Origin of the sequence: Brucella haematophila (assembly GCF_005938105.1) — a bacterium.
GTDB classification, from domain to species: domain Bacteria; phylum Pseudomonadota; class Alphaproteobacteria; order Rhizobiales; family Rhizobiaceae; genus Brucella; species Brucella haematophila.
In genome coordinates this window covers 1-57,382 of record NZ_VCPE01000003.1, presented here as the reverse complement: position 1 = coordinate 57,382, position 57,382 = coordinate 1, and the positions used below count along the sequence as shown (strand labels likewise).

The following is a 57,382-nucleotide window of genomic DNA, read 5'->3' as shown; positions in this document are numbered from 1 at the left end:
ATTCGCTAGGCGGTAATCAGATCAAACTTAGGAACAGAGAAATATCTATCCCACCTGTTCCTTATTTTTGAACCGCAGTAAAGGAACATAGCCATGAAAGCGATCAGTAGAAAAGCATGTGTTGTTGCCCTGTTCATTTCTACAGGCAGCTCGGCTATGGCTGCAAGCCGCGTCGAGATCGTAACAAATGGCGACGTGAGCATCGAGACGGTCGTTGACGGCAATGGTCCGGCGGTGGTCATTCTTCCATCATTGGGACGTGATGGTTATGAAGATTATAATGCGGCGGCTGAACTTCTAGCGCGTGATGGCTTTAAGGTTTTGCGGCCACAACCACGAGGGATTGGCAAGTCAAAAGGCCCCATGAATGGGGTAACATACTATGATTTGGCTCAAGATATTACGGCTGTCATCGATAAGCTCGGAGACCGGCAGGCTATCATGGTTGGACATGCTTATGGTCAATTCATATCCCGCATTCTGGCTGCGAGATATCCCGAACGCATTCGAGGCGTCGTCATAGCGGCGGGGGCAGCAAGTGATACACGCGACCGCTTTCCGTTAGTCTGGCGTGCGCCGAGATATGCTGCCAATCCGGCAATTGCTGATGAGGACCGGCTTGCTTCTCTGAAAGGAGCCTTTTTCTCAAATGGCAATAATGCCGCTTCATGGTTGCAAGGCTGGTATCCAGATGTGTCCAAAATGGAGGTCGCTGCTTCTGTGCCACGAGAGAGCTGGTGGGGCGCGGGCAACGCTCCGCTGCTGGAACTCATTCCGGAAGATGATCCCTTTAAACCGAAGGACCGTTGGAAGGAAATGCGCCGCGAATTCGGTGAGCGTGTTACCACGGTCATCATTCCAGATGCTTCGCACGCTCTTTTCCCAGAACAGCCAGAAGCGATTGCAGAGGCAATTTCTAGCTGGTCAAAGAAGCTCTATCGTTAGCATTGCTCACGAGACCAGCACGTTCGGGTGTGCAGTCTCAGCTACGAGCCGCGAGTATTTTTGCGAACTCCATCAGGACCGATGTTGTTCAGCCTTCTCATCGTGGCGGTCCGCACTCTATCGTTCGATCTGAGGCAACTCTGGCAGTGAACCTGTTCTGCGACCAACAGTAGCCCACGAGAGCAGGCAGAACTAGCAATAGCTCTGTCTGAAGCGGCTCTGACAACCCTCGCCGGGGGCGCACATGCCGGGAGAAATGATGTAGAAGGTCCTTGGTGCATGGAAAAAAGGAGCAAGGCTCGGTGGGTATTTGTGACATGAGTGAATTGCTGACAAATGCCGTTACGAAAGAAGATACCAAAGCCAATGACAGGCATCAACCAAAGGTGTGTGGCCGGATATTCCTGTGAAACCGGGGTATACGTTGTCGTCACGCGCTACCGACAGAAAGGCATACCCTAACTCAACCGTGTGGCATTGTGGGAGCGTGGTAAGCCCATATCGTTGTCTCTCGGGCAGATGAACCGTAAGAAACGTCATTGGCGATGCGGGTATGAGAGGACGTAAAAAAGCGAATGCCAGACAGTAATAGTCCGCATAGTAGTTGAAGCATTCCTTCCCACGAAAGCGTACCTACTTCCATCTGGGCTTTGCTTGCAAGACGCCTGTCTCACCCTGTACTGATCTGGTCGGTTTTACTATGTATCAATAACGAATATAAATAGGAGGGCGGCCCCTCCTATTTTTCAGTCATTCTGAGAGCCTCAGTCCTGGTTCAGGCCGCTTTTTCTGAGTGGGCTTTAATCTTCTCAAAAAAGTCTTTCAGGATCGGATCGCGATGAATCCGATAAACATAACGCATGGGATGTCTTGCTTGATCGACACTCCATGTCACTTGATCGGATAGTATCGGCGTATGCGTGATAACGCTTTCACACCAATCAGGATTCAGGAGCCAAGCCACCGGCGCCATATCCCATATCTCCTTCGACCAACCAACGTGATCATCAGAATATTCCTTGTATCGCTGCGCGAGGAACTTCCCGATCTCGCCATAAGGCTCGACATGTCGCTCGATTTCAGGAACGGAACTCAATAGGTGCGACACCACACCCATGCAGGGCAGAAGTACAAGTGGCACACCGCTATCGAACAGCACCTGTGCGCCGCCGACATCCTGGCGAAGATTGAATTCCCTGGTGTTCGGCCATTCCAATGCATGCCCACCGAGCCAAACGACAACAATTTTGTCAATAATATCAGGGGCTTTTAGAATTGCGGAAGCAACGTTACTAATTGCGGCAATTGCGACGACATAGAGCGGATCGTTGCTGGAACTTGCCCGAGCGCGAGTGATCAGATCGTCTACGGCAGGTGCTTCCTGTGCAACTTTTACAGACCCGACGTAGTTTTTAACACCTTTATAGACAAAGTTCTCCGGGTCAATGTCTAGTCGAGCGAGCAAACGCAATATCTCATCGTAGCTCAGCTCCATGCCATGGCCCGGATTATCCGATCGGGAATTATGAAACGGAGCCGCATAGATAGCCTTCAAGTCGAGGCGATCCGAGGAAAGCAACATTTGAACGATTGCGAACTGGTCGTCAATTTCGTTGTAGGTGTCTGTATCCAGAACACATCGAATCCGTCCCTTTGGTAGCGCGAGCATTCCAATTCTGGTGGCGTAATCGAGCTGGGTCATCAAGTTTTCTCCCTTAAACGCGGTTCTGGTCGCGGTCCGACGGCCTTCCCACCGCTGGACTCAAATAGATAGATATCGCTAGCTTTGGTGGTGAGTTTGATGCTGTCGCCTACGTTCAGCATCACCATTCCTTCAAGAACGACCGTCACAGTCGAACCAAGCGCATCGGCCACGACATGCGTTTGCGAGCCGGTCTGATCAACCTGCTGCACTGTTGCAGGAAGACCATGGTCGTTGTCTGAAAGACGGAGATGTTCAGGCCTGACACCAAACTCGAGAGGAGTGCCGTCGGAGATATCGGCAAGCGCTATGGAAGGAAACCCGTCTGACAGTTTCTCAACAACTGCATAGCCACGCTCCACTCTTCCGGGAATAAAGTTCATAGCTGGTGAGCCGATGAATCCGGCGACAAATTTATTGCTTGGATTATTGTAGAGCTCAATGGGCGTGCCGATCTGTTCGATTTTACCGGCATTGAGGACTGCGATACGGTCTGCCAGCGTCATGGCTTCGATCTGGTCATGTGTGACGTAAATAGATGTGGTCTTGACTTTCTGATGCAAGGCCTTGATCTCGGCGCGCATCATGACACGAAGTTTGGCGTCCAGATTTGAAAGCGGTTCATCGAATAAAAACACCGCCGGATTGCGGACAATTGCACGGCCCATGGCAACGCGCTGTCTCTGTCCTCCAGACAGTTGTGAAGGCCGTCGCTCAAGAATTGCATCAATGTGAAGCAATCGAGCTGCGTCCTCGACGCGCTTTTCAATTTCCGTCTTGCTCACCTTCGAAAGACGGAGATTAAGCGACATGTTCTCGCGAACAGTCATATGCGGATAGAGGGCATAGTTCTGAAAGACCATTGCCACATTGCGTTGCTTTGGATCGAGTGAATTTACAACTTTGCCGTCAAAGACGATTTCACCGGACGAGATCGTCTCCAGTCCAGCTACCATCCGAAGCAATGTTGATTTGCCACACCCTGACGGTCCCACAAGGGCAAGAAACTCTCCCTCCTCTACCGTCAGATCAATCCCATGAACGATTTGCGCCTGGCCATAAGATTTCTTGAGGCCGCGAAGCTCAACAGCACCCATGAGCAATTCCTCCCATTTTTTTGTACCTGACTACTCCAATGGCTTTGAGCAGAAGGAACAAAAGCTCAACTTGAAATGTGAGCACGTGTGCAGTATGTACAGAAGGTGTTTACGAGTGGTCAAGAGAAAGAATCAAATGAGCGACAAAAAAGAAGGACGTTCCCGTTCGATAGACGTCGCTCGACTGGCCGGAGTGAGCAGATCCGCCGTTTCGCGAACGTTCACTCCAGACGCATACGTTTCAAAGGCCACTCGGGAAAAAGTTCTGCGCGCCGCCAAAACATTGGATTACCATCCCAATGCGATGGCCCGAAGCCTGATCACCCAGAAAAGCGGGATAATTGGCGTTGTTTCTGCGGATTTGCAAAACCCGTTCTATGCTGACACGCTGGAAAAAATCGGAACTGCGTTACAAGAGCGAGGTTTCGCTTCACTTGTGCTTTTTGGCGATGAAACCAGTACAAAAATGCAGATCTCCCAGATACTATCGTATCAGGTAGACGCTCTAATCGTAACAAACGCCGTTCTGTCTTCAGCTCTCACCGAGAGTATAAGCCGTATGAAGCTACCGGTTGTTGCAATTAACCGCTATTTCCCTCAGGACTGGGTTACATCGATAACTTGCGATAATGCCGCAAGCGCAGCAGCAATGGCCGACCATTTGCTGGACCGAGGATGTTCAAAGATTGCGTTGATTACGGGCAAGCCAGACGCATCGAGCAGCCGTGACAGGGAGCTCGGCTTCGTTCGCGCACTTATCAAGCGTGGAATCGTGCCCGTTGCGATCGAAAATGGCGATTATAGCCACGATAGTGGTGCCGAGGCTGCACGAAAACTGTTATCGGCAAGGCTCAAGCCAGACGCCATTTTTTGCGCCAATGACCTCATGGCTATCGGTGTGATTGATATTGCTCGGACTGAATTCGGGCTTAAAATACCGGAAGATTTGCTCGTAGCTGGCTTTGACAACGCCGTTATTGGTTCTTGGCAATCGTATAATCTGACATCCGTTGATCAGAACATCAGCCAAATGATCGAACTCGCAATCGATAACGTAATGCGTCAGCTCCGCGGAGAGCCCGGGCTAACGGGGCAGCATCTGCATGTGACAGGCACACTTGTTGTTCGTCAGTCGACGAACGCTTCTGCGTGAACGATTGACAACGAATACGGCAGGTGCAAAAACATAACTGCACATGTGTGCACATTGGAGGAGGAACGAAATGACCCGGCTAACCAAGCTTGCTGGCGCAATGTTTGGTGCGACGACCCTTCTATTTGGAGGGATGGCGCACGCAGAAGAAACTACGATCACCTTTTTGAGCGCAGAGAAGGATACGACGTTCAAGCCGGTCATAGACGCGTTCCAAAAGCTTCATCCTGATATCAAGGTGGTGCATCAGTCCGTTCCTTTTAACGATCTGAATGCGGCTGTGGAGTCACGTATAGGTCAAGGTGACACCAGTATTGACGTCATCGCCGCAGACACGCCCCGCATCCCGGCATTTGCGTCGCGTGGTTATTTGCAAGATGTGACGGACCGAAGCGATGCCATCAAGTTGGCAAACCCTAATCCTGTCGATCTGGAGCAGGTAACTTACGACGGTAAGGTCTACGCTTACCCAATGTGGACATCGACACAGCTTCTCTTTTACAATCGCGCGTTACTCAAGAACGCAAAGATCGAGCTTCCGTCTGGTGATCCAGGCAAGCGAATGACGTGGGATCAACTGCTTGAGCAGGCACAGTCTGCGCAAAAGGCTGGTGCGAAATGGGGCTTAAACTTCCAGCAGGTCGACCGCTACTATCAATTGCAGATGTTGTTCGAATCCGCTGGCGCCGGGCCTGGTCTCAAGGGTGAACGTCTGCTCGAATCCAATATTGCAAGCGACGACTGGATTAAGACAGCGCAATGGTATGGGGATCTATTTAGCAACAATCTGTCTCCCCGTGGTGTCAAACCTGAGCAAACAGACGATCAGTTTATGAAGGGAGAAGTCGCCTTCATGATTGCCGGTCCATGGGCGATCGGGCGATATGACGGAGTCAAGGATCTTGACTATGGTGTTGCACCAGTACCTTATTTTAAGGATGGAAAACCCGTCACGCCAACTGGCTCATGGGCGCTTGCCTTAAACCCGCACAGCAAGAATATCGACAAAGCGCGGGAATTTGCTGAGTTCGCTTCACTGAACGCAGAGGGCAACTCCTTGACCGTTTCGGCCAATCCTTTACCGCCAACCAACGCAGATGCTTTCAAAAGCTATGCCGAAAAGTTCAAGGCGGAAAGCGGCAAGATTGGTCCTGCGATCGATATCATAAATTACGAACTGCAAAACTCGGCTGTAGGACGCCCGCGTACTGTCGGCTACGTCGCATTTGAAACGATCATGAATAAGGCATTCAGCGACATCAGAAACGGCGCTAACGCTTCGGAGACACTGAAGGCGGCCGACAAGCAGCTCACCAGGCAAATGTCGCGCATTCGCTAATTGGTATCGGTCCTTAGAATATGAGATGCCGTGTATCGGCGGCATCTCCTTTTACTTGCAAGCGGATTTATCGCCATGACATCGTCAAAGTCACGCTACCTGGTCGCTCTGGCTTTTCTGGGGCCGGCCTTGCTATCTGTTTTTCTGTTGCGACTGTGGCCAGCTGCTCTCGCCGTGGTAAATTCGTTCGAAATACCCGGTGGAGGCTATGGCATTGATAACTACACCTTTATATTCACTGACGAAGAGTTTTTGAATAGCCTGAAGATTACGGCAATTTACTCAATCATCATCAATCCCTTGCAAATTGCGATTGCCTTAGCGCTGGCCATACTCATGAATGCCGGCATGCGGACAATAGGATTTTGGCGAACAATCATTCTTTTGCCGGTTGCTATTCCACAAAGTGTATCGGCTGTTGTCTGGGGCGTAGCATTGCGTCCGGACGGACTTGTAAACTCGCTGCTGAATTCGCTGGGGTTTGAATCTCAACGCTTTCTGACGTCTCCAGATCAATCCCTCGCATCGATTATGCTCATTGTGAGCTGGATCGGGGTTGGCTATTGGATGACGTTCCTGGTCGCCGGCTTACAGGAAATCCCGAAATCGCTATACGAAGCCGTCAAGATTGACGGAGCAAACCGGTGGCAACAGTTCCGCTACATTACATTGCCACAGCTCCGACGGCCGCTCACATTTGTTTTGGTAGCAAATACAGTGGCCAACTTCCTTGTGTTCGCGCCGGTGCAGATTTTGACACAGGGCGGCCCAATGGGTTCCACAAACCTGATCATGAACGAGATTTATTCGCAGGCCTTTGTTCTTAGTGATCCGAGCAGTGCGGCCGCGTCGACCGTCATTCTGGTCGCAGTTGCGCTCATCGTCGTCACAGTGCAGTTCCGTTTGATGCGGGCTCAGGAGGAGCGGGTATGAACAAAGTATCGTTAGCGCGCAAGTTCTTCATTATATTGGTAGCGCTTGCTTTCTTTTTGCCTCTTTGGTGGCTTGCCGTGAGTTCATTCCGGCCAACAGATTCGATATTCCGGTATCTTTCCCCGGTTGGAGTCTACACTTTCTGGCCAGATGAGTGGACATTAGCGAACATCATTGGTGTATGGAAAAGCCCATTCAGTCTGGCCATCTGGAACTCGATACTTGTATCAGCCGTAACGGTTGTTATTGGCTTGATACTTTGTTCTATGGCGGCATTTGCGCTTGCCGTACTTGAGTTTCCGTTCCGAAATGGAGTTTTTATGCTGATGGTGATCAGCTTCCTGATCCCGTTTGATGCAATTGCTGTTCCGCTCTACAGTATAATGCGGATGTTCGGCCTTCAGGATAGCTATACCGGATTGATACTACCAGGAATCGGAAATGGACTTGCCGTGTTTTTGCTTCGACAGTTCTTCATGGGGATTCCAAAGGAAATCAGAGAAGCCGCTATTGTTGACGGGATGGGCTGGTTCCGAATTTACTATTCCATCTATCTGCCACTCTCGATCCCCGCAATGGTGAGTGCAGCGCTTATCCTGTTTATATTCCAGTGGCAGGCTTATTTGTGGCCTCTTTTGATAGCCCCTGGTGCTGACTACAAAGTGGCTGCAGTCGCTATTGCACAGTTTTCGACGGGGTATCAGACTGATTATGGTCTTATATTTGCCGCGGCATTGTTCATCGCAGTAATTCCGATGTTGATACTCACGATCATGCAACGCTTCTACTCTGCATCCATCGCCGCCACTGGCAGCAAAGAATAAAACAAAGAAGAATCTCTAACATCAAACGAGAACGACACCGTTCCCTATCTGGGGACGGTGAGTTTTGGGATGTTTCTGGCAACCACTTAAGCGAGGTTTGCAATGCTCAAAAATATCGATGTCATGCTGAACGCCGACCTTCTTCACGCATTACGGTCGATGGGACACGGCGATCAAATAGCGGTCGTGGACACAAATTTTCCGACAGATCGCATCGCGAGACAAACCGTTGTAGGTAAAGCCTTGCACGTCGATAATGTCGGGGCTGCACGCGCCGTTCAAGCTATACTTTCTGTGATGCCGCTTGACACTGCTTTGCAGAATTCCGCGGGGCGCATGGAGGTCTCTGGTAACCCGGATGAAATTCCAATGGTCCAACGGGAAGTTCAGTTGCAGGTAAACCTTGCCGAAGGGCGTGACTGTCCAATGTACAGTATCGAGCGTTTTGCTTTCTATGAATTAGCCAAAAAGGCATACTGCGTGGTCCAGACCGGCGAACCGCGCTTCTTTGGCTGCTTCCTCTTGACCATGGGCGTCATACCGCCAGCAGCGAATGAGTAAAGCAGACATGAAGAAGAACAGCATGCAGTCGAATGTCGTCATCCTCGGAGTCTTCGTCGCCGATACCGTATATCAAGCTCAGCAATTACCCCTGATTGGCCAAACAATTAAAGGCAATGGATTTGCCCTTGGTCCTGGGGGAAAAGGTTCCAATCAGGCTGTTGCCTCAGCGATGGCCGGTGCAACAACAACGTTTATCTCAAAAATTGGCAATGATGCCTTTGGTGAGATTGCGTTACAGACCTATAGAAAGGCGGGAGTCCGTACTCGTATTGTACAACTTGATGACGTTCCAACTGGAGCGGCATTCATCTTTGTGAACACGAATAACGGTGATAATTCGATAATAATTTATCCGGGAGCAGCTGGGACGATATCAGTGGATGACGTCGAAAATGCGAGAGACGCAATTGAATGCGCCCGCGTTTTTGTTACCCAGCTTGAACAACCGTTGGAAGCGGCCGTCAGGGCATTGCAGATTGCTAAAAATGCTGGTGTCACGACCATATTCAACCCCGCGCCGGCGGAAGCGTTTCCTGAATCTATGTATGCGCTTTGTGATTTCATTATTCCGAATGAAACCGAGGCCGCAGCATTGGTCGGCTTCGATCTTTGTTCGCTCGATGATGCACGCCGCGCCGGTGATATCCTTGTGAATCGTGGAGCAAAGGCAGCAATTATCACGCTAGGCTCGCGGGGCGTCCTTGTGCACTCCTCAACGTTATCAACGCATATTCCCGTCATTTCTAATGGTCCGCCGGTGGATACGACTGGAGCTGGTGATGCATTCGTTGGTGGTTTCGCAGCCGCTCTCTCCAACGGAATGGAAACGGTTGAATCTGTCCGCTTTGGTTGTGCTGCTGCCGGAATTGCGGTCACCCGAAAGGGAGCTGCGCAAGCAATGCCGGATCGTTCTGAAATCGAGGCGCTATTAGCGGCGGCGTCATTCTAACAGATTATCATTGATGGCAACGATATTGGGTTGTTAGAAGGGATGAGTAACTATGCCATTCGATGGGCGCCAACCTTAGGCAGACGCTTTGCTCGATCAGTTAGAACGTAGACTCATAAACTGATGCACCAGACACCGACAGCGATGAGTTTGGCAGCGGCCAGGAAATGGGCGGGTTCTTATCGTAACGTGGGGCGATGCCACGATAGTGTTTGATGCGATTAAAGCACAGCTCGCCCAGTTTTCCGTTCTGCTGCGGTCTTGCGGATGGCATCGGTGTCGTAAGCTTTGTCCGCAGGCAGCGCGTCGCCTTCTTTGATACAAGCCATGAGGCCTTCAGCCTGAGAGCAGTCAGCACTTGGTCGCCTGTTCGACAAAGATTGATCGGACGGCCTTCCGCATCAACAATCGCGTGGATTTTACTTGTGAGGCCTCCACGGAAAGGTCCCATGTAACCATCGCCGGCAACCCCATTTCCCCGCGGCTCCGCGCTGGTGAACACGAACACAGTTGCTTTCGAACATAGAACGATGACGGACCTATCGAAATAGGGGCCTTTGGACATCGAATAGCCCAGCTTCTTGAGAGCTGGAGACCTATATCAGTGCTCATTGACGAGACGTTTGCGACAGATCCAAATAAAGTCCTGTCGCCAAACTCCGTCATTGTCTGTGGTCGCAGGAAAAGCTGCGGCGATATGATCACTGCGATGCAAGCTATCCCTGAAAACCGCCTGCCTCGAGAAACTTGATTTCTGCTGTGGTCGTGATCCGTCCCAACATTGGATTGCGGTGCCGGAAACGCCCGAAACGGCGGATTATGTCTCGATGGTTCTCCGCATGAGAGAGCCATGGCTCGCCAAGTTTCGCATTGAGGGCCACGGAGACGTCCTGATCGGCGATTTCTTCCGAATGCGCGAAGGGGAGACAAAAGAACAGACGTAGTTCCTCCCCGACCCGCTCCATATGTTCCATCTTCTGCGCCTCGCGGGCGTAGTGGCGAGCCAACGGATCGGTGGCGTACATGTGGCCAGTGCCGCGAAAGCAATTACGCGGGAACTGGTCCGTAAGGATCAGCAACGCCAACGCGCCTTCGGGCGTCTCCATCCAGCTGTCATGGCGCCTTTCGGCGACCTCCATATGCAGTTCGAGATAGCATTCCCGGAAGCTACGGTCGAAACTCTTGTCCTTGACGAACCATCGGCCCTTCTCCCCGGCTTGTTTCCAGAAGCTGATAACATCCGAAATCAGCCCGTCGTTACTGCGCTGCCGCGTTCTGGGTATGGTAATCATGACGAAACCTTCAGTCCGCCTTTGGTGATGCATTGCAATGAATTAGGTTGACCCCGTCGTGATGTGCAGCTTCGGCCGCCATTCGAGCGGGTTTCGATCTGATTGGATCAGATCGGCGCTCTAATCAGCCTCGCGACAATTGCCATACCACGAGGGCGGCAAACGCTGCAGGCACGGCAAAGACGACAAAGAGGATCGGCAGTTCCTGAGCGATCGTGTAGCCAGCCTTGGTCACGCCGACCCACATGTTGACCGCCGCCACAGCCAACCAAACTGGGATAAAGAGCTTGGCTGCGGCGGCCATACCGGCAAGGTCGCCGCCCCAGAGCTTTCCGAACAGAAGGGAGACGCCGAGCAAGACGACACCTCCGACGATGACAAGAAGCATATGCATGTGTCCCCCTTTGCGGACGAACGACCTGCCGGTTTAGCGGCAGGTTGCCGATACCATCACTTGGTCGTATAGCCGCCATTGACGAGGACGGTCTGTCCAGTCATCCACCAGCCGTCTGATACCATAAAGCGGATATAGGGGACAATGTCCTCAATGTCTGTCAAACCCGTCTTCGAGAACTTGGAGAGTGCTGCTGCGGTCTTGTGGTAGGCAACGGCATCCTCGCCCTCAGCCGGATAGAAGAAAGGCGTGTCCATCGGGCCGGGACCGATCGCGGTCACCGAGATGCCACGCTCGCCAAATTCCTTCGATGCCGCCCGCGTAAAGTGCTCGACCGGCGCCTTGGTGCCGGCATAACTCGAATAGAAGGGCGTGAACGCCCCCAGCAGCGAGGTAACGAGCGTGCAAATCTTACCATTGTCGTTGAGATGCTTGCCGGCCTCCTTAAGAAAGAAGAATGCGGACTTGGCGTTGACGGCGCTCATCTCGTCATATTCTGCCTCGCTGATCTCGATGATCGGCTTCTTCAACACCTTACCGACAGTGTTGATAGCGATATCCGGCTTGCCGATGGCGGCAACAGTGTCGGCGAAAAGCTTTTCCATCGCGCCAGCCGTCGTGAGGTTGGCCTGAAAGGCGAAGGCTTCTGCGCCCAGGGCTTTGACGGAGGCGACGGTGGCATCCGCATCCGCCTTCGTTGCCGCACTGTTATAATGGATGGCGATTGCCTTTGCGCCATGTTCGGCGAGATCGCGAGCGATTAGCCCGCCGAGATTCTTCGCTCCACCGGCGATGATGACGGTTTTACCCTTAATGCTGTGATCGGTCATAGGTCGATCTCCTTTGCCAATATGGCGACCGCGTCGGCGGCCGCTTTCGTAGAAGGAGAATACTGACTATGATTGCACGATAAAGACGATCATTCTGACATCACTTGTCAGAGAATTCGTCTAATGGAGGGCTTTCCCACTTGGATCGTATTGATCTGTTCCGTATTTTCTCCCGCGTCGTCGAGTGCGCGAGCTTCACTCGTGCCGCCGATACGCTCGGCGTGCCACGCTCGTCGGTGTCCGCGGCCGTGCAGGAACTGGAGGGGCGTGTGGGCGCGCGGTTGCTCCATCGCACTACACGCCGCGTCTCGCCGACCCAGGACGGCGTAGCTTTTTACGAGCGTTGCCTGCGGGTCGTTGCCGAGGTTGAAGACACGGAAAACCTGTTCCGGCAGACCGCAGCTCAACCGTCGGGCAGACTGAAGATTGACGTTCCCGGTCGTATTGGACGGCTCATCATTGCGCCGGCGCTTCCTGAATTCCTCGACCGTTACCCTCAAATCGATATCGATCTCGGCGTCAGCGACCGCGCGGTGAATCTCATAGAAGACGGCGTAGATTGTGTGCTGCGCGTCGGGCCTTTGAATGACTCAGGCCTGATAGCGCGACCTATCGGCAAGCTGGCGCTGATCAATGTCGCAAGCCCCGCCTATCTGAAACGTTATGGTGCTCCTGACGGTCCCAGTGATCTCGGATCCCACTGGGCTGTCAACTATGCTTCCCCCTCCAGTGGCCGGGTCGACGACTGGGAATGGATCGAGGATGGCAAGCTACGCGCTCTGCCAGTGCGAGGCCGCGTCACCGTCAACAGCGCTGAAGCATATATCGCTTGTTGCCTGGCAGGACTCGGCTTGATCCAGATTCCTGCCTACGATGTCAGACGGCACCTGGAAGCAGGGGAACTGGTTGAGGTGATGTTAAGCCATCGTACGGAGCCTATGCCCATAACGCTGCTTTACCCGCATCGTCAGCATCTCTCGCGGCGATTGCAGGTCTTCGCCGATTGGCTTGAAGCATTACTCAAGAGCGATGTTCTATGATTGCCGAGATTACCCAAGCCTATTCCCTCATATACCAACCGATGCACCCCAATGTTGTCAGTCTGTGCTTGGCACGTTGCACCGTCGATTAAAGCTGGCGCCTTCCGACGTTGCGAAGGTCCGCTCTTGTCGCTTTTAGGGATGGCTGGGAACGACCGAGATGAATGTCAGGAACTGTCATCGAGATTTTTCTAGCACTATAGCAGTTATTTTTTCCGTGGCCTTCGAAACCGGGCTGGCTGGTTCGACCCCTAGTTGGTCGTAAAGATTGGGTGTTCTGACTTCCAACTGGTCATCATCAGGCCCAGCGGTGTCCATATAAAATGGGGCGGCTGAGCATATCTGCGTCAAACAATAAAGTATTTCTAAAGCCTCTTGACAGCTCGACGATTTCAATCAATCATTTAAATAAATAAAACAACGTTTCATTATTTGAAACGACTGGGGATGAAAAAATGGATGAGGCTTCCGGCAAAACCGGGAAGGCTGGTGCTGGCACCAGTACGCTCGATATGGCCTTGCGCGTATTGGAGTTCCTTTCGGGGCAGGATCAGCCGATGACGCTGGCGCAGATCGCGAAGGCGTTTTCTGCAAACAAGGCTACGGTCTATCGGCATCTTGTTACCCTGCAGCGCCACGACTTCGTGCGTCAGGACCCGGAAACCAGCCGTTATGAAGCGGGTATTAAGCTACTGATGCTGGGCGAGGCGGTGCGCAACCGTTTTCAGGTGGCGACAGCAGCGCGCGACGAGCTTTCGGCTTTGCGCGAACGCACCGGCCAAGCGGTGACGATCTGTGGTCTGGTCGACAACAAGCTTGTTGTGCTGGACCTGCTGCACGGACGTACCGTGATTGAATTCGGCACGCGGCCAGGCACGGAATTGTCCGTCCATGCCACCGCGCATGGCAAGGTCTGGCTGGCTTTTGGTGCAGCCTCCTTGATGGACCAGACCCTGGCTGCGCCTTTGCATGTGTGGACGCCGAAGACGATCACCGATCCGGCTCGGTTGCAGGCAGAAGCTGCAGAAGTTCGCGCCAAGGGCTGGGCCATCGCTGCCGATGAGCTTCTGACTGCGGTTAATGCGTTAGCGGCCCCCGTATTCAATCACCGTGGGGAAATCACCGGTTCCGTCGCCATTGTTGGCTCGACGCAATTCATCGGTGCTCCACCGGAAGACGCACAGGTCAATGAGGTCCTTGCGACGGCGCGTCGGATCTCGGAACGTTTGGGATGGAGAGAACAACAATGACTTATTCGCTTGCAGTGGATATCGGCGGCACCTTCACCGATATCGTGCTTCGTAATTCTGACGGTCGTCTGTCGGTCGACAAGACCCTGACCACGCATGAAGATCTGCTCAGCGGGTTCTTCGGTGGCGTCAATGCTGTATTGAAAAAAGCTGGCATTTCTTCCGATGCGATTGATGGTGTCATCGTGCATGCGACAACGGTGGTCACAAATGCGTTGATCGAGCGGAAGGGCCCGCCAACTGCGCTTGTCGTGACTGAGGGGTTTCGCGATGTATTGTCGATCCGTAACGAGCATCGTTACGACATGTATGATCCGCAGATTGAGTTTCCTGAGCCGCTGGTCGCACCGGAACTTACCTTCGGTATCAAGGAGCGCACGCTTGCCGATGGATCAACTGCCGAAACACCCTCCGATGCAGAAATTGAGGCACTAGCTTCCGAAATTCGCAAGAGCGGCGCGCAATCGGTTGCCATCTGTTTCCTCAACTCTTTCGTCAATGCAGCCAATGAAGCGCATGTGGCTGCACGTCTGTCGCGGTCGCTCAATGACGTGTTCATCTGCACCTCGTCCGATGTCGCTCCGCAGATCCGTGAATATCCCCGTGCATCAACGGCCGCCGTCAACGCTTACACCATGCCGATCTCGCAGCCCTATCTGCGTCGGCTAAGCGACCGGCTGCGGGATGAGGGATTTGGCAATACGCCGCTGATCATGCTCAGTTCCGGCGGGGTTGTCGGCGCGGAGACTGCGGGGCGCAACCCAGTGCGTATGATCGAGAGCGGACCTGCCGCCGGCGCACTCGCTGCCTGTCATTACGCTGAGGTACTCGGCATCGACCGGCTTATGTCCTTCGATATGGGCGGCACGACGGCCAAGGCGTGTCTGATTGAAAACCGGACGCCGCTGGTGACGGGTCTGTTTGAAGTGGATCGTCGCTATCGCTTCAAGGAAGGCAGCGGCCTGCCGGTCACTGTGCCTTCGATTGACCTTATCGAAATCGGCGCCGGTGGCGGCAGCATTGCGCATGTCGATGAACTCGGCCTGCTGAAAGTCGGCCCGGAAAGTGCAGGGTCCAATCCGGGCCCTGCCTGTTACGGCCGGGGTGGAGCGAATGCGACTGTAACCGATGCCGATCTGATGCTCGGCCTCATCGATGCGGAGAATTTCCTCGGTGGAGAGATGCGGTTGGATCGCGCAGCCACCGAACGGGCCATGCAAAAGCTCGCCGACGGTCTGGGTACAACCCCCGTTCAGGCGTCGCGCGGCATCTATCGCGTGGTTACGGAAGCCATGGCTTCAGCCGCCAGAGCGCACGCAACTGATAGGGGCGTCGACTATCGCGGTTTGCCGCTGTTTGCCTTTGGGGGCGCTGGTCCGCTGCACGCCTGCGGTGTTGCTGAGCTTTTGCAAAGCGCGTCAGTGATTGTGCCCCCACGCTCCAGTGTGCTTTCGGCATTCGGAACGCTTGTGACGCCGCTGCGTCTTGATCTCGTTCGCAGTGATCTCGTGCGGCTCGATGCAATCGACTGGGACCGTACGGAAAAGCTCCTGGGCGAACTGGAAAAAGAGGGCCGCATGGCGCTCATGGAAGCTGGTTGCGCATCTGCCGATGTTGAAATTCATGTCGGTGCCGATCTGCGTTACTTCGGACAACAGCACGAAGTCACCGTTACGTTTGATCAGGATCCGCGCGAGACACACGATACGCAGTCGATTGAGGTACTGTTCTCGGAAGCCTATCGCACCCTCTATGGAGTCAATCCATCGCACGTTCCTGTAGAGGTCGTTAGCTGGCGCATTACCGTCAACGGTCCCGCGATCCACTTTCACCCCGCTGGTCAACCGGCCAGCGCAATTGGCGAGCCGAAGGGTTTCCGCCCTGTCCATGCCTGGCAGGATGGTGAGATGGTTGCGGTTTATGAGCGTAGCGATCTTGCCGTTGGGCAGGTTGTTGATGGCCCGGTGATCATCGAGGAACGCGAAACCACGACAGCCATTCCGCCGCACTGGGTCGCAACAATTGATGCATTTGGATGCATCGTTGCGACCAGGAAAGCAGCACAGGCTTGAGGAATTGACGCTCTGGTCTCTGGTGGCCTTGACGGGCAACGCCAGAGCCAGCGCAACGGTTGGGAGGAAGAACCGTGGACGGCATCGAACTTGAGATTCTCTGGTCAAATCTGATCGGAATTGTCACCGAACGCGCCAAGGCGCTGCAACGTATCGCATTCAGCCCTATCGTCCGTGAGGCTGGCGATCTGGCCTGCGCGCTGTTCGATCAGCGTGGGCGCATGGTGGCGCAAGCCAATACCGGCACACCGGGCCATATCAATTCGCTCGCTTTTGCGGGACAGCATCTTGTGCGTGAATTCAGTGGCCGGTGCGAACCGGGTGATGTGCTCATCACGAACGATCCGTGGCTTTCGGCAGGGCATTTCTTCGATATCACGATCCTGACGCCGATCTTCAATGGTGAGCGCCTTATTGCCTATATCGGCTCGACCATCCATCACACCGATATCGGGGGCTATGGTATCGGCGCTGGCGCCCGTGATGTGCATGAAGAAGGGCTTTGGATTCCACCGCTCAAGTTCTACGAGCGTGGCGTGATGAATCCCGTCTTGCAGGCTATGATCCGTCGTAATGTTCGCACGCCCGATGCCGTGTTTGGCGATCTGGCCGCACAGGTTTCAAGCGGTCAGGCTGCCGCCGAGCATCTGATCGCACTGTGCGAGCGTCAGGGCGTCGATGATATCGAGATGTTGTCGGATGAAATCATCGCCCGTTCCGAAGAAGCCACCCGCGCGGCTATCCGCAAGTTGAAGGGGGGCACTTATCACGGCGAATCCCAGTTTGATGTTCCCGGTGGCGAGGTTATCACGCTAAAGACTGCCGTGACCGTCGATCCGGATGCAGGCAGCATCATTGTCGATTTCGATGGTAGTTCAATGCAGACAGCGACGGGTATTAATGTGGTGTTGAATTATACCCACGCCTACTCGACTTTCGCCATCCGCAGCTGCCTCAATCCCGAACTTCCGAATAATTCCGGTTCACTGGCGCCGATTGAAATCCGCGCCCCGGAAGGCTCCATCGTGAATTGCAGCTATCCGGCTCCCGTCAATGCGCGCCACGTTGTTGGTATGTATGTGCCGATGCCGATTTTGAAAGCGCTCTATCAGGTCATTCCAACCCAGGTACTCGCCGAAGGATCAGGCGCCGTTTGGACGATCCAGATCCAGGGTCGCAACGATGCAGGGCAGGCGTTTACCTCGTCGATGTTCAATTATTCCGGCGGGATGGGCGCGCGCGCCGAAAAGCACGGGCCCAGTGCCACATGCTATCCGACTGGCGTCGCCGCCGTTCCGATAGAAATTCTCGAAGCAGCAATGCCGATCGTCTTCGACCGCAAAGAACTGCGCCGGGGTTCGGGAGGAGCAGGACGTATGCGCGGTGGCGATGGCCAGACCATCGGGTTCCACATGCGCACCGATGTGCCATGGCTTCTGAATGCCGTGCCGAGCCGGCTCGACAAGGGACCGGAAGGGCTTGGTGGCGGGTCCGACGGCACCGCGGGGCGGTTCCTCGTCAATGGCAAGTCGGTCAGCGAAGCGAAGAAGCTCACCATGCAGCCTAATGACAGGGTGGTACTGGAAACGCCAGGCGGCGGAGGGTTCGGCAAGCCTGCCTGACGGTTAAGAGAGTGAAATAGCAGACGAACTTATGGGAGGAGTTCATGTCTTACATATCCAAGAAAATGGCCGTCGCAGCGGTTGTCTTCAGCGCATTCGCTGCAGGCCCTGCCGCATCGGAAGAGGTATACAAGATCGGCATTTCGGCGGGTCTGACGGGTTATGCAGCAACTGTTGACCGTGCTTGGCGCGACGGCGTTGAAACAGCGGTTGAAACGGTCAACGCTAAGGGCGGCGTATTGGGGCGCAAGCTCGAAGTCGTGGTTGAAGACAACCGCTCGCAACCACAGGATGCCGTTACCGTCTACCGCAAGATGATGAGTTCGGATGGGGCGAACATCTTCATCAGTGGTTGCGTATCAGCAGGTAATGCTGCGGCTGCGAGCATGACGGCGCGTAGCGAAATACCGATGATCCTCTGTTCCATTTTGCCGAAGCAGCCGAAGGAGATCGAGTGGGCATTCACCACCTTGCCGCCTGCCGGTTTCGAAGTCGAAAAACGTCTGGAATATCTGCGTGACAAGACAGATATCCGCAAGATTGGTGTTCTGCATGATCCGACGCCCTATGCATTGTTGCAGAAGGCCGTCGCTGAAAAGGCGGCTGCTAAATACGGCATCGAAGTTGTGGGTGTGGAAGCCTACAAGCAGGATGACGCCGATCTCAGTGTACAGTTGAACAAGATGCAGGCGGCAGGTGCTGGTGCAATCATCAAGATTGGCCTCGGCGGTACCACACTGACGGCAGCCAAGAACCTGAAGCAGCTTGGTTCGAACATGCTGCTTTTGACCAGTCTGGAAGATCTGGCCGTCTTCAAGCCAGTCGCCGAGGTTCTGGGTGACAGGTTCTTCTTCGTTGCATCGCCGTCTCAGGTATTCGAAGCCTATCCAGATGGTCCGCTCAAGCAGGCCATCGGCACCTTCCTTGATCCATGGCGCAAGAAATTTGCCGATCGCGATCCGAACTGGGCGTCGCGTGGCTGGGACGGTGTGATGCTCACGGTGGCAGCAATCGAAAAGGGTAAGTCCTTCGAAGGTCCATCGGTACGCCAGAACCTGGAGCAGATCACCAATTTTCAAGGCACAACAGGCACCTATAATTTCGCGGCTGACAATCATCAGGGCATTGCCGTCAATCCCTTTGTGATTGCCCAGATCATCGATGGCAAGGTGAGGATCGCGCAATGACGTCTGAGCTGCCGCACCGTGCAGCGCCGGTGCTCGAAACCCGCGGACTGAAAGCGCATTATGGACATGTTCAGGCGCTCAAGTCAGCCGATCTTTCCGTTGGTCGTGGCGAACTGGTCGCTGTCCTTGGGCCAAACGGTGCGGGTAAATCGACACTGTTGCGGGCAATCATGGGTCTCACCCCCAATGAGGGGGAGGTCCGGTTCATGGGGACGCCGCTTGGGCGACGTGACCCCGTGGGTGCGGCAGCAAAAGGTGTTGTCCTGGTGCCGGAGGGGCGAGGCATCTTCGGTCCAATGACGGTACTCGAAAACCTTGAACTTGGAGCCTATCGGGTGCGCGACAAAGCAGAGTTGCAGCGTCGCTACGCTCGTGTCTTCGATCTGTTTCCAAGGATCAAGGAGCGGCTTTCGCAGGTTGCGGGCTCCATGTCCGGCGGCGAGCAACAGATGGTCGCTGTCGGTCGTGCCATGATGGCCGATCCCAAGGTGCTGCTTCTCGATGAACCGTCGCTTGGGCTTGCACCGCGCGTAACCGGGGAGATTCTTGAAACTCTCGGCAGACTGGCCGCGGAGGGCTTACCGATCATCCTCGTTGAGCAGAAAGCGCCGCTGGCGCTGAAACTCGCCTGCCGTGCATATCTTCTTTCGCTTGGGCGCATCGTCGCCACACTTGATCCTCGCGAGGTAAAATCCCATGACGAACTCGCACAATATTATTTCGCGTGATCCTTCAATGATGGGCAGCGGTAGCGGTCTGCTCGCAAACTGGTTGACGGCATCCGCCGGTATCTGGGTGCTGTCGGCGGCCATTGTCGGCTATGCTGTGATTTTCGGCGGCTATCTTTCCACTATCGTCGCTTTCGGACTGATTTATGCGATCTTTGTATCCGGCCTCAATGTCTTTATGGGGCTGACGGCTCAGGTCTCCTTTGGTCAAAGCGCTTTTGCAGCCATTGGCGGCTACAGCTCGGCTGTGTTGACCACAACCTATGAATGGGCGCCATTGCCAGCCATGATGTTTGGGCTCGTCGCTGCTATGGTGGCGGCTTGCATCATTGGTCTTCCAACACTTCGTCTCAAGGGCCATTATCTCGCGATGGCAACGCTGGCGATCGGCTTGATCGTCTACGAAATCGCGGTCGAATGGGAATCTGTAACGCAAGGTTATCTCGGGATTTCGGGCATTCCTCCGCTTGGCATTGGATCGTTTGAAGCTGCGAGCGACAGACAAATTCTGCTGACACTTTCGGCGCTGACAATTCTCGTCGCTTTCGCCATGTCGCGCATTCGCAAATCGCGTGTGGGTCGAGCATTTGCAGCTGTCGCGGGCAGCGAAGAGGCTGCCAGCGCGCTTGGTATTAATGTGGCGCGGTACAAATTGCTTTCTTTCCTGCTGTCCGCAGCTCTGGCTTCGATTGCGGGTTCGCTTTTCGTCCATGTGGTTGGCTTTGTTAGCCCGGAGGTGTTCGGCCTTCATATGGTCGTTCTCGCTTTCACGATGATCTATATCGGTGGGCTGGGCACGGTGGCTGGGCCGATTATCGGAGCGCTTATTGTCAGCCTTTTGCCGGAGATATTCCGTGGCTTGAGTGAAAGTCAGGACCTGGCCTACGGCGTCACGCTGATTATCATTCTCATTTACGCGCCCAAGGGGTTGGTCGGTTTGGCTAAGTCTCTTGATGCGCGCAAGGCGCCGTCAAAAACCTCGGGGAGGGCGCAATGAACGCTATCCTGCAAGTACGTGGCGCCACGCGCCGGTTCGGTGGGCTGACGGCTGTCGATAATGTTTCATTTGATGTTCCGGAACGGGGTGTCACGGCTGTCATCGGGCCCAATGGCGCCGGCAAGACGACGCTCTTCAATCTCATCGCTGGCAGCATGCCGCCAAGTGAGGGCGAGATCATTTTGTTGGGGTCGAATGTGACCAGCTTGCGGACGGAAACGAGAGCAGGGTTGGGGTTGGTACGCACGTTCCAGCTCGTCAAACTGTTCCAGGATCTGACCGCGCTGGAAAACGTCAAGGTCGGTTTCCACCTGCGGACGAAAGGCGGCCTGTTCGCCGCATTGTTGCGCCCCGGTTGGCAACGACAATCCGAACGCGAGGTGGAGGAGAAGGCGAAAGCGCTTCTCGATCTTGTGGGACTATCATCTGTCGCCGACAGCCCCGCCGCAACCTTGCCCTATGGTCAGCAGCGTCTTCTCGAAATTGCCCGTGCCATGGCGGCTCGTCCGCGTGTGCTGCTGCTGGATGAACCGGCGGCTGGTCTCAATGCCGAAGAAAGCGAGCGTCTGGCTGAAACCGTGCGTATGATTGCTGCCGACGGAATTGCGGTGCTGCTCATCGAACATGACATGAAGCTGGTCATGGATATAGCCGACGAAGTGGTCGTGCTCGACTATGGCCGCAAGATCGCCCAAGGCACGCCGGAAGCGGTGCGCCGAGACCCGGCCGTCATCGCGGCATATCTGGGTTAGGAGCTTATGATGGATGTGCTTTTTCAAAGTCTGATCAGCGGCGTCAGCATTGGCTGCGTTTATGGTCTGATCGGCATTGGTTTCTGTGTCATCTATAATGCAAGTGGCATTGTCAATTTCGCGCAGGGCGCATTTGTGATGCTGGGCGGCATGGTCACCTATATCTTCCTCGAACAGTATCATCTGCCCTATTTTCTGGCAGCTGTCTTGGCGATAGCGGTGGTAGCCGTCGTTGGAGCGCTTCTGGAGCGACTGGTGGTTCGTCCTCTCTGGAAGCGCAACGCTGCCATGTTCGTGATGATCCTCGCGACGCTTGCTGCACAGATCGTGATTGAGCGGCTGACTTTTTTGGTGGTCGACGACCAGCCAAAGACCTTGCCGGTATTTCTTGATCTGCCCCCGATCATGATCGGCGGGGTGGCGATCAACTATCAGTCGCTGTGGATCATGGCTGGTTCTCTTCTCATCGTTGCGGCGCTCGGCCTGTTTTTCAAACGCACCCGGCTTGGCAAAGCGATGCGTGCCTGCTCGATCAATGCCGAAGCGGCAGCGCTTCAGGGCATTCCGGTATCGGCAATGCTGACAGGCGCTTTCGTTCTCAGTGCAGTGCTGGGCGCTCTGGCCGGGATTCTCGTAACACCGACGCAGTATACGGCGTTCAACATGGGCGTACCGTTTGCGATATCCGGGTTCATCGCTGCAATCATCGGCGGTTTCGGTCGCCCGTTTGGGGCGTTCCTCGGGGGTATCATGCTCGGTCTCGTTCAGGCCCTTGCCATCCTGTCGCTGGGCGCTGGTTTCAAGAATGTCGCGGCGCTGTCGATCCTGCTGCTCTTTCTGTTCATTCGGCCCTCTGGCCTTCTGGGCAGCGCCCGTTGAACTCAAATATACGAGAATTTCGATGAACATTCATAAAGTTGACTGGAACAGCATTCCCTGGACGCCCGTGCGCGAGGGTGTCGAGCGCAAGGCCTTCTCGGGTGAGGGTGCCACGCTCGCGCTCCACCGGCTGAAACCGGGCCACGAGCCGAAGCCGCATTCGCACGAGAATGAGCAGATCGCCTATATTCTTGCCGGAACCATCCGTTTCACGGTGGGTTCGGAAGAACATATCGTCGGTCCCGGCGGCCTGCTGGTCATTCCGCCGAATGTGGTTCACTGGGGGGAGGTCATCGGTGACGAAGACGTACTCAATCTCGATGTGTTCACACCGCGTCGCCCTGAATATGCCTGAGATGCAAAGGCCAGAGAAGGAAGGGAGACAGCAGCGATGAACATGGCATCGTGGCTTGCCCGAAATGGACGGGCAAATCCGGCATTGCCAGCTGTGGGTTACGGCCGCCGCGTGGTGGCTACCTATGGTGAACTGGCTGAACGATCGGCCCGTCTCGCAGGCGGGTTGGTGCAGCGCTTTGGTCTGCGACCCGGAGATCGCGTTGTAATCGCAGCCAAGAACGAGGCCGACTATGTCACCGCGCTTTACGCGATATGGTGGGCGGGCGCTGTCGCGGTTCCAGTCAATGCCAAACTTCACGCGCAGGAAATTGCTTTTGCGATTGATGACTCCGGTGCGACCGTCGTGCTCGCATCGAGAGATATCGCTGAGGCAATAGCTGTCGTTGCGCCGCAGCGAATGCGTTATCTGGTTGCGCTTGGCGGGCAAGACTGGTGCAATCTGCTGCAATCGGACCCGCAGGCGCTTGCGTCACAAAACGACGACGATATGGCCTGGCTATTCTATACCAGTGGGACGACAGGCAAGCCTAAAGGAGCCTGTCTTTCCCATGCCAATCTGGCGGTCATGTCTTACGCCTACTTAGGCGAGGTCGACCCGACCGTGATTGGGGACACGACGTTGCATGCCGCACCTATGAGCCATGGTGCAGGTCTCTACATGATGGCGCATATATTGCGCGGTGCGGTCAATGTCATACCGGAATCCGGTGGCTTCGATGCGCAGGAAGTTTTCGAACTGGCCGCACACTGGCAACGGATGTCGCTCTTTGCTGCCCCCACAATGGTCAAGCGTATGATTGCCGAAGCGGATAAGGCCGATCCGGCAGCCTTTCGCACCATTATTTATGGCGGGGGGCCGATGTATGTCGAGGATGCTATTGCTGCACTGGACGCGTTTGGGCCGCGCCTTGCCCAGATTTATGGTCAGGGCGAAACCCCGATGACCATTACCGTGCTCGATCGCAAGACGATAGCCGATCGCACGCGAGCAAACTGGCGAGCAGTACTGGGCAGTGTAGGCGCGCCTTTTGGCATGGTTGATGTCATGGTTTGCGACGATGAAGGCAATGCACTGCCTGCGGGCATTTCGGGCGAAATTCTGGTGCGCGGTCCGACGGTCATGAGCGGATACTGGCAAAATGAGACTGCGAGCGCTGCGACATTGAAAGATGGCTGGCTGCACACCGGTGATATCGGTGCCTTTGGCACAGATGGGTATCTGACACTGAAGGATCGTTCGAAGGACGTCATTATTTCGGGCGGCAGCAACATCTATCCACGCGAGATCGAGGAAGTGCTGCTGGTGCATCCAGATGTCACTGAGGTGTCGGTGATTGGGCGACCCGACCCAGAATGGGGCGAAGTCGTTGTTGCTTATGTGGTCGGCAAGGCGACGGCAGTCGAACTCGACAATCTGTGTCTGGACCGGATCGCACGGTTCAAACGTCCGAAGGATTATATCTTCATCGACGCTTTGCCCAAGAACAACTATGGCAAAATCGTCAAGACGATATTGCGCGATATGGATGTACAACGCCGCGCTTCATGACAGGTGCGCCATCAGGAGTTGAGAATGAGCAATCCTCTCATTGTGGGCTGGTCTCACACGCCGTTCGGTAAACACGATGGCAAGGATGCGGAAGCGCTGATCGCGGATGTTGCAGGTGCTGCCATTGCGGATGCAGGACTTGAGCCTGGCGACATTGATGCCGTCTTCATTGGCATGTTCAATAATGGTATGGCAAAGCAGGATTTTCCGGCCAGTCTGGTTCTGCAATCGCTTCCCGAGCTACGTTACAAGCCGATGGCGCGGTGTGAAAATGCCTGCGCATCTGGCAGCGCGGCAATTCACGCCGGACGCAATTTTATCCGCAGCGGCGATGGCCGAACAGTGCTGGTCATAGGTGCCGAGAAAATGACTGGCGGCACCACCGCCAGCGTTGGCGACGCTTTGCTTGGCGCGAGCTATCGTAAGGAAGAAAGCGAAATAAAAGCTGGCTTTGCAGGCGTATTTGCTCGGATCGCCGAGGCTTATTTCCAGCGCTACGGTGACCAGTCCGATGCGCTGGCGCAGATTGCGGCCAAGAACCATCGCAACGGTGTCGATAATGTCTATGCGCAGATGCGTAAGGATCTGGGCTATGATTTCTGTCGAACAGTCAGCGACAAGAACCCGCTCGTCGTGGGCCCGCTGCGTCGAACGGATTGTTCGCCCATTTCTGATGGGGCAGCGGCGCTCGTCCTGACAAGCGATAATAATGCAGGTAGTTTTACGCGTGCTGTACGATTCCGCTCAGCGGTGCATGTCAGTGATTTTATGCCGCTTTCCAGCCGAGAAATTCACCGTCTGGAAGGGGCGGAGCAAGCTTGGGCTCGCGCTTTTGAAGATGCTGGTGTTGGCATTGATGACCTTTCCTTCGTCGAAGTGCATGACTGTTTCACCATTGCAGAGTTGTTAGCTTACGAGGCGATGGGACTTGCCGAGCCGGGAGAGGGGGCACGCGCCGCTCTGGAAGGTTGGACAGAAGCGGACGGGCGTCTGCCGGTCAACCGTTCTGGTGGCCTGAAGGCCAAGGGCCATCCTGTGGGGGCAACTGGCGTTTCGATGCATGTCATGTCGGCGATGCAGCTTGTTGGCGAAGCCGGAGCCTTGCAGTTGCCGCGTGTCGATCTCGCGGGCGTCTTCAATATGGGTGGGAGTGGCGTTGCTAACTACGTGTCCATCCTGGAGGCAGTAAAATCTTGAACTCAATAGAGACGTGGCCCGTGTTTGAACCTTACTTAGTGTTTACAGCAAGGGTTACGGTTTGAACAACGTGGTATTTTAGAGCTGGACCCGACGGGCATGTTCGAGTCGAATTATCTTCGGAACTTTACTGCAAACCAGCTTATCTCCTTGGCGAGGATTCCTCGATGGTAAACTCTCAAGGTCATGGATTCCCCCAACTTGCAGCACAAATGCACCCAAAGAAGAATGTGCCTCAGATCGAAGCAAATATGATTTATCCAAACTCTTGGGAATAGATTGATTTTCAGACTGGCAAACAGCAACTCGCCCAACGACCGCGGCCAGCGGCACTCCGTTCACGGCGAAGAACGTCGTCGTTAGACATAGTACGCCACGACCTATGTCATCATATCGATCGGGATTAAACTGAGAAGAGATTTTTCTTCAAAAACGTTTTGCCCTACTGAAGGCGGGCATTCGATTTCAGTCGCTGTGGGGTGTATCATTTGCTTTACTGAATACACCCCTTTGCCCTTCTGTTACATAAGTTAAGCTGGGAGGTAAATTTCACGCACGCGCGCATCGCCGGACAACTTGTCAGCCGGGCCGGAGACGTGAATCTGGCCATGCTCGAACGCATAAACATAGTCGGCAATTTCAAGGGACAGATCGACATTCTGTTCGACCAGAACAATGGACACACCCGCCTCGGCGAGCTTGATGATGATCTCGAAAATCTGGTGAATGATGATCGGCGCCAGACCCAGCGAAGGCTCATCGAGTAGCAGAAGCTCGGGATTGCCCATCAGCGAACGGGCAATGGCCACCATCTGTTGCTGGCCGCCGGACAGACGTCCCGCCAAGCTCTTCCGGCGGTCGGCAAGCACGGGAAACAGGCCATAGACATATTCGAACAACTCGGCTTCCGACTTGCCGCGGCCATCCAGATAACCGGCCATCAGGTTTTCTTCAATGGACAGATGTTGAAAGACGGCGCGTCCTTCGGGGCAATGGCCCAGACCGCGATTGGCAATCTGATATGGCTTCATGCGATCGATGCGCTCGCCCTTGAAGCTGATCTGTCCCGCAGAGATTGGGCACACTCCGCTTATGGAGCGCAGGAGCGTGCTTTTGCCTGCGCCATTGGGACCAATGAGGGAAACAATTTCGCCAGCATGCAGCTCAAGGCTGATGCCATGCAAGACCTTCACCCGCCCGTATCCGGACTCGATTTGCTCGACTGCGAGCAGCGGCTTCGATGTCACTGATTGCACCTGGCTGGCCAAGATAAGCCTCCTGAACTTGCTGATTGTTGCGGATTTCGGTGGGCGTTCCATGCGCTAGCACGCTGCCGCGATTCATCACATAGATCTCATCCGAAATGGACATGATGAGCTTCATGTCGTGCTCGATTAGAACTACGGCGATGTCTCCTGTTTTCAAATCGAGAATGTGGTGCTTCAGTTCTTCCGTCTCGCCATGGTTGAGGCCTGCTGCTGGTTCATCGAGGAGAATGGCATGCGGGTCGTTAACCATTGCCCGAGCCAACTCGACCAGCTTCTGCTGACCGTAGGCGAGCGAACCGGCTTGCCGTTGGGCGTGATGGGCAATGCCCAGCTTTTCAAGAATGGCATAGCATTTGTTACGGCGATGACGTTCGGCACTGCGTCCGGGCAGGGCATCGGTGATAAGAGCGGTGAGCGTGCGCGGAACGAGCGCCACTTCAAGGTTCTGCATCACTGTCATGCCGTCGAACAGCCGGATGTTCTGATAGGTGCGCCCCAGTCCGGCATGGGCGACGCCATGCTTGGGCAAGCGTTGTAATTCGACGCCGTCGAGGACAATGCGGCCCGATGAGACCTGATAGGAACCGGCCGCCATATTGACAAGGGTGGATTTGCCCGCGCCGTTGGGGCCGATGATGGAGGTGATCTTCCCCGGCATCATGACGAGGGAAGCGTCATCGACGGCCTTATGCGCACCAAAGCTCTTGGTTACATGTTCAAACGCAAGCATCAGCGCCTCCCCAGTTTGGCGACAAGCCACGAGGGACCATAATGACGACTGATGATGCCCATCGGGCGCATCAGAATGACGGCGACGAGGGCGAGGCCGAAGACCAACTGGCGATAGTCGGCATAATCGCGCATGAGTTCGGGGATCAGAACCAGAATGGCCGCACCCAGCATGGCACCGAACGGATTGCCGAGACCACCGACCACCAGCACGAGCACGATTGTGAGCGATTCCCAGAAGGTGAAACTTTCAGGGCTGACAAAGCGCTGCATGGAGGCAAAAACCACGCCGCAAATGCCGCCAATCACTGCGCTGGTGGCGAAGGCGACGAGCTTGACCTTGGTGGTGTTAACCCCACAGCCACGTGCTGCGTCCTGGTCCTCGCGCACGGCTGATAAGGCGATGCCTAGCGCGCTTTGTTGGAGTTTCCACACGAACAGGAAGGTGAGGATTAGGAAGCCGATCAGTAAATAGAGGAAGTCCAGCGGGGTGGAGATGGTCCAGCCGAGCAGTTTTGGTTCGTCTATGCGGGCGATGCCCTGTGGACCGTTGGTGAGCCAGTTGAGATTGTTCATCAGCACGCGGATGATTTCGCCGAAACCGAGCGTGACGATGGCGAGATAGTCCCCCCGCAGTCGCAGCACCGGCAGTCCGAGCAAGACACCGGCAATACCGGCCAGCGTCGCACCAATGACCAGAATGACCGGGAAGGGCAGATGCAATCCAAGCTGGTCCGAAGCCAGAAGCGCATAAGTATAGGCACCGATAGCGTAGAAGGCGACATAGCCCAGATCGAGAAGACCGGCATAACCGACAACGATGTTCAATCCCATCGCCAATACGGCATACAGCAGGATCGTATCGAGCACGCGTAGCGGATAGGTCGGCAGGAATTGTCCGAGAATGATAAGAGCGAGGGGGAAGATCGCGAGCACCAGCAAGGTGCGCCCAAGGGCGCCAGTTGTTGGTGTCGGCGCGGTGCCTGCGCTCATGGAAGGAGCTTCAGAAGTCACTTTTATACACCATCGTTTCTTCGCTGACCTTGGCGCCCAGAAGACCGGACGGACGGAACAGAAGGATGAGAACAAGAACGGAAAAGGCGAAAATATCGCGATATTCCGTACCGATGATACCGCCGGTGAGGCCGGGCAGGAGAGCAGTTGCGAATGTCTCGATAAAGCCAAGCATGATGCCGCCGAGCATTGCACCGGGAATAGAGCCTATGCCGCCAAGAATGGCCGCCGTGAAGGCTTTCATGCCAATGACGAAGCCCATCGTAAAGGTCGCGACGCCATAATAGGACGCGTAGAGCAAGCCAGCTACTGCACCGAGGCCGGGGCCGATGAAGAAGATCACGGAGATCGGGATGTTGGGATTGATGCCGATCAACGACGCGGTATTGGCGTTTTCCGCGACTGCGCGGATGCGGATGCCTATACGGCTGCGATTGACGAAAAGTTCCAGCGTCACCATCAGAATAAGTGCGATGGCGAGAATTGTAATTTGTTTCCAGGTGATGATGATACCACCAATTTCGATCACACCGCTCGGCAGCATAGACGGATAGATGATCGGACGGCGGCCCGCCAGAAGCATAACGACATTCTGGATGATGACGGCCATACCGAGGGCCGATAGCATGGGGGCGAGGCGCGATTTGTTGCGCAATGGTCGATAGGCTGCAACTTCGATCGACATGCCGAGGATGCCGATAATAACGAAAGCGAGAACGCCGACGACAATGGCCGCACCGGGGAACCCGGAAATGCCGAGCGATCCGCTCAGAAAGACAGCAACGAACGCACCCGACATGAACATTTCGCTGTGCGCGAAATTGATGAGGCGCAGAACGCCGTAAACCATCGTGTAGCCGAGCGCGATCAGCGCATAGATCGAGCCAACCGTCAGCGCGTTGACGGTTTGCTGGAGAAGGAAGGAAGACATCTGCGAAGCCTCGATTGTCGAGGAGCGCCGGGGACAAGCATGGCTTGGCCATGCTCAATGACATAGGGGATTCCCGGACGCACCGATTCCAGCCATTGATCACGGGCCCCGAAGGAGAGGGCCCGTTCTCGTCAGGCGTTTTACTTCACAAGGGCGAACTTGCCGCCTTCGACCTTGTAAAGGAAGATGAAGGGCGTGTTCAGTTCGCCATCCGGCTTGAAGGAAACCGTGCCAACCATTGTTTTGAGATTGGTTTTGGCAATCTCTTCCGAAATGGCCTTGCGGGAAAGTGGCGCAGGCAGCTTTTTCATGGCTTCGAGAATGACCGAAGCCTCCACATAGCCATAAGCCGAGTATGGTCCGGCATCTTCACCAAATGCGTCCTTGTAGGACTTGGCGAAAGCTTCGAGTTCCGGTGAGGAGTCGTAAGGCGGTGCCTGGAAGGACACGATAGCGCCTTCGGCGTTTTCCGGGCCGGCACCATTGATGAAGTCCGGTGCGAAAGCGGAGTCTGCGGCAAAAATGGTCGCTTTGATGCCGAATTCACGCGCCTGCTTCACGAAGAGACCAACGGCAGGCATGACGCCGCCAAAATAGATCACGTCCGGATTTTCGGAACGTATGCTGGTCAGAAGCGCGGAGAAATCGACGTCGGTTTGGGTGACACCGGAGAAGGACGTCACCTTGCCACCGTCCTTGGTGAAAGTGTCGCGGAACACTTCGGCCACGCCTTGTCCAAAGGCTTGCTTGTCATGAACCACAGCGGCAGCTTTTGCTTTGAGAGTCTTGACGGCGTAATCGGCAGGAGCTGACCCCTGCGAAAGATCGTTTGCAATCGGACGAAAGAGATTCTTGTAACCCGATTGGGTGACCTTCGGGTTGGAGGCGTTAGTTACCTGAGGTAGATCGCACCGATGATAGACGTCGGAAGACGGAATGGTAACGCCGCTGTTGAAATTGGCAACGACGCCCATCATCGCGGCATTATCGCAATGCTTCTGGGCGATCAGCGTGCCCTGTTTCGGATCGGCGTTGTCGTCATCGCGCTGGAGCACGACTTTCTCACCGTGGATGCCGCCAGCCTCGTTAACCTGACGGATAGCGATCTCCATACCGTTCATCCAGGTTACACCGAAAATGGATTCGGCATTGGTAAGCGGTCCCGCCGCACCTATGACGATATCCGCATGTGCGGTGCTGGTCACGCCCACAGCCGCAATGGTTGCGACGAGAAACTTCTTGTACGCTTTCATGTTACCCTCTTTTGGTTTTTCTGGCCTTTTTGACCGGTTTTATTTTGCCTTGGCGGATGAGCTGTTATCCGCTGCTGCTCCTTATTTCTCTTTAGGCAGTTTCCTGATCCCTGCGGTCTGAACGACTCTCGATCAGTGATGTCATCAGATTGTTGGCGACGCGCTGGATGTGCATACGCAACGATCCCACCGCACGTTCTGTGTCCCGAAGGCGAGCATAGGCGAGGATGGCGCGGTGATCGGCTAGTTCCAGTTCCACGTCCTGTGCCACAGCGATCTGGAGATTGATGTAGCGATTGGCGTTATCATGTACGCTCTTGAGCAGTTTCAGGGCTACCGTGCGGCCACTTGGCGCATAAAGCGTTTCGTGAAACTGCCAGTTCAGGTCACCCCAGTTCTCGACATTGCCTTCGACCATCGTCTCGTCGGTCAACTGCTCGGCGCGCAACAAATCGGCTTCGCTGAGGCGCGGGATTGCCGTTTCGAACAGCCACGTCTCGAGATGGATGCGGATATCGAAGAGTTCCTGGATTTCTGCCAGCGACAAGGCGCGAACGACTGTTCCCTTGTGGAGTTCGGACTGAACGAAGCCTTCTGCCTCAAGTTGACGGATCGCCTCGCGGATCGGAATGCGCGAAACGCCAAGTTCGGTTGCCAGCGCTTCCTGACGCAGCGGGGTGCCTTCGCTCAGTTCACCTGCAATGATGCGGCGGCGCAATTCCACCACGATCTGATCTGTCAGGGATTGCCGCCCGATTTTTTTCGACATCGAATTCTCCATTTCTAAATTGGATACAATATGCAAATTCTGGAGTCAAGAATGAAAACATGTACTCTAATATAACAAATATAGAAAAATAATTTCACTTTTGACGTTGACGGCGACATTTTTTGCATTACGATTGTATATCGTATCCAATATTGACGAGCTTCAGCTCGCATCAGGGGAATAAAATGACGAATGAAAAAACGCGGGCCGTCGCCGGTGAGGGCCCCTGTGGAGAGGTCCTTATTGTGCAGCCCGGTGCTGCCGAAAGTTACTGGCAGCCCGTACCGGCAAACGGTTCCATCGATGTCATCTTTGCCCCGCACCGTGTTCCCATGGAACATCCGATCGGCTTCGGCACACAAACCGTTCCGCCGGGCGGTTATGTTCGCGAACATGCGCATGACCAGAATGAGGAAGTCATTTTCGTGGTTTCCGGCAAGGGCCGTGCGGTGATCGATGGCGAGAGCCATGAAATGATACCCGGCTCTGCATTTTTCATCGGCAAGAACCGCCGCCATATGTTCATCAATGAAGGCGAGACCGATATTTTCTGGACCTGGCTTATCGTGCCGAACGGTCTCGAGGATTTCTTTCGCCTGATTGGGCGCGTCCGCGCCGATGGGGAGCCTGCGCCGGAACCGTTCCCCCGGCCGGAGAATGTTTTGCAGATCGAGCGTGACACGGTTTTCGCGGTGCCGCCGTCCGACCCGCACAAGGTCTGATCCGCTTCCGTTCAATATCCAGTTTATGTCTGGCTGAGGCCAGCATTTCAACAAGGCTTGAGGCGGCCCGCGATTGGTGGGTCGGCATGCCGCTTATATTCGAGGAAAACATGCGTCTCAAAGACAAAGTCGCCATTATCACCGGCGCGGGTGCCGGTATCGGCAAGGCCGCCGCTCAAATTTTTGTGCGCGAAGGTGCGAAAGTCATCGTCGCGGATCGCGACGGTGCGAAGGCTGCGGCAGTCGCGGCCGAACTTGGCGCTTCTGCGCTATCGTTCACTGTTGACGTTTCCAGTTCCGAGGAAGTCAAGGCCATGATCGATACGACGGTCAAGACGTTTGGCCGTCTCGACATTCTGGCCAATAATGCCGGTTACGGCATTCCCGGCACAGTCGTCGATACGGCGGAAGAGGACTGGGACGCGCTGATGGCCGTCAATCTCAAGGGCGTCTATCTGTGCTGTAAGCATGCGATCCCGGTCATGGCTGCGCAGGGCGGCGGCACGATCGTCAACACCGCTTCCAATGTTGCGACGGTCGGCATCTTCGATCGCGCGGCCTATGTCGCGTCGAAAGGCGGAGTTGCCGCGTTGACCAAGGCAATGGCACTTGACCATGCCAAGGAAAAAATACGTGTCAATTGCGTCGCGCCGGGCGTGACCTGGTCGAGCTATTTCGAAAAGATGGTTGCGACAACGCCTGATCCGGATGCTTTCAAGAACGCCTTGAAAGCGCGTTCGCCAATCAACCGCTGGGCCGAACCGCAGGAAATCGCAAACTGCATTCTGTGGCTTGCCTCGGATGAAGCGTCGTTTGCGACGGGAGCTATGTTCACCGTCGATGGCGGCATGTCAGCCTGGTAATAGAGTTGCAATTGATATGATCACGGCGCCTGAACAATTGCCCCACATCGCTCTTTTGGGCTTCGGTGCCATCGGCAGGGATTTGTGCAGCAAGCTTCTGACCTATAGTTGTAAGGTCAGTGTGGTTCTGCGCAAAGGTGCTGCAACGCCGGACCAGCCACCCCAAAGGGTCCAGTTTGTCGATTCTATCGAAGCGTTGCTGGCATTGAAACCTGCCCTTGTCATTGAGGCTGCCGGACAGGATGCCTTGAAAGCGTCCTGTCCGGTTTTTTTAAGCGCTGGTGTGGATGTGATTGCGGCCTCGGTCGGAGCTATCGGTGACGTCGCTTTCCAGCAGACAGCGGCCGAAGCGGGCCACAAGGGGGGTGGGCGTCTAATCTTTCCAACCGGCGCTGTGGGTGGTCTCGATTATTTGGGCGTGGTCGCGCAGGCGACTGATCTTTCCGTCACCTATACGTCGCGCAAGCCTGTGTCTGCTTGGGCAGGTGAATTAAGGCAACTGGGGCATGATCCGGCAGCGCTGAAGGAGGCGGTCGTTCTCTATGAGGGCGACGCGATACGCGCCGCGCAACTCTATCCTCGCAATCTCAATGCCGGGCTGACCGTTGCGCTCGCTGCCGGGATTGGGCGCACTGCCGTTCGTGTGGTGGCCGATCCTGCGGTCCGGTTGAACACGCATGAGATCGAAGCCAGCAGCGCATTCGGTGAGGCCTTCATGCGCTTCGCCAATCTGCCGTCGCCCGACAATCCAAAGACATCGGCGATCACGGCAGCGAGCCTGTTGCGCGAAGTCACACATTATTTAGCCGGACGGTTGATCCCGGAACAATGAATGGATGGAATGCCGAATGAGCCATATTCTCATTGCAGGAGCCGGTATCGTCGGATTGAGCGCGGCGCGTTCGCTTCTCGCCGAGGGACATGAGGTCACCATTGTCGACCGCGACCCGACGGGTGACAAGGCATCGTTCGGCAATGCCGGTGGCCTTGGCGTGACCGAGATCGTACCGGCCAGCGTGCCGGGCCTGATCTGGAAAATACCCGGCTGGCTGCTTGATCCGCTTGGGCCGCTTTCCCTGCGCCCCGCCCATTTTCCCAAACTTGTGCCTTGGTTGGTGCGTTTCATGCGCAGCGGGTCACAGTCGGAAATGCTGCGTATTACCAAGGCACTCGCCGCGTTGACCGCGCCAGTCTATGAGGATTATCTGCCGCTTCTCGAAGAACTCAAACTGACAGGTGAATTGCATCAGGTCGGGGCACTCTGGGTCTATGAGACCGAGGCTGCTTTTAAGGCTGATGCGGCAGATCGTGAACTGCGGCGCAGGTATGGTGTTGTCTTCGATGAGATGGACGGTGACGACGCTCGCAGGCTCGAACCGGCACTCGGCAAGGCGGTGGTGCGTGCGGCTTTGACGCCGCAATGGTCGCATTTTGATGACCCCAAGCGTGTGGTGGATCGCCTGCGCGATCTGGTGGTCGCCAAAGGGGCGACGCTCGTAACAGGTGAAGCGCACGCAATCGATGGCCAGCAGTTGCGCCTGTCGGGTGGGAGCGCCATTGGCTTTGATCAACTGGTCATTGCGATCGGCGCATGGTCGCCAAGACTTGCAAGGACCATTGGCGACCGCGTTCTTCTTGAAAGTGAGCGTGGTTATAATATCACGATTCCCAATTCGGGCGTGTCGCTCACGCGTGAAGTGATTTTTGCCGAGCGCAAGTTTGTCGCGACACCCATGGATATGGGGTTGCGGATCGGTGGCGCTGCCGAATTTGCGGGTCTGGAGGCTGCACCGAACTATGCACGCAGCGATGCGTTGGCCAAACTAGCGCGCCGTTACCTGCCCGATCTCAAGTCGACTGACGGCACCCGCTGGATGGGACATCGACCAACGACGCCGGATACTCTGCCGGTCATCGGGCGCTCGCCGCGCCGCAATGACATTATCCATGCCTATGGTCACAGCCATGGTGGTCTGACGCTCGGGCCGACAACAGGCCGCCTGGTCGCCGATCTGGTAGCAGGAAAAAAACCACCCATCGATCTTTCACCATTTTCCGTCAGCCGTTTTTCCTGACCTGGAGCCTTACATGAATCCCCACACCTTCATTTGTGTCGATGCCCATACATGCGGCAACCCGGTCCGTGTCGTCTCTGGCGGTGCGCCGATCCTGCCCAATGTCAGCATGGCTGAAAAACGCCAGCTTTTCCTGCGTGACCACGACTGGGTGCGTCAGGCGCTGATGTTCGAACCGCGCGGCCACGATGTCATGTCCGGCTCGATCCTCTATCCGCCGTCCCGCGACGATTGTGATCTCGGCGTGCTGTTCATTGAAGTGTCGGGCTGTCTGCCCATGTGCGGACACGGTACCATAGGCACCGTGACGGTAGCGCTGGAACAGGGCTTTGTCGTGCCGAAGACCGAAGGCAAGCTGGTGCTGGAAGTGCCCGCCGGTCGTGTCGAGGTTGAATACAAACGCAATGGCCGTTTCGTGGATGAGGTCCGCATCTACAATGTGCCCGCCTATCTTCACGCAAGCGAAGCGAAGATTGATGTTCCGGGTATGGGCGAACTGGTGGTCGATGTGTCCTATGGCGGCAATTTCTATGCCATCATCGAGCCGCAAAAAAACTGGGTTGGTCTCGACACGATGAGCGCCGACGACATTCTCAAGATCAGCCCGCTGGTGCGCAAACTGGTGCAGGACGTTGTCGCTCCGGTGCATCCGGAAGACGACCGCATTGCCGGGGTCAGCCATGTTATGTGGGCTGACAAGGGCAAACATCCCGAAGCCGATGCGCGCAATGCCGTGTTCTATGGTGATAAGGCGATCGATCGCTCGCCGTGCGGCACTGGCACATCCTCGCGCATGGCACAGCGGGTCGCCAAGGGTTTGCTGAAAGTTGGCGAAACCTTCGTGCATGAATCGATCATCGGCACGCTGTTCCATGGTCGCGTGGAAAGTGCCGCAGAAGTTGCGGGTCGTCCCGCCATTCGCCCGAGCATTGGCGGTTGGGCGCGTGTCACCGGTTATAACACCATACTCGTGGACGAGCGTGATCCGCTTGCTCTCGGCTTTCAAGTGAAGTGAGCGAACAATGATCCTCGAAGAGCGTGATTATCATATTGTTCCGGGTCGGATGGCTGAGTTCCTTGCGACCTATGAAAAGCTCGGTGTCGCCATTCAGACGGAAATTCTCGGCGGTTTTGTCGGACACTTCGTTTGCGATATTGGCGAATTGAACCATGTAGTTGCGCTCTGGCGGTATGAGAATATCGCCGAGCGTGAGGAGAGGCGCACCCGCATGCTCGCTCACCCTGGATGGCAGACCTATCTCGAAGCGATCAAGGGCCTAATCGAACGTCAGACCATACGTATTCTCAAGCCAACCGCTCTTTCACCGATGGTGTAACCATGAAAGCCGTTCTGCCTGCCCTTGCCGATCTTGTGCCTGAGCGAATGAAGCCGGGAGCCGATCTTGTTGCCGAAGGCAGGCAACTCGCCCGCGACTGGCGGGTGGGCAAAAATGCCTTTCTCTCGGAGAACAATGTTGCCTGCGAGGCCGAATACAAGCGTCGCAAAGTTGCCGAAGGCCGTATGATGCAACATGCACATATCGGTTTTCGCAGCGTTGAACGCACGGTCGAAGCAATCAGCGAAGTGCATGGCACTTGCGCCAGCCGTGGTGTGACGGTCGATCGTTTCGGCATCACACTAGACTGGTCGATGGGCTATCCGGTGGCGCTACGCAAGGACCGACCCAAGGGAACCGGCATAGTGCTGAATGGTCCCGAAGATTTTGCCCGTATCACCAATGCGGCACCTGCGGCCGCGCATTTCGGTGACTTCATGCTTGGTCTGCCAGGCGCTGTCGAAAATACCAAGGGCGCGCTTGCGGCAGGCGCTACGGCCATCGGCAATCTGGGGCAATATTTTACGTTCCGCCTGCCTTATTGGGATGACGATGTTGCGACGACTGAAGCTGCGGTCACCGCGCTTGGACTGATTGCCGCACAAGATGAGGCAGTTCTCGTCCATTCCAATCTCGATGACGGTTTTGCGGGCCTGTTTGCCGACATGAGTTCGGCGCTCGGCATGGTGTTGATTGAGCGCCATATTGTTGAGAACCTTATCGGCGGGCGCATGTCGCACTGCTTCGGCCATCACTACACCGCGCCATTGGTTCGCATGGCATTTCACAAGGCATTGGCCACATTCAGCGATGCACCGGGCACCATGCTCTTTGGCAATACGGTGAGCTACAAGTCGAACCCGGCAGGCAATTATGCGAGTTTGGCGAGCTATTTGCAGGCCGACATATGGGCTTTGGCGCGGGAGCATACCGGCCATGCGATCAACCCGGTTCCGGTCACGGAAAACCAGCGTATTCCCGACATTGATGAAATCATTGATGCCCAGACCTTTGCCACCCGCATGGCTGAACATGCTATCTCCACGGCAAGCCTGATTGATCTGGCCCAGGTTGACAAGGCCGCCGATGGCTTGATCGAAGCCGGGCAGCGCTTTAGTGCAAATGTTTTTTCAGGGTTGGAAGAGGCGGGCGTCGATATTGATGATGCGGCAGCCCTCATGTTGGCTCTCCGGCGGATCGGGCCGAAACGACTGGAAAGCCTCTATGGTGCGGGTCGCGAAGATGCCACCGCATGGGGTGGACGTCGTTCGGTGATGCTGGCCGAGTGGGTCGAGGACCTTGAGGAAAGCGCTCATGAATGGGTGGACCGGGTGCCGGAAACCGCCCGCGCTGCCATTGCCGAACGGGCTTTGCGCTGCTGCGTCGCCTCATCGGATGTTCATGAACATGGCAAGAACCTGATAGAGCGCATTCTGGGCATGAGCGCTGTCGGCATTGTCGATGGTGGTACCTCGGCAGACCCCGAAACCGTGGTTGCCGCCGCCATTGCTGAGAGCGCCGATTTCATCGCTATCTCGACCTATAACGGCATTGCGCTGCGTTATGCGCGTGATGTGCTTGCCGTGTTGAAAGCTGCCGGTTCCGACATGCCCGTGCTTATAGGCGGGCGGCTCAACGAGATACCTGAAGATTCCAATTCTGGTCTTCCTGTGGATGTCAAAGCGGATATCGAAGCGCTCGGCGCCCTGCCTTGTGAGACGCCGGAAGTGATGACTCACTTTATCGAAAATTTCATAAAAACTTCCAGAGAGGGAACAAGAGCATGACACACTGGACTGGTGTATTCCCGGCTGTGACTACCAAGCTGAAGCAGGACGGCGCACTCGATCTTGATGCAACCGCGGCCTCCATTGACAGGCTGATTTCGAATGGTGTTTCGGGGGTCATCGTTCTGCCGATGCTGGGCGAAAATGCATCGCTCAAAGCGGAAGAACGTGACCAAGTGATCCTGGCCGCCAAGGAAGCTGTGGCTGGTCGCGTGCCGCTTCTTTCCGGTCTTGCGCAGATTTCCACGGCGGATGCGGGTGCAGCAGCACGTCGTTACGAAAAGCTGGGTGCTCAGGGGCTGATGGCTTTTCCGTCACTTGCCTATAAGACCGATGCGCGTGAAACCGTGGCCTGGTACAAGTCGCTCGCTGCAAGCAGCGGCCTCCCGATCATGATCTACAACAATCCGATTGCCTATGGCGTCGACGTCACGCCGGAAATCCTCAAGCAGCTTGAAGACACGCCATCCATCCTCTGTATCAAAGAGGAATGCGGGGATATCCGCCGTGTGACCGACCTTTACAATGTTTGTGGTGACCGCTTCTCGGTGTTTTGTGGTGTGGACGATCTGATCGTTGAAAGTCTGGCGCTCGGCGTCACGGGCTGGGTGTCGGGCATGACCAATGTTTGGCCAGCCGAATGCGTCAAGCTGTTTGCTCTCGCTTCGTCCGGCGATTTTGCCGAAGCACGCAGGCTTTACCGGTTGCTGACACCGTCCTTCCACCTCGATACACATGTGAAACTGGTGCAATACATTAAGCTTGCCGAAAAGCTGGTTTATGGTGCGCCTGAATGGGTGCGTGAACCGCGCCTGCCGCTTGGGGGCGATGAACGCGTGTATGTCGAAAGCGTCGTGAATGACACGATCGCCAAGCTCGCAGCTTGGAAGGACTGAAACATGCGTTTTTCCAAAATGGTCAATGTCGTCGGTGTGCATGCAGCGGGAGAACTGAATGAGGTGATTACTGGCGGCGTCCTCGACGTGCCGGGTGCCTCGATGTTCGAGAAGATGCAGTATCTTGAAAGCAAGGCCGACGATCTGCGCAACTTCCTGCTGAACGAACCGCGCGGCCGGGTGACACAATGCGTCAATCTTGTTCTGCCAGCCACAAGACCGGAAGCGGACGCCGGTTTCGTCATTATGGAATCGGACTTCTATGTGCCGATGTCCGGCACCAACACGATCTGCACCACAACGGCGCTGCTGGAAACCGGCATGATCCCTATGCAGGAACCGGAAACAAGGCTGGTGTTGGAAGCGCCAGCAGGTCTGGTACCCGTGACCGCGCATTGTGAAAATGGTAAATGCGTCAGCGTAACATTCGACAATGTGCCATCTTTCGTTTTCGCGTTGGACGCCAAGGTGGATGTGCCGAGTCTAGGCACCATCACTGTCGATGTCGCTTATGGAGGGATGATCTATGTGCTGGTTGATGCGGCATCCATCGGTTTCAATGTCGATAAGACCGAAGCCGCCAAGCTCGTAGAGGTCGGCGAGCGGATCAAGAAGGCTGCGGCGGAACAGGTTCCGGCCATCCATCCTGAGAATCCGGCAATCCACACAATCAACCAGACCTTGTTCGCAGGGCCGCTGGAAGAGCGCGACGGCGTTAAGCGCTCGCGCAATGCTGTAATCGTTTCGCCGGGTCGTATCGACCGCTCGCCCTGCGGCACGGGCACGAGCGCGCGGTTGGCGGTGATGCATGCGCGGGGTCAGATCGCTGTTGGAGAAACCTTCGTGCATGAATCGATCATCGGCACCGAATTTATCGGCCGTGTGCTGGAAGAGACGACATGCGGAGAAATGCCCGCCATTCGCCCGGCGATTACGGGACAAGCCTGGATCACAGCATTCCATAATTATGTACTCGATCCAACTGACCCGTTTCCGACCGGATTCCGGCTCGGCGACACTTGGCCTGGTAACTGATCCAAAGAGCGTAGAAAATGGCGTTTGTATTGGCTGATGACGGCTGCCGTCTTTATTACGAAACTAAAGGCGAGGGTGAGCCGGTCGTGCTCATCCCCGGTCTGGGCGGTGACGGACGTTTCTGGGCCGGTGTCGCGAAGGCACTACCAGAGTTTCGGCTGATTACTGTCGATCATCGTGGTGCGGGACGTAGTGACCGCCCTGATGGTGGCTATTCCATCGAACGGATCGCGAGTGATGTTCTCTCAGTTCTTGACGCGGAAGAGATCGACGCCGCGCACCTGGTGGGACATTCCACTGGCGGGACGGTGGTGCAGACCATCGCGCTTGATGCGCCGGAAAGAGCGAAATCGCTGGTTATCAGTGGCAGTTGGGCGCGTCCGGACGCACGCTTTCGTGCGCTTTTTTTGTCGCGTCTGGAACTGATGGAGAAGGGTGAGGTTGCTGCCTATCAGAACCTCACACATGTTTTCGGCTATACATCGGAATGGATCGCACGGCACGAAACGGAACTCAATGCTGCCGTTGAGAAGGCCGGGGAAATGCTCGCCCCTTATTCTATCACGGCGCAACGAATCAGAATGTTGCTGGATTTTGACCGCTCAGAGTCACTCTCGAACATCAGGCAACCTGTACTTTTAATAGGTGCGAGAGATGATATCATGATCCCGTTTGATCGTATGGAAGAACTTGCTAAATGCATCGCTCACGCCTCTTTTGCAGAGATGAGCGGGGGACATTTTTACCCGCGTGTAGCACCTGACGATTTTGCGGCGACTATCACAAGGTTCATTTTTGAAGCAGAACAGCGAGACGTTTTCGTTAACTCGGGACGTCCGTCCAGCGATAGTCCTCATCCTTGACTGGTACTCTGGAATTGGAGGGCTTGACCAAGGCTCGGAGCAGCATGCGTATGGGTGTTGATTTGTGGCTCAGATGAACCCACTGTTTCATTTGGACCTGATCCGGCAGATCGGGTTCAAACTCTCGTGAAACCCAACACATTAACGGCAAGAAGTATTGGCTGCGGCGTGCCGTCGATGAAAATGGCTATGTTCTCGACGCCCTTGTTCAACGTCATAGAGACAAAAGGGCGGCTTTCAGGCTTATGCGCAAGCTCCTTAAGTCGCAGGGCTGCGCACCGCGCGTCATGGTAACGAACAAGCTGCGCTCCTACGATACCGCGAAGCGGGAGATCATGCTGGGTGTCGAGCATCGTTCGCATAAAGGTTGGAACAACCGGGCAAAAAATTTGCGCCTTGCAGTGCGAGGACGTCCGAAACGATGATGGGGTTCAAGTCAGGGTACCAGTGTCAGCGTTTCGTCTCGATCCAGGGGCAGGTTTCCGGTTTATATTATATCATCAGAAAACATTTCGACGCTGCCGAGTACCGCGATTTTAGCGCCAATGCCAACAAGCTCTGGCGTGAGATCGCTTTGGCACCGGCTGCATGAACGAAGAGCCACTCGGACTCCAAATATTCATAGCCAGGTTAAGGCGGTGTCATCTATTTTCCGCGCCCCAGCAACTAATATGTTCAAATTTTTCTTTTAATACATAAGGATAGCATTCGGATTTTCGAGTTGATCATTGAAGAAAAGTAAAAAAGAGACAGCAAATTTCTCGACAACATCAAGCTGTCTCTTTAAGATGCGTAACTTTATTCTAAATCAATCGAGACTTTTACCAAACTCAAGAACAAAGTCGGCAACGATAAACTCAGCACCGATAATTTCTGTAATCTTTAGTTCGCCTAAAGGATCCTGAGCCCAGCTTCCAAGCTTGACTTCAGCTTGTCCAGAAACGCGTTGATGTATGGTTCCACCTTTGAGTTCGTTGAGGATAACGCTATCAATGTCATTGCCCTGGCCATCTGCCGATGGGATGCGCTTTACCTGCAGGCGAGGTTGAAGCACCGGGCGCTCATAGTCATGCTCACCAGCTTTGAACTCGATATCGATCAGCGCATTGCCACGGCGCGTAAGATGGGCCGAAACATTGTTTCCAGTCTCTGTCCAATCGATTTCGCAAAGCTTTTTTGGGTAACCCCATATTTCACGACCCGCAGCCATCGAGTCGTCTGACGTGACATACTCATACAAAACATGACCACCAACATATTCGCCATAGCGAACACGCGCTACGATTCCACCTTCGCGATAGGAACCAAGCGAGCCGGCATCGGGAACGTCCATCACAAACACTTCGATGATGTCTGATTCCAACGTCAACTGTTCTGGCAAGGCAGCAGAGAGAGCTGCGCTGTCTACGCGGCAGATCGCGCTGACTTTTCGATAGCCAAAGTAGTTGTACGGGGGACGGCCAAAGAGAGGCGCATATTGCGGAATAGAGTATGTCACGATCGTTCCTTTAGCGAAATGTGTTGACAGACGTGATGGAATGAGTCGATAACATCGTTTATATGAATATTCTATCAAAAAATTCACGAGATTGATGTGGCATGAAAAATATTCACGATGATGCGCAGGATAAACCGATCGTTGGAGACGCGAGCCAAACTGGCGTTGCGATCCGGCAGCTGCGCAAGGCAAGAGGCATGACAATTCAAGAGCTTGCAGTCGCGCTCGATCGTTCTGCAGGTTATGTGAGCCAGATGGAACGAGGGATGTCCCAGCCGACATTGAAGGACATTTATGCCGTCAGTACGGTGTTTGGCGTTGGCATGAGCTGGTTCGTGCATGATATCCCGGCTGAAGAAGTCGATGAGAACGAGCGCAATTTCGTGGTGCGCAAGGGCCATCGCCGTACGGTCAATCAAAGCGGCATTCTTACCCAGCTGCTTTCACCCGTTCCCGATCACAAGCTCGAATTCATGGTTTCGACCTTTCCTCCCGGCGCTGAAACGGAAGTCAAGAATATCCGCAGCCCCGGTACTGAACGCGGTTACATCCTCAAAGGACAACTGGAACTGCATATCGACGATAAAACTTTCCAGCTTCGTGAAGGCGATAGCTACATGTTCCAACGCTCGTCCAGATATTGGTCGCGCAATCTTTCTGACCAGGAACCAGCGGTGGTTCTCTGGGTCTCATCAATCTAATCTAAGTCGGCAGATCAATGAAAAAAATCATGCTTCTCAATGGCAACAACATGCCGCTTCAGGCCCCGCTGATACCAGATCCGTTTGTGCCGTATAATTGTCCGGCCAATCGCTCATTGAATGCAGTATGTCAGACGGACCCGTCCATTCTGGCTGCCTATCTTGAAAACACACCTTTCAAGCTGAACGGCGACAAATTCCTTGTTTATGTGTCGGATTTCACGAATTGCGACAAGGTGCCGTTCATGGATGCGGGCATTGTCATTCCTGTCGATTTCGACGGCCGCGAAGGGGGCTATTTTCTGTTTGAGTATGAAGACAATGACTCGGCCATTGCGGCGGGGCGTGATCTTTGGGGGTATCCCAAGAAGTACGGTGATATTCAACTGGTGGATCACGGCGATAGGGTTACTGCTACCGTGATCCGAAAGGGCGTCACACTCATCGAAATCAGTCTCGCAGTGGATGGCACGGCAGTTCCTGCGTTGAAGACGACGCCACATCTGAATATCCATATTCAGCCTGCTCCCGATGGTGGCATTTTGAACAAACGCGTCATCGAACGCGACACATCGCCAGATTTCAAACTCACTGGCACTAAATCCGGATCAGCGGTGGTGAAACTGGGTGATCTGCCGAGCGATCCGCTGGGCGCTCTGCAACCTGCGAAGGTTTTGGGTGCAAGCTATGTCGTAGGCGATTTCTTCGCAACGGAACAAAATGGTTGGGGCAAGACGATTGCGCAGTTGGCGTAACAGCTGAGCAGTGGCAGGAGCAATGAGATGAATTCGTTTGAAGGTGCAAAGGTTCTTGTAACCGGTGCGGCCTCGGGTATCGGTCGGGCTTCCGCCTTGCATTTTGCGAAAAGAGGCGCATCGGTCGGTCTATTGGGATTGAGGACGGCGGAACTCGAGTCTGTGGCGGAGGAATTGAGCGCGTTCGGCGTCCGTGCTGTCGTAGCCGAGGCTGATGTCACAGATTCTGAGTTGCTACATAGCGCGGTAGCGAAGGTGGCCGATGAGCTTGGTGGTCTTAGCTGTGCTGTTGCCGCAGCAGGAGTGGCGATCAAGGGAACCGTAACAGACGGAAGCGAGAAGGACTGGCATAGCAACATCGCCGTCAATCTCACAGGCGTTTATCATACTGCGCGTCACACGATGCCATATCTCCTTGAACATGGTCGCTCGAGTTTCATAGCGATCAGTTCGGATGCTGGAATACGCGGATCTGCCGGCTATTCGGCTTACTCGGCCTCCAAACATGGCGTTATTGGCCTCGTGCGCTGTCTCGCCTTGGATTATGGGCCGCGAGGTGTGCGTTCGAATGTCGTATGCCCAAGCTTCGTGGAGACGCCAATGGCGGACGGGCTCCTGGCTGGAGACGAGAAGTTTGGCCGCGAGTTTTATGAACGTCGAGTTCCGCTTGGACGTTTCGCACGCGCGGACGAAGTGGCTGATGCGATTGGTCATCTTGCTTCCAATCAGGCGAGCTACGTCAACGGAATGTCTTATGTCATCGATGGGGGGACTACCGCGGGAACCTTTGGGGCTTAGGCCGACGCTTAAGGAATGCGTCACATAATCAGATTGTAACTGCTGAGTTGTGAGAACAAGGGAGGTCACAATGGATGTTTTACGATTGAACAGATCGTTGCAATCGGTCGAACGTATTTCTTTCTTCGGCTGGTATTTCGATATACCGCGTCCGCAAATTTCCTTGGCTGTACTTTCCTACCGGCTCGATGCTTATCTTGATGGTCACCCAGGACAAGGCTTCGCAATTGTGCGAAGCCTCCCGGCGATCTTTGTACGCTTAATCCAAGCTGGCTTAGCGGCGGGCTCCACACAGAACGGAGACGGACCGAGCCGCAGCAGTCACAAGAGGGGCATAACGCTCTTCGACCTCCTCAGGAGTATGTCTGCTTCTGGAGACTGCGATATTGATGGCTCCAATGGGGCTGGAATCGACACCCATGACAGGCGCAGCGACCGACAGATCGCCATGAAAATACTCTTCAAAGGCCGTGGCGTAACCTCTGGCGGCGGAGACAGACAGTTTTTCTTTGAGAGCACCCAAGTCCCACGTCGTCTGCGGGGTATAGGGATGCAGTTCCGAACTGTTGAGAATGCCGTACGCTTGGACCTCGGGCAACAGCGAGAGAATAGCGATGCCCGGAGCGGTACAGTAAGCAGGCAATCGGGTACCTGTCATAACATCATTGTTCAAAACATAGCGGCTCATGAAACGAGCGACGAAAACGATGTCGGTGCCATCCAGAACCGTGAGATTGACCGTCTCTTCCGTCGTCTTGCTCAGGTGCTGCAAGAAGGGCATCGCACGTTCTACCAGACTGCTGGAGCGCGTGTAGTGGAAGCCAAAGTCGAGCATCTTCACGCTCAACTCAAACCGCTTGGTGTCGTTGTTCTTAATCAGATAACCCAGCTTTGTGAGCGTATGCGTAAACCGCTGTGTCGCCGAAATATCAAACCCCGTCTCTTCGGCGATTTGAGAAAGGCTCAGTGTCGGCCTGCTGCCGTCGAAGGCTTGCAGCACACGAAAAGCCTTTTCCACAGACTGGACGAGCAGCGGGTCTCGCTCATCGCCAGTGCTTTCGATCCCTGATTTCTTCGCTTTTTGTGCCATCAAAACTCGCCTGAGATAATCGTTCAACAATAACAATATGCCCAAGCATCGCAAAATATGCTTGACATAGCAATATATCAAAATCACTATAAAATAAGAATTATTGCAATGCAATAAAAAAATAGTGAAATGCGAAATCCAAGGGAGAACGAAATGGATCGCTTTATCCTGACTGAACGCCGCGGCGAGGTTGGCATCATTACACTGAACCGTCCTGAAGTGCTCAATGCCTGGCACAGTGCGATGCGTCGTCAGCTCGTCGATGCATTCGATCAGTTCGAAAACGATGCCGATATCCGGGCGATCATTCTCACGGGTTCAGGTGAGCGTGCTTTCAGCGCCGGTCAGGACCTCAATGAAACACGCACTTTCGATGCCGAGCGCGGTAAGGAGTGGGTCGGTGAATGGGAGCGCCTCTATGATCGCATGCGGTCGCTGTCCAAGCCGCTTATCGCTGCGCTCAATGGTGTGGCTGCTGGGTCAGCGTTTCAGGTCGCATTGCTGTGCGATTTTCGTATCGGCCATAGCGCAGTGCGCATGGGACAGCCTGAAATTAACTCAGGTATCGCAAGCACGACCGGCCCTTGGATCATGCGCGAGATTATCGGCCTGGCGCGTACCATCGACCTGACGCTGAGCGGCCGTCTAATGGAATCTGATGAATGCATCGCAATTGGCATTATCAACCGCATCGTGGATCAGGCGAACGTTCTTGATGAAGCAGTTGCGCTTGGCCGCGAACTCGGTGCCAAGCCGCCGGTTGTCATGCGTCTGAACAAGCAGCGGTTCCGGGAAATGACGGAAGCTGGTTTCAGGGATTGTCTGGAAGCTGGTTCGCGGATCCAGAAGGAGGCTTATGCCTCGGGCGAACCGGCTCGCATGATGGAAAAATTTCTCGCCGAGCGAGCAGCCAGGAAAGTCAAGTCGTCGTAAGGCGACTCTGTCTCCCAGCGCTAATCGATTTCAGGATCACTTCCGGTGGAAAACCAGAGTTTCATATCAAACTTGCCAAAATTGGCAGCGTCCTCTCCCGATAGCATCTATGCGACATTCGAGAGCGAGGAAATTACCTTTGCGCAGTTGGACAAGAAATCCGACAGCGTTGCAGCTGCGCTGCGCCACCTTGGCGTTCTCAAGGGTGACCGGGTCGCCCTTATGTTGCGCAATAGCGCTGATAGTCTCGCGGCATTGTTTGGCATCGCCAAGTGCGGCGGGGTGTGGGTTCCCGTCAATGTTCAGGCTCGCGGTGATGGGCTGAAATACATCCTTGAGCATTGCGCGCCCCGCGTTGTTATTGCCAACGGCGATCTCCATTCAACGATTGGGGATTGTGGTGTCGACCTGACTGAATTTCAGCTGATTTCCGACAATGGCGGGGATCAGTCTCTTTCGGACATGGCCAGTAAGGGGCTGTCTTTTGAAGACGAATTGCCCAGTGCGGATGATCTTTTCGCGATCAACTACACATCCGGTACAACTGGCCGTCCCAAGGGTGTTCTCGTCACGCATCGGATGCTTCGCTACGCATCTGAAAGCGTCATATTGTGTTCAGACGCAAAAGACGGCGACGTCTTCTTCGTTTGGGAGCCGCTCTATCATATCGGCGGAGCGCAACTTCTACCGATACCGCTGTTGCGCGGCGTAAAGCTTGCGATGGTTCACCGCTTTAGCGCGAGCCGGTTCTGGGATCAGGTGCGGGAAAGCGGCGCGACGCAGATCCACTATCTGGGCGGTGTTTTGCAGATATTGCTCAAACAGCCGGAAAGCGATCGGGATCGCGACCACAACGTTCGCATTGCCTGGGGCGGCGGCTGTCCAAAAGAAATCTGGCGTCTGTTTGAAGAGCGTTTTGGTGTGACCATTCGCGAATGCTACGGAATGACGGAGGCATCCAGTCTGACGACATTCAACGCGAATGGTGTTGTCGGTTCCGTAGGCACGGCAGTTCCATGGCTTGCGGTTGATATCCGTGATGAGCATGGCAATGTTGTCGGACCTAATATGCAGGGCCAGATTGTCGTTCATGCCAGACAGACGGGCGCCATCTTTGCCGGCTATTTCCGCAATCCGGACGCGACTGAAAAGGCCCTTCGTCCAGATGGCTTTTATACCGGTGACCTTGGTTTGCTTGATGAGGAAGGCAACCTGTTTTTCCTGGGGCGTCTTAGCGACAGTGTGCGCGTCAAGGGTGAGAACGTATCTGCCTTTGAAGTGGAGCATGTGGCGAGCGGTCATCCTGTGGTTGAGGATTGCGCTTTGATCGGCGTCAAGGCGGATGTCGGCGAACAGGAAATCAAACTCTTCGTCAAGGCAAAGCAAGGCGAAACGCTCGACTTTGGCAGCTTCTCTGACTGGCTTTCTCTTCGATTGGCTCCGTATCAGATCCCTCGCTTCATTGAAGTGGTGGATGAATTCGAACGCACGCCAAGCCAGCGCATCATGAAACACCGTCTTTCATCGGACATCGAGAGCAGCTGGGATCGCCTCAAGGCGACTGTTCAATAAACCCGCACCTCCAAACGTCTGAATTGATCGGGAACACAAGGACTAAGAAATGAAGGCGGCAGTTTTATACAACTACAATGAAGACATGGTCATCGAGGATGTTCCAATTGGAAATCCCGGCGATCTTGAGGTTCTGGTGCGAATTATTGCAACGGGCGTGTGCCACAGCGATCTGAGCGCTGCGAAAGGTAAGTCCAGACCAAACTTGCCCGTTATTCTTGGACATGAAGCCGCTGGTATCGTGGAGCGCACCGGGTCGGCTGTCTCTAAGGTTCGCAAGGGCGATCATGTTATCCTGTCATGGGCGCCGAATTGTGGTGAATGCTTTTACTGCTACAAGCGCCTGCCCACCATGTGTGACACCTATGGAGCAGCCGCGGGCAACAACACGCTTTGGAATGGCGTGCGACGGCTTGGTACTGCGGCAAAGCCAGTGAACCATTTTACATGCGTGTCGAGTTTCGCAGAGTTTGCTGTCGTGCCGGAGGCCGGATGCTCGAAGATTGAGAGCGACATTCCGTTCGAAGTGGCAGCTCTGGTGGGCTGTGCCGTTACCACCGGCTTTGGAGCAGTGGTCAACGACGCGCGCGTGGAAGCGGGTGACGTTGTCGGGGTGATCGGTGTCGGTGGCGTTGGCATCAATGCCATTGCCGCTGCTGCCATCGCTGGAGCGGAAGCCGTTGTTGCAATCGACATCAATCCCGAGAAAGAGGCGGTCGCCCGGTCTTTCGGCGCTACGCATTTCCTTAACTCTGCGACCCAAGATGTTGTTGCCGAACTCAAGGCGATCAATCGTGGACGGGGAGCTGATAGCATTGTCGATTGTACAGGTCGTCCACAAGCCATTTGTCTTGCCTATGATGCCGTCCGTCTCGGTGGGTCGGTTATCTCTGTTGGCATTGCTGCCAAAGGTGAGATGGTGGCTCTGCCGGCCTCCACTTTGCCAAATACGCAAAAGCGCATCATTGGAAGCAACTACGGCGGCGGCGTTCCCGAACTGGATTTCGAACGGATTCTCGGTCTTTACCGTGCTGGCAAGTTCGATCTGGACCGTCAGGTGGGCAAACGCGTACCGCTGGAGCAGATCAACGAAGCCTTCCGCTGGCTTGAGCAAGGCGTCCTCGCACGCACGCTCATTTGCTTCGATAATTGATACTCAATCTTGAAATGAGACATTCGATGTATCCCAATACACAGCTTCTGATTGATGGCCAGTGGGTCGATGGAGCCGGTCGTGAAACTCTGGCGGTACTTAACCCCGCCACGGGACAGGAAATCGGACGTGTGGCTCGTGCAACAGTTGCGGACATGGATCGCGCTTTGGCGGCAGCATCTGATGCCTTCGCCCAATGGCGCAAGGTTACTGCACGTGAACGCGCCAAAATTCTCCACCGCGCCGCTGACAATCTGCGTAACCGTATCGACGAGATAGCGCCTGTCCTCACGCTTGAACAAGGCAAGCCGCTGACGGAAGCGCGTTCTGAATTGACGAATGCTGACGATGTCATCCGCTGGTTTGCGGAGGAAGGTATCCGTTCCTACGGCCGCCTCATTCCCGCACGCCGTCCTGGTGTCCAGCAAATGGTGGTTAAGGAGCCGCTCGGTGTGGTGGCTGCTTTCACGCCTTGGAACTATCCGGTCGCGCAAGCAATCCGCAAGATTTCTGCCGCCCTTGCTGCGGGCTGCACGGTTATTCTGAAGGCTGCTGAAGAGGCACCGGCTTCTTGCGCAGCAATGGTCCAGGCTTTCGTGGATGCGGGTGTACCGTCCGGTGCAGTCAATCTTCTCTATGGTACGCCTTCGGAGATTTCGGAGTATCTAGTTCCTCATCCGATTGTCCGTGCCGTGTCCTTTACGGGCTCCACACCAGTGGGCAAACACCTGACGGCTCTTGCCGGTGCGCACATGAAGCCCGTTGTGATGGAGCTGGGCGGGCATGCTCCCTATATCGTCTGTGCCGATGCGGACATTTCTTCGTCGGTAGAGATGCTGGCAGGACACAAATATCATAATGCTGGTCAGGTTTGCATCGCGCCGACGCGTATCCTCGTTGCAGAGGAAGTTTATGACGATTTCCTCGACCGGGCAGTGAACGCTGCTGAAGCTGTGAAAGTTGGCGACGGCCTGACCGACGGAACCGATATGGGGCCTATGGCGAATGCCCGCAGGCTCGATGCGATGGACAGGTTGATCAATGACGCTGTCGAGCGGGGAGCGCGCCTTCTTACGGGCGGCAAACGCATCGGTAATGAAGGATTCTTTTTCGAGCCAACCATTCTTGCTGATGTGCCCGTTGACGCGGCAATCATGAATGAAGAGCCCTTTGGACCGGTTGCGATCATCAACCGCTTCTCCTCTCTGGAGGATGCAATCGTGGAAGCCAATCGCCTGCCTTTTGGTTTGGCTGCCTATGCATTCACACGTTCCCAGCAGACGGCCCATCTGCTTTCCATCGAGGTTCAGACGGGCATGCTGTCGATTAATGACTACGGCCTCGCTTATGCTGAGGTCCCGTTCAATGGAACCAAGGATTCCGGTTATGGCTCCGAAGGTGGATCGGAAGCACTGGAGACTTTCCAGTCAGTGAAGTTTGTTTCTCAAACGCATCTCTGACGAGACCAAGATCATCGGGGCCTCCGGCGTGACCGGAGGCTTCGATAGGTAGAACCAGACCTACACAAATAGAACATTCAAGCCTAACTCAAACAACAAAGGGGAATACCATGCAATTCAAGGGAATTCTTTTTTCATCGACGGCGATAGTAATGGGTATCGCTGCGACCATGGCGCGCGCCGACGACATCAAGATCGGCTTTGCAGCACCATTGACGGGACCGCAAGCTTACTTCGGCACCACTTGGCTGAACGGAGTTCAGCTTTACGTCGAAAAGTTGAATGCCGCTGGTGGCATCAATGGATCGAAAGTTATCATTGTACCGGCAGATGACAAGGCCGACGCGCGCGAAGGCACAATCGTGGCGCAGCGTTTCTGCGATGATGACGGGATTAAGGCCGTCATCGGTCACTTCAACAGCGGTATCACCATTCCGACGATGGATATCTATAGCGGCTGTGATCTGACCCAGATAACCGTTTCTACGAACCCGCAGATTACCGAACTCAACTATCCGAATATCATTCAGCCGGTTTCGAATGACTTTGCCCAGGGCAAATTGTCAGCGACTTACGCCTATCGCGAGTTGGGCGCACGCAATGCGGCGTCGATCAACGACAAGCAGGCGTTCGGTCAGGGCGTCGCTCAGTTGTTTGATGATAACTTCAAGGCACTGGGTGGGAAAATCTCGGATTCTGTCAGTGTCGACGCCAAAGACGTGGATTTCAGCTCTGTCATCACTAAGCTCAAGCAAAGCAAACCGGATGTGGTCTATTTCGGAGGCGTGATGCCCCAGATTGCCCTTCTGGCAAAGCAGATGCACGATCTTGGGTTGAATGCGAAGCTGTTGGTTCCAGATGGTGCTTATGCGCCTGACTATGTTAAGTTGGCCGGCGATCCTGCCGTTGGAACCTTTGTGACGTTCCAGGCGCCACCATATGATTCAACACCGGAGTTGCAGGCTTTCGCGGATGCGTACAAAGCGAAATACGGCGATAAGCCAGGCCCCCAATCCGCGCTGGGCTGGATGCAGATGCAGGTGCTGGAAAATGCGATCAAGGCCACTCCGGATCTGGATCGCGCGGCGATCCTGAAGAACGCTCGTGCAACGGACATGGACACGGTCGCCGGTCACATCAAGATCAATGACAAAGGCGGTATCGATACTGGTGGTCTCTATATGTTCCGCGTGGAGAAGGACGGTTTCACACTCGTTGGCAGCGACCAATAAGTCTAGTCTGGTGATGTGCTGATAGATGCAGCATATCACCGCGTTCTTTCCAGTCTGCCGGAAACGTCAACCGCGTTCCGGCAGATCAATAGCAGTGAAGGAGTGGGCTTTGGATAGCGCTTTCATTCTCCAGCAGTTTTTCAACGCTCTGACCATAGGCTCAATTTATGCGCTGATAGCGCTTGGCTATACGATGGTTTACGGCGTGCTGCGCCTGATCAACTTTGTGCACGGCGAGCTTTTCGCTATTGGTGCCTATGTCTCTGTCGTTCTTATTGGACTTGCTGCGGGCGGCTCCATTGGGACAGGTCCGCTTGTTCTGTTCGGGATATTTATCGCGGTATTCCTCATCGTGGGAATGCTGGGGGTAGGGCTTGAGCGGATTGCTTACAAGCCGCTCCGGCATTCTTCCCGATTGGCTCCGCTCCTGAGCGCGCTTGGCCTTAGTCTCGCGGTTCAGTCCGCAATTCAGTTGATCTGGGGCCCAGCTCCGATTGGTTTTCCGGCCATATTGCCGAACACGCGAATTGAAATTTGGGGCGCGTCGATTACAACCACACAGTTGGGCATCACTGTGCTGGCATTGGTGCTTCTCGCAGGGCTGACAATCTTCATTGAACGCACCCGGATCGGCATTCACGTTCGCGCGGTTTCGGAAAATGCTCGCACCGCAGCCATGATGGGCATCAATGTAAATCGTACGATCAGCCTGATCTTCCTTATCGGTCCAGGTCTTGGTGGTCTGGCGGGGATACTCTATGCCGGATACTACGGCGTCATGACCCCGACGATGGGTGCCATTGTGGGACTAAAGGCTTTTACCGCCGCCATTCTTGGCGGTATCGGGAGCATACCGGGTGCAGTCCTCGGTGGGTTGTTGCTTGGCTTCCTGGAAGTGTTTGGTACCAGCATGCTGCCCATTTTGACAAATGGAGCTCTTGGAACAGAGTATCGCGATATTTTTGCGTTTACGGCTCTGATCCTGGTGCTTCTGTTCCGCCCAGCTGGCCTGATTGGTGAGCCGGTTTCCGAAGAAACCACAGTTTATAAGAGTGATTTCTGATGTCTGATCTCGTACAAACATCTCAGTCAACGACGGAAGCCGATCTTTCTATGACCACGCGGATAAGCGCGTGGCTGACAATCGCTGCGATCGTCGGTGCCATCGTTATTGTTCCTATGCTCAGCGGAACGCACATCCGTGTAGCGGATAGCATTCTCATTTACATTATGCTGGGACTCGGCCTCAATATCGTCGTGGGCTACACGGGGCTTCTTGATCTCGGATATGTAGCATTTTACGCGGTCGGCGCATATAGTTTTGCGCTGTTGGCAAGTCCTCAGTTCGATCTGCATCTTCCCTTTCTGATTATTCTGCCCATAGCAATGGTCATTGGTGCAATTGCGGGCATTCTGCTGGGACTTCCGGTTTTACGGTTGAGAGGCGATTATCTCGCAATCGTCACGCTCGGCTTCGGTGAAATTATTCGGGTTCTCATCAACAATCTGGATGCTGTAACCAACGGTCCTCGCGGACTTGCCAGACTTGATCGCATTTCGATGTTCGGTTTCACCTTCACAACCCCAAAGGACTACTTTTTCCTGCTTCTGGCGGCGACTATATTGACAGCTATAGCAGCGTACCGGCTCAAGCATTCACTTCTAGGCAAGGCATGGTCGGCGATCCGTGAAGATCAGGATGCAGCACGCGGTGTTGGCATTAATACGACCAAAGTCAAACTGATCGCCTTTTCTGTCAGTGCTTCGATCGCCAGTGCGGCTGGTGTCTTCTTTGCTGGCTTTCAGCGTTTCATCAGCCCCGAAAGCTTCACCCTGAATGAATCCGTTTTGATTGTTTTGCTGATTGTTATCGGTGGGGTTGGTAATATCCTCGGCGTCATCGTTGGCGCATTAGTGCTCATCCTTCTCCCGGAACTTCTGCGCGAATTCGCGGAATACCGGATGCTGCTTCTCGGGCTGACAATGGCCGTTGTCATTATCGTTCGTCCTGGCGGCATCGTTCCGCGAAACTTCGGTATCGAAACTCTTCTGAAGGCGGTGCGTCGATGAGCTTGGAAGTGCGCAATCTCACCAAGAAATATGGTGCAAACGTTGCGATGAACGACGTATCGATGACGTTTGAGCCGGGCAAGATTTACGCGATTATCGGGCCGAACGGCGCAGGAAAATCGACGTTCGTCAACATGGTCACGGGGTCTTATTCAGTGACATCGGGAGCAGTCATGCTGGATGACTCTCGTATTGACGGATTAGGCAAGCACAAGATTAGTCTCGCTGGCATTGCCCGAACCTATCAAAATATCCGGCTGTTCGACCGTATGTCGGTCCAAGACAATCTTGATGTCTGTCTTTATCCGCAGGACAAAGGCGGTGTCTGGCGCGATCTCTTCGCATGGAGAAGATCAAAGCGTCAGGAAAACAAGCGCCTTGGTCATTGCAGACGGATCCTTTCGGATTTCGGTCTCGATGATCTGGCATTTGAACAGGCGGGCATGCTGCCATATGGCAAACAGCGAATGCTCGAAATCGCTCGAGCTCTGGTGCGCAATCCGCGTGTTTTGCTGCTGGATGAACCCGCCGCCGGGTTGAATGAAGCCGAGACACTCGAGTTGCGCTACCGGCTGGAAAAACTGCGATCCAAAGACCGCGCCATTATCGTGATTGAACACGATATGGATTTGGTCATGGCCGTATCCGATCACGTTTATGTCTTGCATCAGGGAATGCTGCTTTTCGGCGGTAGCCCAACAGAAGTACAGGCCAACTCCCAAGTACAGGAGGCTTACCTTGGAACAGAAAATGAACTCGATGAGATCGGGGAACTTGCTCGAAATCGAAAAGCTCTCCGCAGGTTACGGGCGTAAGCAGATTCTGTCGGATGTGAATCTTGGCCTGAACAAGGGCGAGATTGTTGTTATTGTCGGGCCGAATGGCGCGGGGAAAACCACGCTTCTATCCGCAATTTCTGGGGCTTGCCAGATATTCGGCGGAAGCGTGACCTATCACGGCGAGAATATAACACGCAAACGTCCTGATTTTATCGTCCGTCGCGGTCTGGCCCACGCACCGGAGGGGCGCCAGATTTTCCATCGCCTGACGGTGGAGGAGAATCTTGTCGCCGCCCATGTTGGACGTGGGGAACGCAGCTTTGAGGCACTGAGGACGGAGGTGTTCGATCTCTTTCCAATCCTGAAGGAGCGTCGCAACGGGTCGGCTCTTCGGCTTTCTGGAGGGCAGCAGCAGATGCTCGCCATCGGTCGTGCCATCATGCAGGAACCGGAACTGCTTCTATTGGACGAGCCGTCGCTTGGTCTTGCACCGAAGATCATTACGCAGATTTTTAAGATTGTGTTGGAAATGGCGTCCAATGGTATGTCAATTCTACTCGTCGAACAGAACGTGCGGTTGGCTCTGGAAATTGCCGATCATATCTATGTGCTGGAAGGTGGGCGGATGAGACTAAACGGGTCTTCCGAGGAAGTCGCTCATCATCCTGAACTGACGCATCTCTATCTCGGTACTGCCGTTGGTGAACATGCGCTGACGATATAAATGGCATGTCCAATCCGTGCTTGCTCGCGTGATTTTGTGAGAGTGAATGCTTGATAGTGAGGATAGAGCAGAGCAGTTGGGGAGACACTCCAACTGCCGCATGTTTTGCCACATCCAATTTTATAGTCAAATGCGAAATTCAGATCTCAGCCTGCACGGTGTAGTCAATTAAACCTATCAGAACAGATTGAATCGACATCGAATCTTGCCGCTAAACTCATTAGAACGACTAGGCACTAGGCCGTCGACTCATTAACTTTGACATCAGATTCTTGCGGCGATGAGCTTTACGGCAGCGAGGAAGTTTTCGGGGCGCTTGTCATACCGGGTCGCAATACCCCGAAACTCTTTGATTCTGTTGAAGAAATGTTCGACGAGGTTTCGTTGTCGATAGACCCAAGGCGAGAATGCTAAGGAGCCCTTGCGGTTTGTCTTCGGCGGAATGTTGGCCCAGGCCTTTCGCTCGGCGGCCTTGGCTCGAATGGCATTGCTGTCATAACCCTTGTCGGCCAGCAGGATGTCTCCTTCGCCGAGCTTGTCCGTCAGCGCGTCGGCCTCGGTGCAGTCGGCAATCTGCCCTCCGGTCAGATGGACGGTGACGGGGCGACCTTTGGCGTCAACGAGTGCGTGGATTTTGCTCGTAAGCCCGCCGCGGGAACGTCCCATGCCGCCCTCATCTCCATCCCCTTTTTTCCCGTAGCCGCATGCTGGTGAACACGGACACAGGTCGAGTCAATCTTTGCCTGACCGGCGGACAGGTTGCCGATTGCTCTCGGGCCGAGGGTCTCATTGAACGCATCAAGGCAGGCGGCACGCTGCTTGCGGACAAAGCTTACGATACCGATGCGATCCGGAAGACAGCCGCAGAACGGAAAATCTGGGCCAATATTCCTCCCAAATCCAACCGTAAGGACGTCTTCGCGTTCTCGCCATGGGTATATCGCCAGAGAAATCTGGTCGAGCGGTTCTTTAATCGCATCAAACACTATCGTGGCATCGCCACACGTTACGATAAGAACCCTGCCAATTTCCTGGCAGCTGTCAAACTCATCACTGTCCGCATTGGGTGCAGATGGTTATGAGTCTACGCACTAGGCTCCAGACTCAATTGATCCACCAAGTCATGATCGCTGCAATATAGCATGTTGCGGCGAAGTTGATCATTAGCTTGTCGTATCGTGTTGCAACACGCCTCCAGTCTTTGAGACGGCAGAACGTGCGCTCTATGATATTCCGTCGTCGGTAGGCGATCGGGTCGAACGGCCTGATCCTCTTTCGGGTTGGGTTGTTGGGAATGACTGGTTGCGTGCCGCGTATTGTCAGGAAGCTGCGTAAGCCGTGTCTGCAGCGCAGAGGCGCGTTGGAGGCAACGGTTCAAGGAGCGGGATGGCAATGGGTGCATCGCCGCGTTGCCCAGGTGTTA

54 protein-coding genes and 4 pseudogenes are annotated in these 57,382 nt (G+C 54.7%); 43 read left to right on the top strand and 15 right to left on the bottom strand.

The features are described 5' to 3' along the window. Positions 1-93 precede the first annotated feature (93 nt). Positions 94-945: an alpha/beta fold hydrolase gene (locus FGI60_RS05590; RefSeq protein ID WP_138784293.1), complete on the top strand. Its 852-nt coding sequence runs from the start codon at positions 94-96 to the stop codon at positions 943-945. A gap of 775 nt (positions 946-1,720) precedes the next feature. Here the strand turns inward: FGI60_RS05590 and FGI60_RS05585 are convergent. Further along, positions 1,721-2,647 (bottom strand): nucleoside hydrolase, encoded by a 927-nt coding sequence (locus FGI60_RS05585; protein WP_138784292.1) that lies wholly within the window; start codon positions 2,645-2,647, stop codon positions 1,721-1,723. Next, on the bottom strand, positions 2,647-3,744 hold the full coding sequence (locus FGI60_RS05580; protein ID WP_138784291.1) for an ABC transporter ATP-binding protein: 1,098 nt from the start codon (positions 3,742-3,744) through the stop codon (positions 2,647-2,649). The genes FGI60_RS05585 and FGI60_RS05580 overlap by 1 nt, the downstream gene beginning before the upstream one ends. Before the next feature lie 136 nt (positions 3,745-3,880). Between FGI60_RS05580 and FGI60_RS05575 the strand changes: the two genes are divergently transcribed. From FGI60_RS05575 to rbsK, 6 genes are all read left to right on the top strand, one after another. Continuing rightward, entirely contained in the window at positions 3,881-4,897 is a 1,017-nt protein-coding gene (locus FGI60_RS05575) for a LacI family DNA-binding transcriptional regulator (RefSeq protein ID WP_171058705.1), read from the top strand. A 70-nt stretch (positions 4,898-4,967) separates the two neighbouring features. After that, on the top strand, positions 4,968-6,236 hold the full coding sequence (locus tag FGI60_RS05570; protein ID WP_171058704.1) for a sugar ABC transporter substrate-binding protein: 1,269 nt from the start codon (positions 4,968-4,970) through the stop codon (positions 6,234-6,236). A 75-nt stretch (positions 6,237-6,311) separates the two neighbouring features. Further along, a complete protein-coding gene (locus tag FGI60_RS05565; RefSeq protein ID WP_138784288.1) occupies positions 6,312-7,169 on the top strand; it encodes a carbohydrate ABC transporter permease in 858 nt (285 codons plus the stop codon). Beyond that, positions 7,166-7,993 (top strand): carbohydrate ABC transporter permease, encoded by an 828-nt coding sequence (locus FGI60_RS05560; protein WP_138784287.1) that lies wholly within the window; start codon positions 7,166-7,168, stop codon positions 7,991-7,993. Before FGI60_RS05565 ends, FGI60_RS05560 begins: the two co-directional genes overlap by 4 nt. Before the next feature lie 102 nt (positions 7,994-8,095). Beyond that, a complete protein-coding gene (locus tag FGI60_RS05555; RefSeq protein WP_138784286.1) occupies positions 8,096-8,554 on the top strand; it encodes an RbsD/FucU family protein in 459 nt (152 codons plus the stop codon). 22 nt (positions 8,555-8,576) lie between these two features. Beyond that, on the top strand, positions 8,577-9,506 hold the full coding sequence (rbsK, locus tag FGI60_RS05550; RefSeq protein ID WP_138784634.1) for a ribokinase: 930 nt from the start codon (positions 8,577-8,579) through the stop codon (positions 9,504-9,506). 113 nt (positions 9,507-9,619) lie between these two features. Here the strand turns inward: rbsK and FGI60_RS05545 are convergent. The 4 genes and pseudogenes from FGI60_RS05545 to FGI60_RS05530 all read right to left on the bottom strand — a co-directional run. After that, positions 9,620-10,030: pseudogene (locus FGI60_RS05545) on the bottom strand (IS5/IS1182 family transposase); the annotation flags it as partial. Between the two features lie 192 nt (positions 10,031-10,222). Next, positions 10,223-10,798 carry a DUF924 family protein gene (locus FGI60_RS05540; RefSeq protein WP_138784284.1) on the bottom strand — a complete coding sequence of 192 codons (576 nt, stop codon included), beginning with the start codon at positions 10,796-10,798 and terminating at the stop codon, positions 10,223-10,225. A gap of 124 nt (positions 10,799-10,922) precedes the next feature. Next, entirely contained in the window at positions 10,923-11,192 is a 270-nt protein-coding gene (locus tag FGI60_RS05535; RefSeq protein WP_138784283.1) for a hypothetical protein, read from the bottom strand. A gap of 56 nt (positions 11,193-11,248) precedes the next feature. Beyond that, positions 11,249-12,022: an SDR family oxidoreductase gene (locus tag FGI60_RS05530; RefSeq protein WP_138784282.1), complete on the bottom strand. Its 774-nt coding sequence runs from the start codon at positions 12,020-12,022 to the stop codon at positions 11,249-11,251. 140 nt (positions 12,023-12,162) lie between these two features. Between FGI60_RS05530 and FGI60_RS05525 the strand changes: the two genes are divergently transcribed. The 12 genes from FGI60_RS05525 (at position 12,163) to FGI60_RS05470 (ending at position 25,652) form a co-directional block, all read left to right on the top strand. Then, positions 12,163-13,062, top strand: coding sequence for a LysR family transcriptional regulator (locus FGI60_RS05525; RefSeq protein ID WP_138784281.1), 900 nt, complete (start codon positions 12,163-12,165; stop codon positions 13,060-13,062). Positions 13,063-13,517: 455 nt separating this feature from the next. Next, positions 13,518-14,312 carry an IclR family transcriptional regulator gene (locus FGI60_RS05520; RefSeq protein WP_138784280.1) on the top strand — a complete coding sequence of 265 codons (795 nt, stop codon included), beginning with the start codon at positions 13,518-13,520 and terminating at the stop codon, positions 14,310-14,312. After that, positions 14,309-16,384 carry a hydantoinase/oxoprolinase family protein gene (locus FGI60_RS05515; protein ID WP_138784279.1) on the top strand — a complete coding sequence of 692 codons (2,076 nt, stop codon included), beginning with the start codon at positions 14,309-14,311 and terminating at the stop codon, positions 16,382-16,384. The genes FGI60_RS05520 and FGI60_RS05515 overlap by 4 nt, the downstream gene beginning before the upstream one ends. A gap of 74 nt (positions 16,385-16,458) precedes the next feature. Beyond that, positions 16,459-18,006 (top strand): hydantoinase B/oxoprolinase family protein, encoded by a 1,548-nt coding sequence (locus FGI60_RS05510; protein WP_138784278.1) that lies wholly within the window; start codon positions 16,459-16,461, stop codon positions 18,004-18,006. 44 nt (positions 18,007-18,050) lie between these two features. Continuing rightward, on the top strand, positions 18,051-19,193 hold the full coding sequence (locus tag FGI60_RS05505; RefSeq protein WP_113534607.1) for an ABC transporter substrate-binding protein: 1,143 nt from the start codon (positions 18,051-18,053) through the stop codon (positions 19,191-19,193). Next, entirely contained in the window at positions 19,190-19,921 is a 732-nt protein-coding gene (locus FGI60_RS05500) for an ABC transporter ATP-binding protein (RefSeq protein WP_138784277.1), read from the top strand. The genes FGI60_RS05505 and FGI60_RS05500 overlap by 4 nt, the downstream gene beginning before the upstream one ends. Beyond that, positions 19,890-20,918 carry a branched-chain amino acid ABC transporter permease gene (locus FGI60_RS05495; RefSeq protein ID WP_138784276.1) on the top strand — a complete coding sequence of 343 codons (1,029 nt, stop codon included), beginning with the start codon at positions 19,890-19,892 and terminating at the stop codon, positions 20,916-20,918. The genes FGI60_RS05500 and FGI60_RS05495 overlap by 32 nt, the downstream gene beginning before the upstream one ends. Further along, positions 20,915-21,670, top strand: a complete 756-nt coding sequence (locus FGI60_RS05490; RefSeq protein ID WP_138784275.1) for an ABC transporter ATP-binding protein — start codon at positions 20,915-20,917, stop codon at positions 21,668-21,670. The genes FGI60_RS05495 and FGI60_RS05490 overlap by 4 nt, the downstream gene beginning before the upstream one ends. 9 nt (positions 21,671-21,679) lie before the next feature. Next, positions 21,680-22,549: a branched-chain amino acid ABC transporter permease gene (locus FGI60_RS05485; RefSeq protein ID WP_210238409.1), complete on the top strand. Its 870-nt coding sequence runs from the start codon at positions 21,680-21,682 to the stop codon at positions 22,547-22,549. A gap of 22 nt (positions 22,550-22,571) precedes the next feature. Beyond that, a complete protein-coding gene (locus FGI60_RS05480) occupies positions 22,572-22,904 on the top strand; it encodes a cupin domain-containing protein (RefSeq protein WP_138784273.1) in 333 nt (110 codons plus the stop codon). Positions 22,905-22,940: 36 nt separating this feature from the next. Further along, on the top strand, positions 22,941-24,455 hold the full coding sequence (locus tag FGI60_RS05475; RefSeq protein WP_138784272.1) for an AMP-binding protein: 1,515 nt from the start codon (positions 22,941-22,943) through the stop codon (positions 24,453-24,455). A gap of 24 nt (positions 24,456-24,479) precedes the next feature. Next, on the top strand, positions 24,480-25,652 hold the full coding sequence (locus tag FGI60_RS05470; RefSeq protein WP_138784271.1) for an acetyl-CoA acetyltransferase: 1,173 nt from the start codon (positions 24,480-24,482) through the stop codon (positions 25,650-25,652). 530 nt (positions 25,653-26,182) lie between these two features. Here FGI60_RS05470 and FGI60_RS05465 read toward each other — a convergent pair. The 6 genes from FGI60_RS05465 to FGI60_RS05440 form a co-directional block, all read right to left on the bottom strand. Further along, on the bottom strand, positions 26,183-26,845 hold the full coding sequence (locus FGI60_RS05465) for an ABC transporter ATP-binding protein (RefSeq protein ID WP_138784270.1): 663 nt from the start codon (positions 26,843-26,845) through the stop codon (positions 26,183-26,185). Beyond that, entirely contained in the window at positions 26,817-27,650 is an 834-nt protein-coding gene (locus FGI60_RS05460) for an ABC transporter ATP-binding protein (protein WP_138784269.1), read from the bottom strand. The genes FGI60_RS05465 and FGI60_RS05460 overlap by 29 nt, the downstream gene beginning before the upstream one ends. Beyond that, complete coding sequence (locus tag FGI60_RS05455) at positions 27,650-28,642, bottom strand: branched-chain amino acid ABC transporter permease (protein ID WP_138784268.1); 993 nt, start codon at positions 28,640-28,642, stop codon at positions 27,650-27,652. Before FGI60_RS05455 ends, FGI60_RS05460 begins: the two co-directional genes overlap by 1 nt. A 10-nt stretch (positions 28,643-28,652) precedes the next feature. Then, positions 28,653-29,594 carry a branched-chain amino acid ABC transporter permease gene (locus FGI60_RS05450; RefSeq protein WP_138784267.1) on the bottom strand — a complete coding sequence of 314 codons (942 nt, stop codon included), beginning with the start codon at positions 29,592-29,594 and terminating at the stop codon, positions 28,653-28,655. A gap of 140 nt (positions 29,595-29,734) precedes the next feature. After that, positions 29,735-30,847, bottom strand: coding sequence for a branched-chain amino acid ABC transporter substrate-binding protein (locus FGI60_RS05445; RefSeq protein WP_138784266.1), 1,113 nt, complete (start codon positions 30,845-30,847; stop codon positions 29,735-29,737). 91 nt (positions 30,848-30,938) lie between these two features. Next, a complete protein-coding gene (locus FGI60_RS05440; protein WP_078341086.1) occupies positions 30,939-31,616 on the bottom strand; it encodes a GntR family transcriptional regulator in 678 nt (225 codons plus the stop codon). 185 nt (positions 31,617-31,801) lie between these two features. Between FGI60_RS05440 and FGI60_RS05435 the strand changes: the two genes are divergently transcribed. From FGI60_RS05435 to FGI60_RS26485, 11 genes and pseudogenes are all read left to right on the top strand, one after another. Further along, positions 31,802-32,338, top strand: a complete 537-nt coding sequence (locus FGI60_RS05435) for a cupin domain-containing protein (RefSeq protein WP_078341087.1) — start codon at positions 31,802-31,804, stop codon at positions 32,336-32,338. A 110-nt stretch (positions 32,339-32,448) separates the two neighbouring features. Beyond that, on the top strand, positions 32,449-33,201 hold the full coding sequence (locus FGI60_RS05430; protein WP_078341114.1) for an SDR family oxidoreductase: 753 nt from the start codon (positions 32,449-32,451) through the stop codon (positions 33,199-33,201). Positions 33,202-33,217: 16 nt separating this feature from the next. Next, positions 33,218-34,033: an aspartate dehydrogenase gene (locus FGI60_RS05425; protein ID WP_138784265.1), complete on the top strand. Its 816-nt coding sequence runs from the start codon at positions 33,218-33,220 to the stop codon at positions 34,031-34,033. Positions 34,034-34,049: 16 nt separating this feature from the next. Beyond that, on the top strand, positions 34,050-35,276 hold the full coding sequence (locus FGI60_RS05420) for an NAD(P)/FAD-dependent oxidoreductase (protein ID WP_138784264.1): 1,227 nt from the start codon (positions 34,050-34,052) through the stop codon (positions 35,274-35,276). Between the two features lie 13 nt (positions 35,277-35,289). Then, positions 35,290-36,291, top strand: coding sequence for a 4-hydroxyproline epimerase (locus tag FGI60_RS05415; RefSeq protein ID WP_138784263.1), 1,002 nt, complete (start codon positions 35,290-35,292; stop codon positions 36,289-36,291). A gap of 7 nt (positions 36,292-36,298) precedes the next feature. Continuing rightward, positions 36,299-36,613, top strand: a complete 315-nt coding sequence (locus tag FGI60_RS05410) for an NIPSNAP family protein (protein ID WP_138784262.1) — start codon at positions 36,299-36,301, stop codon at positions 36,611-36,613. 2 nt (positions 36,614-36,615) lie between these two features. Then, the gene (locus tag FGI60_RS05405; protein WP_138784261.1) at positions 36,616-38,400 is read left to right on the top strand and encodes a cobalamin-dependent protein; all 1,785 of its coding nucleotides are present in this window, start codon (positions 36,616-36,618) and stop codon (positions 38,398-38,400) included. Next, a complete protein-coding gene (locus FGI60_RS05400) occupies positions 38,397-39,296 on the top strand; it encodes a dihydrodipicolinate synthase family protein (RefSeq protein WP_138784260.1) in 900 nt (299 codons plus the stop codon). The genes FGI60_RS05405 and FGI60_RS05400 overlap by 4 nt, the downstream gene beginning before the upstream one ends. 3 nt (positions 39,297-39,299) lie before the next feature. Next, the gene (locus FGI60_RS05395) at positions 39,300-40,331 is read left to right on the top strand and encodes a proline racemase family protein (protein WP_138784259.1); all 1,032 of its coding nucleotides are present in this window, start codon (positions 39,300-39,302) and stop codon (positions 40,329-40,331) included. 17 nt (positions 40,332-40,348) lie between these two features. Continuing rightward, on the top strand, positions 40,349-41,194 hold the full coding sequence (locus tag FGI60_RS05390; RefSeq protein WP_138784258.1) for an alpha/beta fold hydrolase: 846 nt from the start codon (positions 40,349-40,351) through the stop codon (positions 41,192-41,194). A gap of 140 nt (positions 41,195-41,334) precedes the next feature. Next, a pseudogene (locus FGI60_RS26485) lies at positions 41,335-41,786 on the top strand (DDE-type integrase/transposase/recombinase); the annotation flags it as partial. Between the two features lie 216 nt (positions 41,787-42,002). Here the strand turns inward: FGI60_RS26485 and FGI60_RS05380 are convergent. Then, positions 42,003-42,692, bottom strand: a complete 690-nt coding sequence (locus tag FGI60_RS05380; RefSeq protein WP_171058702.1) for an acetoacetate decarboxylase family protein — start codon at positions 42,690-42,692, stop codon at positions 42,003-42,005. 101 nt (positions 42,693-42,793) lie between these two features. On the opposite strand from FGI60_RS05380, the gene FGI60_RS05375 reads away from it, so the two are divergent. Genes FGI60_RS05375 through FGI60_RS05365 form a run of 3 tightly spaced genes read left to right on the top strand, consistent with a single transcriptional unit; the run spans position 42,794 to position 44,946 of the window. Continuing rightward, positions 42,794-43,393, top strand: a complete 600-nt coding sequence (locus FGI60_RS05375; RefSeq protein ID WP_138784256.1) for a helix-turn-helix domain-containing protein — start codon at positions 42,794-42,796, stop codon at positions 43,391-43,393. A gap of 17 nt (positions 43,394-43,410) precedes the next feature. Beyond that, the gene (locus FGI60_RS05370) at positions 43,411-44,148 is read left to right on the top strand and encodes an acetoacetate decarboxylase family protein (protein ID WP_138784255.1); all 738 of its coding nucleotides are present in this window, start codon (positions 43,411-43,413) and stop codon (positions 44,146-44,148) included. A gap of 27 nt (positions 44,149-44,175) precedes the next feature. After that, a complete protein-coding gene (locus tag FGI60_RS05365; RefSeq protein WP_138784254.1) occupies positions 44,176-44,946 on the top strand; it encodes an SDR family NAD(P)-dependent oxidoreductase in 771 nt (256 codons plus the stop codon). 274 nt (positions 44,947-45,220) lie between these two features. On the opposite strand, the gene FGI60_RS05360 is transcribed toward FGI60_RS05365, so the two are convergent. Next, complete coding sequence (locus FGI60_RS05360; protein WP_138784253.1) at positions 45,221-46,036, bottom strand: IclR family transcriptional regulator; 816 nt, start codon at positions 46,034-46,036, stop codon at positions 45,221-45,223. 153 nt (positions 46,037-46,189) lie between these two features. Here FGI60_RS05360 and FGI60_RS05355 point away from each other — a divergent pair, with 153 nt between their 5' ends. The 9 genes from FGI60_RS05355 to FGI60_RS05315 all read left to right on the top strand — a co-directional run bounded on the left by FGI60_RS05355 (position 46,190) and on the right by FGI60_RS05315 (position 55,959). Next, the gene (locus tag FGI60_RS05355) at positions 46,190-46,969 is read left to right on the top strand and encodes an enoyl-CoA hydratase/isomerase family protein (protein WP_138784252.1); all 780 of its coding nucleotides are present in this window, start codon (positions 46,190-46,192) and stop codon (positions 46,967-46,969) included. 81 nt (positions 46,970-47,050) lie between these two features. Continuing rightward, complete coding sequence (locus tag FGI60_RS05350) at positions 47,051-48,541, top strand: AMP-binding protein (RefSeq protein WP_235889743.1); 1,491 nt, start codon at positions 47,051-47,053, stop codon at positions 48,539-48,541. Between the two features lie 49 nt (positions 48,542-48,590). After that, positions 48,591-49,694 (top strand): zinc-binding dehydrogenase, encoded by a 1,104-nt coding sequence (locus tag FGI60_RS05345; protein WP_138784250.1) that lies wholly within the window; start codon positions 48,591-48,593, stop codon positions 49,692-49,694. Between the two features lie 26 nt (positions 49,695-49,720). After that, positions 49,721-51,154: an NAD-dependent succinate-semialdehyde dehydrogenase gene (locus FGI60_RS05340; RefSeq protein WP_138784249.1), complete on the top strand. Its 1,434-nt coding sequence runs from the start codon at positions 49,721-49,723 to the stop codon at positions 51,152-51,154. Between the two features lie 152 nt (positions 51,155-51,306). After that, positions 51,307-52,386 carry a branched-chain amino acid ABC transporter substrate-binding protein gene (locus FGI60_RS05335; RefSeq protein WP_171058701.1) on the top strand — a complete coding sequence of 360 codons (1,080 nt, stop codon included), beginning with the start codon at positions 51,307-51,309 and terminating at the stop codon, positions 52,384-52,386. A gap of 109 nt (positions 52,387-52,495) precedes the next feature. Continuing rightward, positions 52,496-53,449, top strand: a complete 954-nt coding sequence (locus FGI60_RS05330; RefSeq protein WP_235889742.1) for a branched-chain amino acid ABC transporter permease — start codon at positions 52,496-52,498, stop codon at positions 53,447-53,449. Then, on the top strand, positions 53,449-54,456 hold the full coding sequence (locus tag FGI60_RS05325; RefSeq protein ID WP_235889741.1) for an ABC transporter permease subunit: 1,008 nt from the start codon (positions 53,449-53,451) through the stop codon (positions 54,454-54,456). The genes FGI60_RS05330 and FGI60_RS05325 overlap by 1 nt, the downstream gene beginning before the upstream one ends. Beyond that, positions 54,453-55,271, top strand: coding sequence for an ABC transporter ATP-binding protein (locus FGI60_RS05320; protein ID WP_138784246.1), 819 nt, complete (start codon positions 54,453-54,455; stop codon positions 55,269-55,271). Before FGI60_RS05325 ends, FGI60_RS05320 begins: the two co-directional genes overlap by 4 nt. Continuing rightward, positions 55,216-55,959: an ABC transporter ATP-binding protein gene (locus tag FGI60_RS05315; RefSeq protein ID WP_138784245.1), complete on the top strand. Its 744-nt coding sequence runs from the start codon at positions 55,216-55,218 to the stop codon at positions 55,957-55,959. The genes FGI60_RS05320 and FGI60_RS05315 overlap by 56 nt, the downstream gene beginning before the upstream one ends. A gap of 264 nt (positions 55,960-56,223) precedes the next feature. Here the strand turns inward: FGI60_RS05315 and FGI60_RS05310 are convergent. Continuing rightward, positions 56,224-56,699 (bottom strand): annotated as a pseudogene (locus FGI60_RS05310) (IS5 family transposase); the annotation flags it as partial. Between FGI60_RS05310 and FGI60_RS05305 the strand changes: the two are divergent. Continuing rightward, positions 56,691-57,041: pseudogene (locus FGI60_RS05305) on the top strand (IS5 family transposase); the annotation flags it as partial. The pseudogenes FGI60_RS05310 and FGI60_RS05305 overlap by 9 nt on opposite strands. Positions 57,042-57,382: the final 341 nt, after the last annotated feature.

Bases quoted from the DNA above. Each gene is read 5' to 3' on its own strand.
- FGI60_RS05445 (WP_138784266.1), bottom strand. From the start codon at position 30,847: ATGAAAGCGTACAAGAAGTTTCTCGTCGCAACCATTGCGGCTGTGGGC.
- FGI60_RS05585 (WP_138784292.1), bottom strand. From the start codon at position 2,647: ATGACCCAGCTCGATTACGCCACCAGAATTGGAATGCTCGCGCTACCA.
- FGI60_RS05580 (WP_138784291.1), bottom strand. From the start codon at position 3,744: ATGGGTGCTGTTGAGCTTCGCGGCCTCAAGAAATCTTATGGCCAGGCG.
- FGI60_RS05340 (WP_138784249.1), top strand. From the start codon at position 49,721: ATGTATCCCAATACACAGCTTCTGATTGATGGCCAGTGGGTCGATGGA.
- FGI60_RS05405 (WP_138784261.1), top strand. From the start codon at position 36,616: ATGAAAGCCGTTCTGCCTGCCCTTGCCGATCTTGTGCCTGAGCGAATG.
- FGI60_RS05515 (WP_138784279.1), top strand. From the start codon at position 14,309: ATGACTTATTCGCTTGCAGTGGATATCGGCGGCACCTTCACCGATATC.
- FGI60_RS05395 (WP_138784259.1), top strand. From the start codon at position 39,300: ATGCGTTTTTCCAAAATGGTCAATGTCGTCGGTGTGCATGCAGCGGGA.
- FGI60_RS05325 (WP_235889741.1), top strand. From the start codon at position 53,449: ATGTCTGATCTCGTACAAACATCTCAGTCAACGACGGAAGCCGATCTT.
- FGI60_RS05425 (WP_138784265.1), top strand. From the start codon at position 33,218: ATGATCACGGCGCCTGAACAATTGCCCCACATCGCTCTTTTGGGCTTC.
- FGI60_RS05500 (WP_138784277.1), top strand. From the start codon at position 19,190: ATGACGTCTGAGCTGCCGCACCGTGCAGCGCCGGTGCTCGAAACCCGC.
- FGI60_RS05415 (WP_138784263.1), top strand. From the start codon at position 35,290: ATGAATCCCCACACCTTCATTTGTGTCGATGCCCATACATGCGGCAAC.
- FGI60_RS05460 (WP_138784269.1), bottom strand. From the start codon at position 27,650: ATGCTTGCGTTTGAACATGTAACCAAGAGCTTTGGTGCGCATAAGGCC.
- FGI60_RS05370 (WP_138784255.1), top strand. From the start codon at position 43,411: ATGAAAAAAATCATGCTTCTCAATGGCAACAACATGCCGCTTCAGGCC.
- FGI60_RS05420 (WP_138784264.1), top strand. From the start codon at position 34,050: ATGAGCCATATTCTCATTGCAGGAGCCGGTATCGTCGGATTGAGCGCG.
- FGI60_RS05530 (WP_138784282.1), bottom strand. From the start codon at position 12,022: ATGACCGATCACAGCATTAAGGGTAAAACCGTCATCATCGCCGGTGGA.
- FGI60_RS05565 (WP_138784288.1), top strand. From the start codon at position 6,312: ATGACATCGTCAAAGTCACGCTACCTGGTCGCTCTGGCTTTTCTGGGG.
- FGI60_RS05320 (WP_138784246.1), top strand. From the start codon at position 54,453: ATGAGCTTGGAAGTGCGCAATCTCACCAAGAAATATGGTGCAAACGTT.
- FGI60_RS05375 (WP_138784256.1), top strand. From the start codon at position 42,794: ATGAAAAATATTCACGATGATGCGCAGGATAAACCGATCGTTGGAGAC.
- FGI60_RS05455 (WP_138784268.1), bottom strand. From the start codon at position 28,642: ATGAGCGCAGGCACCGCGCCGACACCAACAACTGGCGCCCTTGGGCGC.
- FGI60_RS05365 (WP_138784254.1), top strand. From the start codon at position 44,176: ATGAATTCGTTTGAAGGTGCAAAGGTTCTTGTAACCGGTGCGGCCTCG.
- FGI60_RS05440 (WP_078341086.1), bottom strand. From the start codon at position 31,616: ATGTCGAAAAAAATCGGGCGGCAATCCCTGACAGATCAGATCGTGGTG.
- FGI60_RS05410 (WP_138784262.1), top strand. From the start codon at position 36,299: ATGATCCTCGAAGAGCGTGATTATCATATTGTTCCGGGTCGGATGGCT.
- FGI60_RS05345 (WP_138784250.1), top strand. From the start codon at position 48,591: ATGAAGGCGGCAGTTTTATACAACTACAATGAAGACATGGTCATCGAG.
- FGI60_RS05560 (WP_138784287.1), top strand. From the start codon at position 7,166: ATGAACAAAGTATCGTTAGCGCGCAAGTTCTTCATTATATTGGTAGCG.
- FGI60_RS05400 (WP_138784260.1), top strand. From the start codon at position 38,397: ATGACACACTGGACTGGTGTATTCCCGGCTGTGACTACCAAGCTGAAG.
- FGI60_RS05485 (WP_210238409.1), top strand. From the start codon at position 21,680: ATGGATGTGCTTTTTCAAAGTCTGATCAGCGGCGTCAGCATTGGCTGC.
- FGI60_RS05540 (WP_138784284.1), bottom strand. From the start codon at position 10,798: ATGATTACCATACCCAGAACGCGGCAGCGCAGTAACGACGGGCTGATT.
- FGI60_RS05475 (WP_138784272.1), top strand. From the start codon at position 22,941: ATGAACATGGCATCGTGGCTTGCCCGAAATGGACGGGCAAATCCGGCA.
- FGI60_RS05570 (WP_171058704.1), top strand. From the start codon at position 4,968: ATGACCCGGCTAACCAAGCTTGCTGGCGCAATGTTTGGTGCGACGACC.
- FGI60_RS05495 (WP_138784276.1), top strand. From the start codon at position 19,890: ATGACGAACTCGCACAATATTATTTCGCGTGATCCTTCAATGATGGGC.
- FGI60_RS05480 (WP_138784273.1), top strand. From the start codon at position 22,572: ATGAACATTCATAAAGTTGACTGGAACAGCATTCCCTGGACGCCCGTG.
- FGI60_RS05590 (WP_138784293.1), top strand. From the start codon at position 94: ATGAAAGCGATCAGTAGAAAAGCATGTGTTGTTGCCCTGTTCATTTCT.
- FGI60_RS05490 (WP_138784275.1), top strand. From the start codon at position 20,915: ATGAACGCTATCCTGCAAGTACGTGGCGCCACGCGCCGGTTCGGTGGG.
- rbsK (WP_138784634.1), top strand. From the start codon at position 8,577: ATGCAGTCGAATGTCGTCATCCTCGGAGTCTTCGTCGCCGATACCGTA.
- FGI60_RS05520 (WP_138784280.1), top strand. From the start codon at position 13,518: ATGGATGAGGCTTCCGGCAAAACCGGGAAGGCTGGTGCTGGCACCAGT.
- FGI60_RS05430 (WP_078341114.1), top strand. From the start codon at position 32,449: ATGCGTCTCAAAGACAAAGTCGCCATTATCACCGGCGCGGGTGCCGGT.
- FGI60_RS05575 (WP_171058705.1), top strand. From the start codon at position 3,881: ATGAGCGACAAAAAAGAAGGACGTTCCCGTTCGATAGACGTCGCTCGA.
- FGI60_RS05435 (WP_078341087.1), top strand. From the start codon at position 31,802: ATGACGAATGAAAAAACGCGGGCCGTCGCCGGTGAGGGCCCCTGTGGA.
- FGI60_RS05555 (WP_138784286.1), top strand. From the start codon at position 8,096: ATGCTCAAAAATATCGATGTCATGCTGAACGCCGACCTTCTTCACGCA.
- FGI60_RS05390 (WP_138784258.1), top strand. From the start codon at position 40,349: ATGGCGTTTGTATTGGCTGATGACGGCTGCCGTCTTTATTACGAAACT.
- FGI60_RS05360 (WP_138784253.1), bottom strand. From the start codon at position 46,036: ATGGCACAAAAAGCGAAGAAATCAGGGATCGAAAGCACTGGCGATGAG.
- FGI60_RS05355 (WP_138784252.1), top strand. From the start codon at position 46,190: ATGGATCGCTTTATCCTGACTGAACGCCGCGGCGAGGTTGGCATCATT.
- FGI60_RS05450 (WP_138784267.1), bottom strand. From the start codon at position 29,594: ATGTCTTCCTTCCTTCTCCAGCAAACCGTCAACGCGCTGACGGTTGGC.
- FGI60_RS05535 (WP_138784283.1), bottom strand. From the start codon at position 11,192: ATGCATATGCTTCTTGTCATCGTCGGAGGTGTCGTCTTGCTCGGCGTC.
- FGI60_RS05505 (WP_113534607.1), top strand. From the start codon at position 18,051: ATGTCTTACATATCCAAGAAAATGGCCGTCGCAGCGGTTGTCTTCAGC.
- FGI60_RS05335 (WP_171058701.1), top strand. From the start codon at position 51,307: ATGGGTATCGCTGCGACCATGGCGCGCGCCGACGACATCAAGATCGGC.
- FGI60_RS05470 (WP_138784271.1), top strand. From the start codon at position 24,480: ATGAGCAATCCTCTCATTGTGGGCTGGTCTCACACGCCGTTCGGTAAA.
- FGI60_RS05315 (WP_138784245.1), top strand. From the start codon at position 55,216: ATGAGATCGGGGAACTTGCTCGAAATCGAAAAGCTCTCCGCAGGTTAC.